This window comes from Cupriavidus sp. UBA2010 (genome assembly GCF_002335265.1).
GTDB lineage: Bacteria > Pseudomonadota > Gammaproteobacteria > Burkholderiales > Burkholderiaceae > Cupriavidus > Cupriavidus metallidurans.
The window spans coordinates 1-57,034 of the sequence record NZ_DDCI01000003.1 but is presented as its reverse complement, the minus strand read 5'-3'; the positions used below and the strand labels follow the sequence as shown (position 1 = coordinate 57,034).

At 64.6% G+C, this 57,034-nt stretch carries 51 protein-coding genes and 3 tRNA genes (1 of these 54 cut by a window edge); 38 read left to right on the top strand and 16 right to left on the bottom strand.

Going from position 1 to position 57,034, the window contains the following annotated elements:
• Positions 1–336: the beginning of a formyltetrahydrofolate deformylase gene (gene purU / locus B2246_RS00745; RefSeq protein WP_008641549.1), read on the bottom strand. 531 nt of this gene lie to the left of the window's left edge; only the first 336 of its 867 coding nucleotides appear in the window; it begins with the start codon at positions 334–336; its stop codon lies off the left edge, out of view.
• Between the two features lie 47 nt (positions 337–383).
• Positions 384–1,235, bottom strand: a complete 852-nt coding sequence (locus B2246_RS00740; RefSeq protein ID WP_286881371.1) for an NUDIX hydrolase — start codon at positions 1,233–1,235, stop codon at positions 384–386.
• Positions 1,236–1,268: 33 nt separating this feature from the next.
• On the opposite strand from B2246_RS00740, the gene glpK reads away from it, so the two are divergent.
• From glpK to B2246_RS00725, 3 genes are all read left to right on the top strand, one after another.
• On the top strand, positions 1,269–2,801 hold the full coding sequence (gene glpK, locus B2246_RS00735; protein WP_411431791.1) for a glycerol kinase GlpK: 1,533 nt from the start codon (positions 1,269–1,271) through the stop codon (positions 2,799–2,801).
• A gap of 19 nt (positions 2,802–2,820) precedes the next feature.
• The gene (locus B2246_RS00730) at positions 2,821–4,437 is read left to right on the top strand and encodes a glycerol-3-phosphate dehydrogenase/oxidase (RefSeq protein ID WP_286881372.1); all 1,617 of its coding nucleotides are present in this window, start codon (positions 2,821–2,823) and stop codon (positions 4,435–4,437) included.
• 78 nt (positions 4,438–4,515) lie between these two features.
• Positions 4,516–4,899, top strand: a complete 384-nt coding sequence (locus B2246_RS00725) for a hypothetical protein (RefSeq protein ID WP_035882356.1) — start codon at positions 4,516–4,518, stop codon at positions 4,897–4,899.
• Positions 4,900–4,984: 85 nt separating this feature from the next.
• Here B2246_RS00725 and B2246_RS00720 read toward each other — a convergent pair whose 3' ends face one another.
• The 3 genes from B2246_RS00720 to B2246_RS00710 all read right to left on the bottom strand — a co-directional run bounded on the left by B2246_RS00720 (position 4,985) and on the right by B2246_RS00710 (position 6,068).
• The gene (locus B2246_RS00720; RefSeq protein WP_008651933.1) at positions 4,985–5,209 is read right to left on the bottom strand and encodes a hypothetical protein; all 225 of its coding nucleotides are present in this window, start codon (positions 5,207–5,209) and stop codon (positions 4,985–4,987) included.
• Positions 5,210–5,307: 98 nt separating this feature from the next.
• The gene (locus tag B2246_RS00715; RefSeq protein WP_008651932.1) at positions 5,308–5,739 is read right to left on the bottom strand and encodes a YXWGXW repeat-containing protein; all 432 of its coding nucleotides are present in this window, start codon (positions 5,737–5,739) and stop codon (positions 5,308–5,310) included.
• Positions 5,740–5,864: 125 nt separating this feature from the next.
• Positions 5,865–6,068 (bottom strand): hypothetical protein, encoded by a 204-nt coding sequence (locus B2246_RS00710; protein WP_008651931.1) that lies wholly within the window; start codon positions 6,066–6,068, stop codon positions 5,865–5,867.
• A 173-nt stretch (positions 6,069–6,241) separates the two neighbouring features.
• Here B2246_RS00710 and B2246_RS00705 point away from each other — a divergent pair, with 173 nt between their 5' ends.
• The 4 genes from B2246_RS00705 to B2246_RS00690 all read left to right on the top strand — a co-directional run bounded on the left by B2246_RS00705 (position 6,242) and on the right by B2246_RS00690 (position 11,531).
• Positions 6,242–6,895 carry a YfiR family protein gene (locus tag B2246_RS00705; RefSeq protein ID WP_186424970.1) on the top strand — a complete coding sequence of 218 codons (654 nt, stop codon included), beginning with the start codon at positions 6,242–6,244 and terminating at the stop codon, positions 6,893–6,895.
• Positions 6,892–8,172, top strand: coding sequence for a diguanylate cyclase domain-containing protein (locus tag B2246_RS00700; protein ID WP_008651929.1), 1,281 nt, complete (start codon positions 6,892–6,894; stop codon positions 8,170–8,172). The genes B2246_RS00705 and B2246_RS00700 overlap by 4 nt, the downstream gene beginning before the upstream one ends.
• A 9-nt stretch (positions 8,173–8,181) precedes the next feature.
• On the top strand, positions 8,182–8,685 hold the full coding sequence (locus B2246_RS00695; protein WP_008651927.1) for an OmpA family protein: 504 nt from the start codon (positions 8,182–8,184) through the stop codon (positions 8,683–8,685).
• Between the two features lie 293 nt (positions 8,686–8,978).
• A complete protein-coding gene (locus tag B2246_RS00690) occupies positions 8,979–11,531 on the top strand; it encodes an EAL domain-containing protein (RefSeq protein ID WP_286881375.1) in 2,553 nt (850 codons plus the stop codon).
• A gap of 15 nt (positions 11,532–11,546) precedes the next feature.
• On the opposite strand, the gene B2246_RS00685 is transcribed toward B2246_RS00690, so the two are convergent.
• On the bottom strand, positions 11,547–11,822 hold the full coding sequence (locus B2246_RS00685; RefSeq protein WP_008651922.1) for a hypothetical protein: 276 nt from the start codon (positions 11,820–11,822) through the stop codon (positions 11,547–11,549).
• A 69-nt stretch (positions 11,823–11,891) separates the two neighbouring features.
• Entirely contained in the window at positions 11,892–12,740 is an 849-nt protein-coding gene (locus B2246_RS00680) for a D-amino acid aminotransferase (RefSeq protein WP_286881376.1), read from the bottom strand.
• A gap of 360 nt (positions 12,741–13,100) precedes the next feature.
• On the opposite strand from B2246_RS00680, the gene bcsB reads away from it, so the two are divergent.
• From bcsB to B2246_RS00600, 16 genes are all read left to right on the top strand, one after another.
• Entirely contained in the window at positions 13,101–15,353 is a 2,253-nt protein-coding gene (gene bcsB, locus B2246_RS00675; RefSeq protein WP_286881377.1) for a cellulose biosynthesis cyclic di-GMP-binding regulatory protein BcsB, read from the top strand.
• Between the two features lies 1 nt (position 15,354).
• Entirely contained in the window at positions 15,355–16,518 is a 1,164-nt protein-coding gene (gene bcsZ / locus B2246_RS00670; RefSeq protein ID WP_035882265.1) for a cellulose synthase complex periplasmic endoglucanase BcsZ, read from the top strand.
• Positions 16,500–20,303, top strand: a complete 3,804-nt coding sequence (locus B2246_RS00665; protein ID WP_286881378.1) for a cellulose synthase subunit BcsC-related outer membrane protein — start codon at positions 16,500–16,502, stop codon at positions 20,301–20,303. Before bcsZ ends, B2246_RS00665 begins: the two co-directional genes overlap by 19 nt.
• A 40-nt stretch (positions 20,304–20,343) precedes the next feature.
• Positions 20,344–22,092: a cellulose biosynthesis protein BcsE gene (gene bcsE / locus B2246_RS00660; protein WP_286881379.1), complete on the top strand. Its 1,749-nt coding sequence runs from the start codon at positions 20,344–20,346 to the stop codon at positions 22,090–22,092.
• Positions 22,093–22,095: 3 nt separating this feature from the next.
• A complete protein-coding gene (locus tag B2246_RS00655) occupies positions 22,096–22,296 on the top strand; it encodes a hypothetical protein (RefSeq protein WP_008640766.1) in 201 nt (66 codons plus the stop codon).
• Positions 22,293–23,048 carry a cellulose biosynthesis protein BcsQ gene (gene bcsQ / locus B2246_RS00650; protein ID WP_186424965.1) on the top strand — a complete coding sequence of 252 codons (756 nt, stop codon included), beginning with the start codon at positions 22,293–22,295 and terminating at the stop codon, positions 23,046–23,048. The genes B2246_RS00655 and bcsQ overlap by 4 nt, the downstream gene beginning before the upstream one ends.
• Positions 23,045–25,618: a UDP-forming cellulose synthase catalytic subunit gene (bcsA, locus tag B2246_RS00645; protein WP_286881380.1), complete on the top strand. Its 2,574-nt coding sequence runs from the start codon at positions 23,045–23,047 to the stop codon at positions 25,616–25,618. Before bcsQ ends, bcsA begins: the two co-directional genes overlap by 4 nt.
• Before the next feature lie 27 nt (positions 25,619–25,645).
• Complete coding sequence (bcsG, locus tag B2246_RS00640) at positions 25,646–27,208, top strand: cellulose biosynthesis protein BcsG (protein WP_286881381.1); 1,563 nt, start codon at positions 25,646–25,648, stop codon at positions 27,206–27,208.
• On the top strand, positions 27,205–27,432 hold the full coding sequence (gene bcsR, locus B2246_RS00635) for a BcsR/BcsP family cellulose biosynthesis protein (protein ID WP_008642451.1): 228 nt from the start codon (positions 27,205–27,207) through the stop codon (positions 27,430–27,432). The genes bcsG and bcsR overlap by 4 nt, the downstream gene beginning before the upstream one ends.
• Before the next feature lie 217 nt (positions 27,433–27,649).
• The gene (locus B2246_RS00630; RefSeq protein WP_008642448.1) at positions 27,650–28,825 is read left to right on the top strand and encodes a SpoIIE family protein phosphatase; all 1,176 of its coding nucleotides are present in this window, start codon (positions 27,650–27,652) and stop codon (positions 28,823–28,825) included.
• Positions 28,826–28,860: 35 nt separating this feature from the next.
• Entirely contained in the window at positions 28,861–29,433 is a 573-nt protein-coding gene (locus B2246_RS00625) for a SiaB family protein kinase (protein WP_008642446.1), read from the top strand.
• Positions 29,434–29,454: 21 nt separating this feature from the next.
• Positions 29,455–29,844 carry a DUF1987 domain-containing protein gene (locus B2246_RS00620; protein WP_008642444.1) on the top strand — a complete coding sequence of 130 codons (390 nt, stop codon included), beginning with the start codon at positions 29,455–29,457 and terminating at the stop codon, positions 29,842–29,844.
• Positions 29,845–29,870: 26 nt separating this feature from the next.
• Positions 29,871–30,584: a GGDEF domain-containing protein gene (locus B2246_RS00615; protein ID WP_008642441.1), complete on the top strand. Its 714-nt coding sequence runs from the start codon at positions 29,871–29,873 to the stop codon at positions 30,582–30,584.
• Positions 30,585–30,687: 103 nt separating this feature from the next.
• Positions 30,688–30,951, top strand: coding sequence for a hypothetical protein (locus B2246_RS00610; protein WP_008642440.1), 264 nt, complete (start codon positions 30,688–30,690; stop codon positions 30,949–30,951).
• Between the two features lie 61 nt (positions 30,952–31,012).
• Positions 31,013–31,103, top strand: a tRNA-Ser gene (locus tag B2246_RS00605).
• 359 nt (positions 31,104–31,462) lie between these two features.
• Positions 31,463–31,927: a hypothetical protein gene (locus B2246_RS00600; protein ID WP_008642409.1), complete on the top strand. Its 465-nt coding sequence runs from the start codon at positions 31,463–31,465 to the stop codon at positions 31,925–31,927.
• Between the two features lie 363 nt (positions 31,928–32,290).
• On the opposite strand, the gene fliD is transcribed toward B2246_RS00600, so the two are convergent.
• The 3 genes from fliD to acs all read right to left on the bottom strand — a co-directional run bounded on the left by fliD (position 32,291) and on the right by acs (position 38,504).
• Positions 32,291–33,787, bottom strand: a complete 1,497-nt coding sequence (gene fliD, locus B2246_RS00595; protein WP_008642407.1) for a flagellar filament capping protein FliD — start codon at positions 33,785–33,787, stop codon at positions 32,291–32,293.
• A gap of 574 nt (positions 33,788–34,361) precedes the next feature.
• Positions 34,362–36,413: a sodium:solute symporter family protein gene (locus B2246_RS00590; protein WP_035882256.1), complete on the bottom strand. Its 2,052-nt coding sequence runs from the start codon at positions 36,411–36,413 to the stop codon at positions 34,362–34,364.
• Positions 36,414–36,521: 108 nt separating this feature from the next.
• On the bottom strand, positions 36,522–38,504 hold the full coding sequence (acs, locus tag B2246_RS00585) for an acetate--CoA ligase (protein WP_186424943.1): 1,983 nt from the start codon (positions 38,502–38,504) through the stop codon (positions 36,522–36,524).
• Positions 38,505–38,800: 296 nt separating this feature from the next.
• Here acs and B2246_RS00580 point away from each other — a divergent pair, with 296 nt between their 5' ends.
• The 4 genes from B2246_RS00580 to murI all read left to right on the top strand — a co-directional run bounded on the left by B2246_RS00580 (position 38,801) and on the right by murI (position 43,025).
• Positions 38,801–39,721, top strand: coding sequence for a DMT family transporter (locus B2246_RS00580; RefSeq protein ID WP_008642402.1), 921 nt, complete (start codon positions 38,801–38,803; stop codon positions 39,719–39,721).
• 93 nt (positions 39,722–39,814) lie between these two features.
• Positions 39,815–40,369 carry a TIGR00645 family protein gene (locus B2246_RS00575; protein ID WP_008642401.1) on the top strand — a complete coding sequence of 185 codons (555 nt, stop codon included), beginning with the start codon at positions 39,815–39,817 and terminating at the stop codon, positions 40,367–40,369.
• A gap of 153 nt (positions 40,370–40,522) precedes the next feature.
• Entirely contained in the window at positions 40,523–42,046 is a 1,524-nt protein-coding gene (locus tag B2246_RS00570) for a fumarate hydratase (protein ID WP_008642400.1), read from the top strand.
• A gap of 166 nt (positions 42,047–42,212) precedes the next feature.
• Positions 42,213–43,025, top strand: a complete 813-nt coding sequence (murI, locus tag B2246_RS00565; RefSeq protein WP_008642399.1) for a glutamate racemase — start codon at positions 42,213–42,215, stop codon at positions 43,023–43,025.
• Here murI and B2246_RS00560 read toward each other — a convergent pair.
• Positions 43,015–45,330, bottom strand: coding sequence for an AAA family ATPase (locus tag B2246_RS00560; RefSeq protein WP_008642398.1), 2,316 nt, complete (start codon positions 45,328–45,330; stop codon positions 43,015–43,017). The two genes, murI and B2246_RS00560, sit on opposite strands and share 11 nt — an antisense overlap.
• Before the next feature lie 455 nt (positions 45,331–45,785).
• Here B2246_RS00560 and B2246_RS00555 point away from each other — a divergent pair, with 455 nt between their 5' ends.
• The 4 genes from B2246_RS00555 (at position 45,786) to hemP (ending at position 48,212) form a co-directional block, all read left to right on the top strand.
• Positions 45,786–46,445: an energy transducer TonB gene (locus B2246_RS00555; RefSeq protein WP_186424940.1), complete on the top strand. Its 660-nt coding sequence runs from the start codon at positions 45,786–45,788 to the stop codon at positions 46,443–46,445.
• Positions 46,446–46,498: 53 nt separating this feature from the next.
• On the top strand, positions 46,499–47,230 hold the full coding sequence (locus B2246_RS00550) for a MotA/TolQ/ExbB proton channel family protein (RefSeq protein WP_008642395.1): 732 nt from the start codon (positions 46,499–46,501) through the stop codon (positions 47,228–47,230).
• Between the two features lie 32 nt (positions 47,231–47,262).
• Positions 47,263–47,676 (top strand): ExbD/TolR family protein, encoded by a 414-nt coding sequence (locus B2246_RS00545; protein WP_008642394.1) that lies wholly within the window; start codon positions 47,263–47,265, stop codon positions 47,674–47,676.
• Between the two features lie 209 nt (positions 47,677–47,885).
• Positions 47,886–48,212, top strand: coding sequence for a hemin uptake protein HemP (gene hemP / locus B2246_RS00540; RefSeq protein WP_008642392.1), 327 nt, complete (start codon positions 47,886–47,888; stop codon positions 48,210–48,212).
• Positions 48,213–48,422: 210 nt separating this feature from the next.
• Here hemP and B2246_RS00535 read toward each other — a convergent pair whose 3' ends face one another.
• Both B2246_RS00535 and B2246_RS00530 read right to left on the bottom strand, forming a co-directional pair.
• Complete coding sequence (locus B2246_RS00535; RefSeq protein WP_008642389.1) at positions 48,423–48,830, bottom strand: heme-binding protein; 408 nt, start codon at positions 48,828–48,830, stop codon at positions 48,423–48,425.
• A gap of 248 nt (positions 48,831–49,078) precedes the next feature.
• Complete coding sequence (locus tag B2246_RS00530; RefSeq protein ID WP_186424939.1) at positions 49,079–49,408, bottom strand: hypothetical protein; 330 nt, start codon at positions 49,406–49,408, stop codon at positions 49,079–49,081.
• Positions 49,409–49,581: 173 nt separating this feature from the next.
• On the opposite strand from B2246_RS00530, the gene B2246_RS00525 reads away from it, so the two are divergent.
• Positions 49,582–49,667, top strand: a tRNA-Leu gene (locus B2246_RS00525).
• An 8-nt stretch (positions 49,668–49,675) separates the two neighbouring features.
• Here B2246_RS00525 and B2246_RS00520 read toward each other — a convergent pair.
• Positions 49,676–50,764: a YeiH family protein gene (locus B2246_RS00520; protein WP_286881386.1), complete on the bottom strand. Its 1,089-nt coding sequence runs from the start codon at positions 50,762–50,764 to the stop codon at positions 49,676–49,678.
• 102 nt (positions 50,765–50,866) lie between these two features.
• Between B2246_RS00520 and B2246_RS00515 the strand changes: the two genes are divergently transcribed.
• The gene (locus tag B2246_RS00515) at positions 50,867–51,784 is read left to right on the top strand and encodes a LysR family transcriptional regulator (RefSeq protein ID WP_008642384.1); all 918 of its coding nucleotides are present in this window, start codon (positions 50,867–50,869) and stop codon (positions 51,782–51,784) included.
• 20 nt (positions 51,785–51,804) lie between these two features.
• Here the strand turns inward: B2246_RS00515 and ybaL are convergent, their stop codons facing one another.
• The gene (gene ybaL / locus B2246_RS00510) at positions 51,805–53,031 is read right to left on the bottom strand and encodes a YbaL family putative K(+) efflux transporter (RefSeq protein ID WP_008642382.1); all 1,227 of its coding nucleotides are present in this window, start codon (positions 53,029–53,031) and stop codon (positions 51,805–51,807) included.
• 392 nt (positions 53,032–53,423) lie between these two features.
• Positions 53,424–53,497, bottom strand: a tRNA-Cys gene (locus B2246_RS00505).
• 915 nt (positions 53,498–54,412) lie between these two features.
• On the opposite strand from B2246_RS00505, the gene B2246_RS00500 reads away from it, so the two are divergent.
• From B2246_RS00500 to B2246_RS00480, 5 genes are all read left to right on the top strand, one after another.
• Positions 54,413–55,159: a hypothetical protein gene (locus B2246_RS00500; RefSeq protein ID WP_017514169.1), complete on the top strand. Its 747-nt coding sequence runs from the start codon at positions 54,413–54,415 to the stop codon at positions 55,157–55,159.
• 118 nt (positions 55,160–55,277) lie between these two features.
• Positions 55,278–55,490 (top strand): AlpA family transcriptional regulator, encoded by a 213-nt coding sequence (locus B2246_RS00495; RefSeq protein WP_017514168.1) that lies wholly within the window; start codon positions 55,278–55,280, stop codon positions 55,488–55,490.
• A gap of 42 nt (positions 55,491–55,532) precedes the next feature.
• Positions 55,533–56,408 (top strand): ParA family protein, encoded by an 876-nt coding sequence (locus tag B2246_RS00490; protein ID WP_017514167.1) that lies wholly within the window; start codon positions 55,533–55,535, stop codon positions 56,406–56,408.
• Positions 56,392–56,661 carry a hypothetical protein gene (locus B2246_RS00485; protein ID WP_003050422.1) on the top strand — a complete coding sequence of 90 codons (270 nt, stop codon included), beginning with the start codon at positions 56,392–56,394 and terminating at the stop codon, positions 56,659–56,661. Before B2246_RS00490 ends, B2246_RS00485 begins: the two co-directional genes overlap by 17 nt.
• The coding region (locus tag B2246_RS00480; RefSeq protein WP_286964013.1) for a ParB family protein at positions 56,654–57,034 on the top strand (381 nt) is incomplete at its 3' end. The genes B2246_RS00485 and B2246_RS00480, both read left to right, overlap by 8 nt.

The following is a 57,034-nucleotide window of genomic DNA, read 5'->3' as shown; positions in this document are numbered from 1 at the left end:
GCCAACCTTGGCGCGGAACAGCAGGTCGTTCAGGCAGTGGCCAATCTTCGACACCATGATCATCACGCGCGGCTTCACGGTCGCGTCGTGGACCTCCCACTGCATGCCGAACTGGTCGCCCACGGGGGCAAACGCGGCACGAAGCTCGGCCAGATCCGGGCCGCCCGGCGCGGCGCTGAAATGCACGCGCATGAAGAATCGGCCGGCGAAGGCGTCACCGTACTGGTCGGAGTCAACGATATTGCAGCCGTGCTGGAACAGCAGGCCGGATACGGCGTGAACGATGCCCGGCTGGTCCGGGCAGGAAAGCGTGAGGATAAATCCGGTGGAACTCATCGTATGCGATTCGGAATTGAGCGGGCCGGAACCGTGAAAGCCTCGATTCAGGGCTGGACACCGGCCCAGCCGCGTCGGCAGAGGGCATCCAGCGTCACCAGCGTGGCATCGACGGTCAGGGCGCAATCCGCCATGATAGCAAGCAATGCCTCCGGATCGATATGGCGGTGCTCGGCCACTTCGCCGTCGCGGTTATGGGGAACGAAGTCGGCGGGCAGCACGAGGTCATATGCATACACACGCTCCCACTGCACGCCTTCGGGGATTTCACGTAGCACATCGATCACCCCGTGGGCCTCGGCCTGGGTAGCCAGAGTGGGCGGAATCCCCGATTCCTCGTCGCATTCGCGCACCAGTGTTTCCAGCGGATCACTGCCGGCCGGCATGCCACCGGCTACGAGGTTGTCCCACATGCCCGGGTCCACCGCCTTGCGCGGGCTGCGGCGCGATATCCATAGCGCCCGCTGGCCGGCCACGATCCCGTTCATGTGCGACGCGAACGTCAGCAGCCCCAGGAAGCGGGCTGCCGCACGCTCGATCACGGCCAGCGGCTCGGCTTCCAGCGCCGGCGTCACCGCGAACAGCTCGTTGCGCCAGCCGCGCACATGGCCGGCATCGGCCAGTTGGGTGGCCAGCATCGACAGCGCCGCATTGCGCGCGGGCACCGTGGTACATCCGGGCAGCAGCGTGATGGCGCCCTGCCCGTCGGGCTGGCCCAGCACACCATCAAACCCCGCGAGGATGCCTGCGTGCTTGCGCGGCAGCCAGCCCACGTGCCGCCCATCGACCATCAGGCGTAGGTGGGCAGCGGGATCAAAGGGACTGCGCGCGGCAACGCCGGCAGTGACTACGCTAACGATATCGGCTGGATCGGCGGGGCGGGAAGCTGTTTCGGCCATGGCTATTCAATTCAACACATCCGGATGGAACGCATGACATCCACGACCTCTCATCAGCCGCAGTACGTGCTGGCCCTGGATCAGGGCACCAGTAGTTCGCGCGCCATCCTGTTCGATCACCTGGGCAATGTCGTACGCATCGCCCAGCGTGAGTTTCGGCAATATTATCCGCATCCCGGCCACGTCGAGCACGACCCCTACGAGATCTGGCAGTCGCAACTGGCCGTGGCGCACGAGGTACTGGGCGACGCGGGCGTCAGCGGCACGCAGATTGCCGCCATCGGCATCACGAACCAGCGCGAAACCACGGTGCTGTGGGATCGCAAGACCGGCGAGCCGGTGGGGCGCGCGCTGGTCTGGCAAGACCGCCGCACCGCGCCGATGTGCGAGGACCTGCAGGCAGCGGGCCACGCGGAGACATTCCAGCGCAAGACCGGACTGATCGTCGACGCCTATTTCTCCGGCACCAAACTGCGCTGGATGCTCGACAACTACGAGGGCGCCCGCGCACGCGCCGAGCGCGGCGAGCTGGCCTTCGGCACCGTCGATAGCTGGCTGATCTGGCAGTTGACCGATGGCGCGCGGCACGTCACCGACGTTTCCAATGCTTCGCGCACGATGTTGTTCAACATCCACGATTTCCGCTGGGACGATGAGCTCCTGGGCCTGCTGGATATTCCACGCAACCTGCTGCCGGAAGTGGCGCCGTCAAGCGGCGAGGTCGCGCGCGCGTCGGCACGGCTGTTCGGCGTGGAGATTCCGATTGCCGGCATCGCCGGCGACCAGCAGGCCGCCACGTTTGGCCAGGCGTGCCTGCGGCCGGGCATGGCCAAGAACACCTATGGCACCGGATGCTTCATCCTGATGAACACCGGCGAAAAGCCCGTGACATCGCGCAACCGGCTGATCACGACCATCGGCTGGCAGATCGGCGGCAATACCCAGTACTGCCTGGAAGGCGGCGTATTCATGGGCGGCGCGACGATCCAGTGGCTGCGCGACGGTCTCAAACTGATCCACAGCGCCCCCGAGGTGGAGCCGCTGGCCCGCCAGTGCACCGACACCGGCGGCGTGGTGCTGGTGCCGGCATTCGCCGGCCTCGGCGCGCCGCACTGGGATCCCTTCGCACGCGGCACGCTGGTCGGCATCACGCGCGGTACCGGCGGGCCGCACATCGCCCGGGCCGCGCTCGAATCCATCGCGCTGCAAAGCGTGGATGTGCTCGACGCCATGCAGAAGGACGCCGGCATCTCGCTGGCCGAACTCCGGGTCGATGGCGGCGCCTCGCGCAGCGACCTGCTGATGCAGATGCAGGCTGACTTGCTCGGCACCGCCGTGGTCCGGCCGCGCGTGACCGAAACCACCGCGCTAGGCGCGGCATACCTCGCCGGGCTGGCAACCGGCTACTGGACCGACCCCGAAGAAATCACGCGGCAGTGGCAGGTGGAGCAACGCTTCGAGCCAAAGCTGTCCGCCGACGAACGCGAGCGCCGCATCGCGCGTTGGCACCGCGCCGTCGACCGCGCCCGCGACTGGGCTCGCGAGTCCGATGACGCCGCACGCTGAACCCAGATTCGAATTTCCCATGCAAACTTCCGTCACTCCGGTCGCCCCTCCCTCCCGCGACACCCTGCTTCAGACGCTCGCGCGCGAGCCACGCTGGGATGTGATCGTCATCGGCGGCGGCGCCACGGGGCTGGGCACCGCGCTCGATGCTGCTTCGCGCGGCTACCGCACGCTGCTGCTCGAAGCCGCCGACTTCGCCAAGGGCACGTCGAGCAAGGCCACCAAGCTCGTGCATGGCGGCGTTCGCTACCTGGCGCAAGGCAACATCAGCCTGGTGCGCGAGGCCCTGCACGAACGCGGCCTGCTCGCGCGCAACGCACCGCACGTGGTCTGGCCGCTCGGCTTCGTCGTGCCGGCCTACCAGATGTTCGACCAGCCGTTCTACGGGATCGGCCTGAAGCTCTATGACATGCTGGCAGGCGGCCTGAACCTTTCCGGCAGCCGCTGGCTCAGCCATCGCGAAACGCTCGAGGCCGCGCCAACCCTGGCCGAGCACGTGGGCGGGCGTCCGCTGCGCGGCGGCAATCTGTATTTTGACGGCCAGTTCGATGACGCGCGGCTGGCGATGGCGTTGATGCGCACGCTGTTCGATGTGGGCGGCACCGCGGTCAACTACGTGCGCGTGAGCGGACTCTCGCAGTCCAACGGCGTCATCACCGGCGTCATCACCGGCGTCACGGCGCAAGATGTGATCGGTGGGGAGACGTTCCACCTGCATGCGGATTGCGTGATCAACGCCACCGGCGTGTGGGTCGATGCCGTGCGCCAGATGGAAGACGGCCAGGCCCGGCGGATGGTGGCGCCGAGCCAGGGCGTTCACCTGACGATTCCGCGCAGCTTCCTGCCCGGCGATCGCGCAGTCCTGATTCCGAAAACCGACGATGGCCGCGTGCTGTTCCTGGTGCCCTGGAACGGGCACACGATCGTCGGCACCACCGACACCCCGCGCCAGGATCTGCCACTGGAGCCCCGCGCTGCGAGCGATGACGTCGACTTCATCCTGGAAACGGCCGCGCGCTACCTGGCCCGCGACCCGACCCGCGATGACGTGACCAGCGTCTGGGCGGGCCTGCGGCCGCTGGTGAAGGCCACCGGGGAAGCCTCCACCGCGTCGCTGTCGCGCGAGCATACGATCCTGGTATCCAAAGCCGGACTGATCACGGTCACTGGCGGTAAATGGACCACGTATCGCAAGATGGCCGAGGACGTGATGGAAACCGCGATCCAGCGGCAATTGCTGCGCGCCGCGCCCTGCCGCACGGCCGACCTGCCGCTGCACGGCGCGACCAACATGCCCAATGACCTGCCGCCCTCGGGCACCGGATCGCCCGACCGCTACTACGGCGCCGACCTCCCCCTGGTTCAGGCGATGCCGGGCGCGGACAACGTGCTCGTGCCCGCCTCCGGCCTGACCGAGGCCCACGTCCGCTTTGCCGCGCGCTACGAGCTGGCCCGACGCGTTGAGGACGTGTTGGCGCGGCGCAATCGGGCGCTGTTCCTGGACGCCCGCGCGGCGCTGGACGGCGCGCCCCGGGTGGCGGCGATCCTGGCGGAAGAACTTGCGCACGACTCGGCCTGGCAGGCACGCGAACTCGAGGACTTCGGCAAGCTCGCCAGGGGTTATATGCTCGGCTGATCGACGATACCTGCGTTCATGGTGCTGGACTTGGGCGATAATGCCGGTTAACGCATCAGGGAGAACACCATGGACGATATGGACGAGATTGACGATCTGTCCGATCTGCCGATGCCCCGGTTCATCTGGGGCTTCGCCGTCATCGCCAACAAGGGCGGCGACGTCATGCACGACGAATTCGAGTATCTGACCCACACCCGCAGCCCGCGCTTCACGTGCCGGGTGGTCGAACTCGAGGACATGCCCGCCGACAGTGAGGATTCGGGCATCGACGGGCGCATCGTCCACCACGACGATCCGGACCGCATGTTCTACATCACCGATATCGGCATGGCGCTGGTGAACTTTCAGCTGTTCGACAAGCTGCCCGACAAGGGCAAGCTCAAGAATGTCTGCGACGAAGCGATCGCCAACTGGATGCTGCGTCGCGAATTCCTCGACGACGAGGAAGACGAGGCGTAAGCAGGCCACGCCACAAAGCAAAACAGGCACCCCGCAGGGTGCCTGTTTTGCTTTTGTCCTATCGCTATTGTCGCCGCACCGGCCACTACGCCGGCTCGACCTCGATCAGTCCCGACGCCACGCGCTCGATCTCGCAGTAGATCGGCATCGCTTCCATCGGACCGGTGCAACCCACGCCCGAAGCCTGGCTGGCGCTGGCGCCCGGCGGCAGGAAAACGAACGCCATGCCGGGCTGGAAACCTGGATGGCGGCGCAGACTGTCATTGAGAATATCGAGATACTGCGCGCGCGTGAAAACCTGCTTGGACATGTCCGCATCTCCGGGAAATTTTCTGGCCCGGGCATCCTAGCATGGCATCACGCGCCGCTGTCACCGCATCGCAAGGCGCGACAAATCGGGATAAATCCTCAGCACTCGCCCTTCTTGGCGTGTCCGGGCGGGCAGTGATAGCCGCCACGGCCGCGGTCATGATCATGGCCGTGGCCCTGATCATCGTCATCGCCTCGGCCCGGCCCGCGGTTCCAGCGCTCGGGCTGCAACACCCAGCCGTTGCTGGCGCGAACCCAGCGCGGCTGCTCATAAACATAGCCGGGGCGTTCGCTGACCCAGTGCCCCTTCTTCCATGCATGCTTGTGACCGTGGTCGTCCCAGTCCCAATAGCCGGGCGCCCAGACGTAGCCAACACGCGGAGGCGGCACGACTTCATAGACCGGGGCCGGTGGCGGAACGCCAATGCCGATATTGATGCTGACCTGCGCCATGGCGGCTGGCGCCAGCGCCGCTGCCGAGCCAAGCAGAACCGCGCCAGCAAAGGCGCGCGCGAAAAGCTGTCGTTTCATAGGGACCCTCTCTTTGTAATTAGCACCGATAGAAAGAAGTCTATCGGTGCTATCTGGAATGTGATGTAAGAAAGGGTATCCGAAAATTACCACGCGACTCAGGCTGCACTAGCCAGCTGAAACGCTTAGTGGTCCGCAGCCATCGCCTTGAGTTCGGCGTCACCAGCCACGCGGGCGGCGTCGGATGTTGTGAAGGTGTCGTCGGACACGATGGTGCGCCGGATCTGCTGCCCGCCGAAATCCACCAGCGAGATCACCCACACATAGCGCCCGGCCTGCGGCGCGGTCTGCACGAAAGCCTTGAGTTGCGGTCTGGATTCGGTCGTCATGAGACTCCTCCGGTCGAAACAAGCGAGACAAACGCGTCCGGGAACTCTAGCACACGGGATGGATGGCTGCCGCCTCCGTCACCCTCATCCTCTTATATCTAAGACATCTGGCCCGGTGCGGAGATAAGCCAGAGTGGCTACAGTTTTCTGTAACGGTGCCGACACTTGACCAGATGTCCGCCGGACACCACTGCCAGCCGCCGCCCCAATTGCCGTACTTGACGCCCAATTTCGCTCACCGACCGCGCTCCGCGCTGACACTGCCACTGGTTCTGCTGCTGGCCACGCCCGGCACATGGCCGGCAGCCGTGGCCGCCTCCACGGTTGCCGCGGCAGCGCCTGCATCAGCCCCGGTATCGGCCCCCGCCGCACCGGCTTCACGCCCCGAAGCCGTGGCCCGCATGGTGATGAGCCTGTTGAGCTATGCGCGCTGGCCCGCCGAGCGCGAAACGCTGCGGCTGTGCGTGGATACGGATGCACGTTACGGTGGCAAGCTGATGGAAGGCGGCTCGCTATCCACGGGCCGGCTGGTCCAGGCACGCCCTGTCGATCCGCTTGCCGACGCACTCGCGTCCGAGTGCGACGCACTCTATATGGGGGCCATGACCGATGCTCGCCGCAAGAAGCTGACGACGGATCTGGTGGGAAAGCCCGTGCTGGTGATCGTCGAGGAAGATTTCGAATGTGAAGTTGGCAGCATGTTTTGCCTGGCATTCCGTGAGAATCAAGTCTCGTTCCGGATCAATCTAGATGCCATCGCGCGCAGCGGGATTCATATCCACCCCGGCGTGCTCCAGCTCGGCCGCCGCAGGACGCCCGCATCATGAACTGGCCCGGCCGCCCCCCCGCCCCCGACGACGCCGTGCCACAGCGCCCGACGCTCTACCGCGCGCTGCGGCGTATCCACCTTGGCGTGGCGCTGATCGCCGTGTTCACGGTCGGCATCTCGCTGACCGCGCTCGGGCTGACCGCGCTGCGCGTCTATGCGGATCACAACCTCCGGCTGGTGGCGCGCTCGATCGCCTATACGGTGGAAGCGCCGGTCGTGTTCGGCGACGCCGCCGCCGCGGCCGATGCGCTTTCCGTGATCGCCGCATCCGAGGACGTGACGCGGGTCATCGTGTACGACCGCGACCACCAACCGATGACCGTGTGGCAGCGCCCCGGCCACGAGCGATTCCCCGCGCTGCGCCGGGTGGCCGGCGACCTGCTGATATCGGGCGCCGTCGAGCAGCCAATCCTCCACGAAGCCCAGCAGGTAGGCAGCGTGCGCGTGGCAGGCGATCCGGTGGCGCTGCTGCACTTCCTGCTGCAGGGCACGCTGGGCCTGGGAGCCTGCCTGCTGTTGACGGCGCTGGTGGCGCACTACATGTCCCGCCGAATGCTCAAGGATGTCGTCGATCCCCTGCGCAACCTGATGCGCGTGGCCCACGCGGTGCGTTCCGAACGCGCGTTTGGACAGCGCATGCCGCCGGCGCGGATCGAGGAACTGAATGCGCTGTCCGAAGACTTCAACGTCCTGCTGGACGAACTCGAGGCCTGGCAGAACCAGCTTCAGCACGAGAACCGTTCGCTGGCGCACCGCGCCAGCCATGACAGCCTGACAGGCTTGCTCAACCGCGCCGCCTTCACTGAAGCGCTCGATCTCGCCGTGCGTACTGCGGCGGCGCGCAACCAATATGCCGCCGTGCTCTATCTCGACAGCGACGACTTCAAGGGAATCAACGACCGCTATGGCCACGCGGCGGGCGATGCCGTGCTCGTCGCCGTCGGTCAGCGCCTGCGCGGCTGCCTGCGCGAAGGCGACAGCGTGGCGCGGCTAGGCGGCGACGAGTTCGCCGTGCTGGTCAACGCCCTCCGCGCGCCCGAGGACGCGGTTCGCATCGCCGAGCACATCCTCAACGCCATGGCCACCCCTGTGTGTCTGGCGGATGGCACCACCATCTTCGCGCCACTCAGCATCGGCCTGGCCGTGTACCCGCTGCATGCCCGCAATGGCACGGCGCTGCTCCATTCCGCCGATGCCGCGATGTACGGGGCCAAGCGCCAGTCCGGCGCCACGTGGCACAGCGCGGAGTCCGCGCCACCGGAGCCACATCTCTAGAGGCCGACCATGAGAGCGCCCAGCAGACCCCGTCGCGCTTTCCTGCTGACCACACTGGCCGGTCTGGGCGCGCTGGCGCTGTCCGGTTGCGCCAGCCCCGCCCACAAGCTGACACCCGCGCAGATTGCCGTGCTCAAGAACCAGGGGTTCATGCTGACCGGCAACGGCTGGGAGCTTGTCATGCCGGACAAGGTGCTGTTCGGCTTCGACGACGACACGGTCTCGGCCGAGCAACAGAACGCCCTCGCCCGGGTCGCACGCACGCTGCGGGATGCCGGCATCGACGCCTTGCGCGTGGACGGCCACACCGACAACGTCGGCACGATCGAGTACAACCAGCAGCTCTCCATGCGCCGTGCCGAGGCTGTGGCGCGCGTGTTGCTCACCTGCGGATTCGCACGCGATCATCTCGATGTGCGCGGATTCGGCAAGACCCGCCCCATCGCCGACAACGGCACGGCGCTGGGTCGCGCGGAGAACCGCCGCGTGGCGATCATTGTCACGGTCGAATAGACCCTGTTCCGAAGAAACACTCTAATTCAGGCGTACCGAGAAAATCAGGCCAGAGCGAAAGCGCCTTTCTCGCCCTTTGCCCATATCCCCAGGCCCGCCCAGCCGTGGTTTGCGGTGGATCGGCCAACGACAGAAGGCCGGACAAACCCTGCCCACGGGCGCAGTAGAACGGTCGTACACTCGCGTGGTGCGCACGTCGATCAGTCGATCAGTCGATCAGGTCGATGGGGAGAGACTGGGCAACACCTGGTCGCGCACGTAACACCCGACAAGAACGAGATAGTCAAAAAATAATGCGTACCCAGGCGCTGGAACAGGCGATCGATGCCGTGGTCGCGGTCGACGCACGCAACCAGATCACCCTCTTCAATGCCGCAGCGGAGGCATTGTGGGGTCTGGAACGAACCACCGTGCTAGGCCAGTGCGCGTCCGTCCTGGCGCTCGGCGATCTGCGCGTGGCCAATGACCAGAGCGGTCAGAATCTCGCCATCGCACGCGCAGATGGCACCGTGCGTCATGTGCGGCTGCACATCACCACCTTCGGCACGGACGGCGCCTCCAATCCAGGAGTGCCTGCGAAGCAGTTCGCCGCCTTCCTGCATGACGACGGCAGCACCGGCAATGAGCCCGGCGCCACGTTGAGCCCGCCGGGACTGCGTATGCTCTCGCTGTGCCTCGACCACGCCGAAAACCCGGTCATGATCACCGACGCCCACGGCACGATCTGCCACCTGAACGGTGGCTTCACGCGTCTGCTCGGCTACGCACGGTATCAGGCCGTAGGCCGCCGCTGGCAGGATCTGCTCATGCCGATCAACGCGCGGCCGGAGCAGATCCCTTCGTTGCTGGCGCCATTGGCGGCCGGCCTGCCGCTGCGCAATGAAGCACTGGTGCCCGACAAGAGCGGGCAGCCGCGCTGGCTATCGGTCGCGGTCAGTCCGATTATGGCGTCGACGCATCGTGGCGGACTGGTCAACACGGTCTGGGTCCTGACCGACATCACGGCAACGAAGGTACGCGAATCGATCCAGCACCGCACGCTTGACGCCCTGGCGCGCGACCTGCCGACGGCGCAGATCATGAATGATCTGTGCCGTCGCGTGGAAAGAATGGCGCCGGGCACGAAGGCCGCCGTCATGCGCGTCTCCAACGGCCATTTGCGGCTGGTGGCGATGCCATCTGCCGCCCCCGAACTGCTTGCCGCATTCGACAGCCTGCAGATCGGCCTGCAGTCGGGCTCCTGCGGTGCGGCGGCTTTTCTCGGCCACGCCGTGGCCGTCGACGACATCGCTCAGGATCCGCGCTGCGAAACGCTACGCGAAACGGCGCTTGCCGCCGGTATGGCCGCCACCTGGTCCACCCCCGTGCGTGCCGCCGACGGGCGCGTGCTGGGCACCTTCGCGCTGTGCTTCAATGAACCACGCTTGCCAGACGGGTTCCACGAAAACCTCGTGGGAGTGGCCGCCGACCTCTGCGCGCTGGCGCTGGTGCGCGACCAGACCCAGGAGCGCATCCACCGCCTGGCGTACTACGACGCGCTGACCGGCCTGCCGAATCGCCAGTTGCTGCTGTCCCGCGCCGACGATGCCGTGGCGCGTGCCAACGCCCATGGCACCCCGCTCGCCCTGCTGTTCATCAACCTGAACAACTTCAAGCGCGTCAACGACGTGCAGGGTCACGGCGCCGGCGACCGCTTCTTGATCGAAGTGGCATCAAGGCTGCAGTTCGCCACTGCCGAACACGCGCGGGATGCCACCGTCGGCCGGCTGTCGGGGGACGAGTTCGCCGTACTGCTTCCGGGCCACGGACGTGACGAGGCCCTGGCCATCGCCGATGAGCTGCTGCGCGCGCTCGATCCGCCGGTTACCGTCGCGCACGGCCTGAGCCTTTCGCCTTCGGCCAGCATCGGCATCAGCATGTTGACCGAGCAGGCACGCGACCGCGAAACGCTGCTGCATCATGCCGACCTTGCGGTCTGCCAGGCCAGGAAGCGCAGTGGCCCGGACCTCGGCAACCAGATCTGTGTGTATGACACGGTGCTGGCGCGCCGCCTTGGCGATCGGCGCATGCTCGAATCCGAACTGCGCGAAGCCATCGGCAGCGGCCAGTTGCAGATGCGCTACCAGCCTCAGATCCATCTGGCTTCGGGCAACCTTTGGGCGGTGGAAGCGCTGGCGCGCTGGCCGCATCCGCATCGCGGCGACATCGCGCCCACGGTGTTCGTGCCGCTGGCCGAAGAATCCGGATTGATCGTGGCGCTCGGATACTGGGCCGTGCGCGAAGCATGTGCGCAGCAGGCACGCTGGCGACGGCTCGGCGCCGCAGTGCCGGCCATCTCCGTCAACCTCTCGCCGCTATCGATCCGTGACCCAGCGCTGCCGGACGTAGTGACGCAGGCCCTGCGAACGCACGCGCTGCCTGCCGGCGAACTGACCATCGAGATCACGGAAAGCGTGTTCCTCGATCACACCTCCGAGGCGGAGGCCACGATCGCAGCCCTGCGCAAGCTGGGCGTGCGCCTGTCGATCGACGATTTCGGGACGGGGTTTTCGAGCCTGAGCCGGCTCATGCAATTGCCAGTCGACGAGATCAAGCTCGACCGGAGTTTCCTGGTGGATCTGGAGAACAGCGAGGCCACGCGCACCCTGGTGGAGGCCGTGATCCGGATTGGCCGCGCGCGGGATCTGAACGTGGTGGCCGAGGGAGTCACCAGCGCGCTCCAGCGCCAGTTCCTGCTCGACCAGGGCTGTCACGTAGGCCAGGGGTTCCTGTTCGCCCAGCCTCTGCCGGCCGCGTCCATCGAGAGATGGCAACCCCAGCCGTCCTGGCCAGGGTTGATGCACTAGGGATTTCGCCCCCGCTCAGTCGCCGAACGGGTTCGGCACCCTTGTTACGGGATCGTCGACGAGATCGAACTCGTCGCGTACGTCATCGACCACGCTGCGGATCGATGCCTCGTATCCGCGCGCATTGCCGAAATAGTCCATGTCCCAGTTACGACCCCACGCGTCGCGCTCGTGCGGCTCGGGGTCGGGTACCCGGATATGCGCGCCATCGTCGGCAACCTCATCGATCTGATGAATGCGCCGGCTCACCTCTTCCTTGATGGCATGCCGGCTGCGCTCGCGCTTGGCCATGAGCAGCCTCCTTTCGGTGGTTCGTGCGCGCCATCCTAGCACGCGACCACCGCAGGGACATGACGCGTGTCATAGCGCGGACTTGGCTGCCTGATACGCCGCAAACAGGCGCTGGAACACCGGGCCAGGCTTGCCCGCGCCGATGGTCTTGCCGTCGATCGTCACCACCGGCAGCAGCTCCTTGCTGGCCGACGACAGCAGGACTTCGTCGGCGGCGAACACCTCGTCGCGCGTGATGCGGCGGGCCTCGAACGGGATATCCATCGCCGTGCACAGCTCTTCCATCAGGCCATAGCGGATACCTTCCAGGATCAGGTTGTCCTTGGGCGGCGCGTAGACGCGGCCATCCTTGACCAACCAGACGTTCGACGACGACGCTTCGGTCAAATTGCCATCGCGAAACTGGATCGCCTCGGTCACGCCTGCCTCGGCGGCCACCTGGGCGGCCAGCACGTTGCCGAGCAACGAGGTCGACTTGATCTGGCAGTTGAGCCAGCGGCGGTCTTCCATCGTCACGCAGGCCACACCCTGTTCCACCGATGCCGCCGGCGGCAGGGCCATCGGGTTGGTCATGATCAGCACGGTCGGCGTGACTTCCTTCGGGAATGGGTGGGCCCGCTTGGCCACGCCGCGCGTCACCTGCATGTAGACCATCTGGTCGCCCAGGCCATTGGCCTTGACCACACGGTCGATCAGCGCCAGCCATTCGGTCTCCGAATAGGGGTTGGGAATGCCGATGGAGGCAAGGCTGCGCTGCAGGCGCGCCAGATGTTGAGCGCCACGGAACGGCTTGCCGTTGTAGAGCGGAATCACCTCGTAGATGCCGTCACCGAAGATGAACCCGCGATCGAGCACGGGCACGCGGGCTTCGGACAGGGGAAGCAGTTCCCCATTCAGGAAAACGACTGTTTCAGACATGGTCAGTATTTGGGCAAGGAAGATCGTGAAGTGAATTCTTTCACATGGCGCGGACTGCCTTTATGCAATTTCGGCATGTCGTCGCGGCATCGCCCCTCCGTCGATGTGACTTCGGAAAGACGCGCGCCTAAAACTATTTCAACGACAAAGTCGGCCTGTATTGAATATTTTTTAATTCATTGATCTAGCGTGCATTGCCATGCAGCAGACGAAAAACAGCGTGATATATTCGTCACGCGAAACTTCAGTGCGCGACATCGGCATTGCGTTCACGTGCCTTCGCCGTGCCACTCCTACAGGGCGCCCTATATGACGAATTTGGAGTCAGGCCTGCGATGTGGCTGCACGCGGATTGCCGCCATGGCGACGGCCTTCCTGATCTCGACGATTCCCGGCCAGTCGGCCGCCCAGGTCGCGGCCTCTTCACCCGCCGCAGCACCCCCGCCCTCGCCGGGCGCGACAGCGGCTTCTCCGCTCGTCACCCGTGCCCAGGTTCTGACACTCGCCCAGATGGGGGCCAACTATCCGATTCCGCTGCGCGGCGTGGACCCGGACCACACACTGAACGTGGGGGTCCGGCTCGACGAAGTGGTCACCGCGGCCCGGCTCAAGCTGGTCTTCACCTATTCGCCAGCGCTCGTCTTCCCGCTCTCGCACCTGAAGATTCGCCTCAACGATGAGGTGGTGGCAACGATTCCGCTGGATCAGGAACACGCCGGGCAACAGGTCACGCGCGAAGTGGATCTGGACCCGCGCTACTTCACGGACTTCAACCGCATCAACGTGCAGATGATCGCGCATTACACGCTCGATCATTGCGAAGACCCGTTCCATTCAAGCCTGTGGGCCGACATCAGTCCTAGCACCACGCTGACGCTGAGCAAGGCCAGCGTGACGCTGCCAGACAACCTGGCGTTGCTGCCCGCGCCGTTCTTCGACCGCCGCGACAACAACCGCGTCACCGTGCCGTTCGTGCTGCCGGCCAATACTGATCCCGCCGTGCTACGCGCCGCTGGCGTCGTAGCTTCTTGGCTCGGCGCGCTGGCAAGCTATCGCGAGCTCCGCTTCCCGGTGTCGCGCACCGCGCCCGGCGATGCGCACGCGATCGCACTGGTCATGCCCAACGCCATGCCGGACGGCCTTCATATCGACAAGATCGAAGGCGCCTCGGTGCGCGTCATGCCGAACCCCGCAAACCCCGCGCGCAAGCTGCTGGTGCTGGCCGGGCGCAATCCGGAAGAATTGCAGCTGGCCGCCAATGCGCTGGTACTGGGCAAGGCCGCCATGGCTGGCGCCAGCACCGGCGTGCAGGCCGTGGACCTGGGCAAGCCGCGCCAGCCCTATGACGCGCCAGCGTGGGCCCCGGTGGATCGCCCAGTCCTGTTCAAGGAACTCGTCACCGATCCGCAGCAACTCCAGGTGGCCGGCGCCAGCCCGGATGCCATCCGCGTTAATTTGCGCGTGCCGGCCGACCTGTTCGGCTGGAACGACCGCTCCGTGCCGCTCAGCATCAAGTACCGCTACACCGCGCCCTCGACGTACAACGATTCGGTGCTCAGCGTCGATATCAACGACCAGCTCGTGCGCTCGTATCGCCTCAAGCCGCTGACCACACAGGGCGACGAGAACCTCGTCAGCGTGCCGCTGCTGTCCGGCGGCAGCGTCTCGGCCAGCAGCGACATCCTGATCCCCGCGTTCCGCGTCGGCAGCAACAACCAGATGCAGTTCCGCTTCAGTATGGACTCGCAGAAGACCGGCCTGTGCGCGTCGACGGCGACCAACGTGGCGCGCGCGGCTGTCGACCCGGATTCGTCGATCGACTTCAGCGGCTTCGCGCACTACGCCGCCTTGCCCAACCTGGCGTTCTTCGCCAATAGTGGCTATCCGTTCACGCGCCTGGCCGATCTGGCCGATACCGCCGTGGTGGTACCCGACGCACCCACCACCATCGACCAGGAAGCCGCACTGACCATGCTCGGCCACATGGGCAAATGGACCGGCCTGCCATCTCTACGCGTGGCCGTGGCAGCTGCCAAGGCCATTGACACCGTCAAGGACCGGAACCTCGTCATCATCGGTACCGGCAGCGCGGCGCAGATCCTGACCGGCTGGGGCAAGTCGCTGCCCTTGATGATCGAGCGCGGCAAGACCGAGATCACGCTGCGCGACCAACGCTCGCACGCATGGTCGAACTGGCTCAGCGGCACCGACGACGTCGACGTTTCGCCTGCCGGGCGCGCGATCCTGACCGCCGATGGCCCGTTGGCTGCGCTGATCGGTTTCGAATCGCCGTTCAAGGCGCAGCACAGCATCGTCGCGCTGACGGCCACGGCCGACGAGCGTCTGCGCGATGTACTCGACGTGCTCGAGGACCCCGGCAGGGTGGCGCAGATCCGCGGCGACCTGACCGTGATCCACCATCGGGACCTGGAAGGCCTGCGCCTGGGCGAACGGTATTACGTCGGCAGCCTGCCCTGGTATGGCCGCTTGTGGATGCGCCTGTCCGGGCATCCTGCGCTCCTGGCGATCGCGGGCATCATTGCCGGCCTGATCGTGGCGCTGACGCTGTTCTGGGCGCTGAGCCGGCTGGCGGCACGCCGCAACGGAGGCTGACATGCGTCGGGCAATGGCCTGGCTGTTGCGGGCTACCGTCGTATGCACGCTGGCCGGCACGGTGTTGACCAGTGCCGCGGCCACCTGCGCGTGGCCCGACTGGGATGCCTTCCGGCGCAGCACGATCAGCCAGGACGGCCGCGTGATCGACGACAGCACCGACCAGCAGGTGACGGTCTCCGAAGGCCAGTCGTATGCGCTGTTCTTCGCGCTCGTGGCCAACGACCGCGCTACCTTCGACAGGCTGCTGACCTGGACCGAGAACAACCTCGCGCAAGGCGACCTGACGGCCCATCTGCCCGCGTGGATCTGGGGCAAGCGCACCGAGGGCGAGCACGCAGGCACCTGGGGTGTCATCGACGCCAATCCGGCATCGGACGCGGACCTGTGGATTGCCTACTCGCTGCTCGAAGCCGGCCGCCTCTGGAACGAGCGCCGCTTCACGGCGCTTGGAACGCTGGTGGCGCGCCGCGCCCTGCGCGAGGAAACGGCGGTGCTGCCCGGACTCGGCCGCACGTTGCTGCCCGGGCCCACTGGATTCCACACGTCGCCCGATGTCTGGCGCCTGAACCCGAGTTATGTGCCATTGCAGGTCATGCGGCGGCTGGCAGCCATGCCGGGCGAGGACAGCAGTTGGAAAACGCTGGTCGACACCTCGGCCCGGCTGATCCTGAACACGGCCCCGCGCGGCTTTTCGCCTGACTGGGTGGAGTATCACAAGGGGCGAGGCTTCCGGCCCGACACGCAGACACAGGCCGGCGGCTCATACAACGCGATCCGGGTCTATCTCTGGGCCGGCATGATGGCGCCGCGCGATCCGCTGCGCACTTCGGTGCTCCAGGCGTTCCGCCCGATGGCCGATTACGTCCGCAAGCAGGGGTATCCGCCCGAGCGGGTCGATACCCAGTCGGGCACGTTCGGGCCGAACAGCGGCAACGGTGGCTTCTCGGCAGCCATCGCGCCCTACCTTGCCGCCCTGGGACAGACCGATGACGCGCGCGCGCAGGCGCAGCGCGCCCGCGACCTGGCCGCGCAGAAGCCCGCCGGCTACTACAGCCAGGTGCTGGCGCTGTTCGGCCTGGGCCATCTTGACGGACATTTCCGCTTCGAAGCGGACGGCACCCTGGTGCCGGCCTGGAAATCCACATGCCCCGCCACGCGCTAGCTCCCGCGCTGGCGCTGTTGCTGGCCAGTTCCGCCTTGCCGGCCTTCGCGGCCGATCCTGCCCCAGCGGCAGGTGTGTCGCCGCCTGCCACATCCGCGCAGATGGCGCAGTTGCTTGCCGCTGCCAAAATGTGGGAGGCAAAGAACCGCACCGATATGGCGCGCGGCATCCTGGAAAAGGCACTGCTGATCGATCCGAACCAGCCCGAGGCGCTAAAGCTGATGGGCCTGATCGAGATCCGTTCGAACCGCCCCGCCGAAGCCGGCAAGCTGCTGGCCAAGCTGCGCCAGACCGCGCCGGGCAGCGCCGCGACGCTCGAACTCGATGACGCCTATCGGATCGCCACGCGCGACAAGCGCGAGATGGCCACCATCCGGTTGCTGTCGCGATCGGGCAAGGACGAGGAAGCCGTGAAGCGGCTGCTGTTGCTGTTCCCGCGCGGCGCGCCCAGCGGCGATCTGGCACGTGACTACTACCGCATCCTCTCAGGCACGCCGGATGGCCGCACACGGGCCATCAGCGAACTCCGCAGCCGCACGCGCCAGAACCCCAACGACATGGCACTGCAGCTCGCACTGGGCGATCTGCTGACCGACCGCGCCGGCACCCGCCAGGAAGGCATCGGCATCCTCTACCGCATCACGCAGCGCCCCGATGGCGACCGCAAGACCGCGCTCGACATCTGGCGGCGCACGCTCTACCGCGTGAATGACGACCCGGCCTACTACGTCTGGTTCGAGCGCTACCTGAAGGAAGTACCCGACGATGACGCCGCGCGGCAGACGCTCGCCGATCTCGGCAAGAAGGTAGAGGAGCAGAAGCGTCTGCAGGCCGACCCCGCCTATCAGGCCCGGCAACGCGGGCTGGCACAGCTCGAGCGTGGCCAGCTCAGTGAGGCGGACATCGCCCTGCAGAAGGCGTATCAAAAGCGGCGGAACGATGCCGAAGTGGTGGGCGGGCTCGGACTCGTGCGCCTGCGCGAAGGCCGGCACGACGAGGCACGCGAACTGTTCGCACGTGCGCAGCAGCTCGACCCGAGCAACAAATGGCGCAGCCTGATGGCCACGGCGACGTTCTGGGGCATGATCTCCAAGGCACGCGACGCGAACAAGCAAGGCAAGCCGGCCGAAGCGGAAGCGCTGGCGCGCAAGGCACTGGCGCAGCAGCCTGGCAACGACAGTGCGGAAGGCATCCTGGCCGACGCGCTGATCGCGCAGAACAAGGATGCGGAAGCCGAGGCGCTGCTGCGCAAGATGCTGGCCCGCCCCAAACCCGACATGGGCGCGCTGCGCTCGCTGGTCGAACTCCTGCAGAAGGAACATCGCGATGCCGAAATCGATCCGCTGATCGCCGGCATCGAGCCGCGCATGAAAGGTTCCGAGCGCGAGATGCGCGCGATGCGTGCCGACCTGCTATCGGTGCAGGCGGAACGGCTGCTGGCGCAGCAGAAGCGCAGCCCCGCCATCGCCAACCTGGAGGCTTCGGTTCGGCTGCAGCCCGACGACGCCTGGACACGCTTCACGCTGGCCCGCCTCTATCGCGATCTGGGACTACCCGCGCTAGGCCGCACCGTCATGGACGACGGTCTCAAGGCTGCGCCGACAAGCGAGATGCGCTATGCGACGGCGCTCTACCTGAACAGCGTGGACGACATCGACGCGGCCACTACGGTGCTGGCCGCCGTGCCGGATGCCGAGCGCTCGGAAGGGATGAGGAACCTCGGACATAACCTGGCCGCCCAGCGCTTGCTCCGCGAAGCCCGGCTGCGCGTTGCCGAGGGACACGACGACGAGGCACGTGCCCTGTTGCGTCAGGCCGCGCAGGAGGCCCAGAACGATCCGCACATGCTGGCGTCGATCGGACGCGAATGGATCGCGCTCGGCGAGCCGGAGACCGGTTTGCATCTGGTCAGCGACTGGCTGGCCGCGCACCCGGAGGACCCGCATCTCGACATCCGCCTGCGCTATGGCGAATTGCTGGCGGCGGCCGATCGCGACGAGGCATTGCGCCAGTGGATCGCCGATTCGACCGCCCTGCCCGGCATCACCGACGAACAACGTGCCAGCTTCGCCGACCAGTCACTGCGACTGGCCATCCGCGAGACCGATCGGCGCATCGCCGAAGGCGACTTCAACGGCGCGCACGACACCCTGTACGCCGTGCCAGAAGCACAGCAACGCGACCGTCGCTGGCTGCTGGAGCTCGCGGACCTGCGCGAGGCCCATGGCGACTTCAAGGGCGCAGCCGATGCGGCGCGTCAGGTGTTGGCCACCGATCCGCACGACGCCGGCGCGCAACTGACGCTGGCGCGGCAGTACGAACGCATGGGCCGCACCGACGAGGCGCTCGACATCGTGCGCACGGTGCTGGCCGAAGCGCCCGACGACGATATCGACACACGCCTCTCGGTGGCGCGGCGCTTCACTGCGCTGCGGCGCGAGGACGAAGCGGATGCCGTCGTCGATGCGCTCGACGCCCGCTTCCCGAACCGCGCCGACATCACCGTGCAGCGTGGCCGCATCGCCCAGTCGCGCGGTGATTACAACGATGCGGCTGAAATCTATCGCACCGCGCTCGGGCTCGAGCAACGCGAAAGCGTGCTGCCGGGCCCCGAGGGCACGCCCGCGCAGCGCGCGCTGGCGGGCCTGGAGGCACGTCGCCAGGGCGAAGTGGCAACGGCCGTGTTGCAGTCGAACAAATCCGGCGACGACGGCATCTCCAAGCTGAACGCCACCGAGATTCCGCTCTATGTGCGGATTCCGAATGGCTATACAGGCCACTACTTTTTCCATGCAGATACCGTGCTGCTCGATGCGGGTACGCTGCAGGCCAGCCGATCGGTCAGCGACCTGCCCTTCGGCAAGATCCCAGCGCTCGGCAACGCCGGGCTCGGGCCGATCGGCCAGACCGACAAGGGTGTGGCCCTGGCCGCCGGCTACGAATACGATGGCGCATACAACAGCTGGCGCGCCGATATCGGCACCACGCCGCTTGGCTTCACCGAGCAGAACGTGGTTGGCGGCTTCCGCTATCGCGCCGACCTCGGCGTTTCGTCGTTCAGCGCGGACATCTCGCGGCGGGCCGTGACAAGTTCGCTGATCTCGTACGCGGGGGCCGTTGATCCGGTCACCGGGGAGCACTGGGGCGGCATCGTGCGCAACGGCGTCCACTTGCGGTACGCGCGCGATGTCGGACGCATTGGCCTGTTTGCCGACGTCGGCGCCGGCCTCTACACTGGTGACAACGTGAAGACCAATCGCGAAATCACCGTGCGCACCGGCTTCGACGTGCCCGTCTACATGGCGCGGGACCAGAGGGTCTCCAGCGGTCTGGTGCTCAACTACTGGCATTACTCCGACAACCAGCGGTTCTATACGTTTGGACATGGCGGCTACTACAGCCCCCAACGCTATGTGTCGTTCGGCATCCCTCTGGACTGGACCGGGCGGTATCACAAGTGGTCGTGGCGCTTCCTTGGCTCGGCAGGGTGGTCATTCACCTACGAGGACGATGCGCCGTACTTCCCGACCCGCCCCGACCTGCAGGCGATGAGCGGCAACGCCATCTACAAGGGCGGTTCGGGCGGTGGCTTCAGCTACACGTTGGGCGCGACGATCGAATACACGCTCGCGCCGCACTGGGTGGTTGGCGCGGCATTCTCGATCGACCGGTCACGCGACTACGCGCCGAACCGTGCCATGGCCTGGCTCCGGTATCTGTTCGACAAGCGGAAAGACCCGGTGCCGTACCCGCCCGCGCCAGTGCGGCCCTATTCGACTTACTGAGCGACTTACTGAGCGACATACTGAGCTATCGGGTTCTGTCATGAACGACGTCGAACACTCTGCCCCCCGCCCCTCCCGCAAGCCGCTGCTGGCGCGGCTGCAGGCGCGCACGCTGCTCGCGATCGAAGGGCTGGCGCCGGCGCTCGGCACGCTGGCCAGCGGCCGCGCACACGTGGTGTACGCGCAGCCCTCGCCCGCACGCGATGCTTTCTTCTGGCAAACCGCCGCCGGCGCGCTGCGCGGACCCGCCAGTGTGCTCTCGGCGCGTGATGCCGGCGAAATCGCCAAGGCGCTCCGCGAGCATGGTCTCGATATCGACGTCAATCGCGCGCTGCATTCGCGTGCCAATCTCTGTGCCTTGCGTGCCCAACCCGGCCGCGACGGCATCGATGCCTTGATCGACGCGCTTCAGGCACTCGTCGACCAATGCGGCGCGCGGGGCACGATGCTCCTGATCGAAGGCGCCGAAGCATTTTTCAGCTGGCAGGATGCGGTCGCCCTGGCGAGCCAAGGCGTTCGCCTGCACGATTGGTGCGCGAAAGAACGCTGTGGCGTGCTGCTCGTGGTCGCGCCGCCTCCGCTGGCGCCGGGACAATCGCCGCCCGACTTGCAGGCCTTCCACGGCCGTTTTGCCGGTGCGGCGCAACTTTCCCAGCAGCAGGGGCAGTACACCTGGGAAGTCGCGTTCTGGCGCGACAAGCAGTCGGTGGTCGCTGGCGAAGTTTTGCGGCTGCGCTTCGCGCCGCACGAGCAACGGCTGATGGTGGCGTCCGACACCTACAGCGACCAGATTGAGGAAGCGGGAATGCTGGCGCCCGACGAAGACCGCGTGATCGTCAGCCGCGATGCGGTGCTGCGCGAGCGCTTCATTCCCGAGAACTGGCGCATCGTTGACAGCAACGAAGCCGCCGTCGCCACGGCCAGCCAGTCCGTGGCCGCGACCGTGATCCTGCGCTATTCGGGCAGCCGCGACCTGGAACTGCTGGCCAGCCAGGTGCACCGCCTGCGGCGTAGCGCGGGCCGCGCGCTCAAGATCGTGATCCGCGAAGACCGCGAGGCCATGCGCCAGCACTATGAGCTGCTGATGCTCAACCTCGGTGCCAATGCCGTGGTGGCGCAACGCACGCCGTTCGCGCGAATGCAGGCGATGATCGACGCGTTGCAAGGTCAGGTCTTCTCGCGGCCGATCCTCGCTGACTATCACAGCGCCCTATCGGCCGTGCTGACGACCTCGGCCACCGGCTACGTGACGCCCGACACGTTCCTTTCTCTGGTGCGCGATGCGATGGACCGCAGCCGCTTGATCCGGCTGCCACACGTACTGCTGCAACTGCCGCTACTGCCCGAAGTGGCGCATATCGACGCGCTGCGCGCCTGCCATATGAACCGCGCCGGCGACCTCTGCACCGCGGGCAGTGATAGCGTGTACGCGTTTTTCTTCGCCTGCCGGCTGGACGATGTCGACGCGGTATGCGCGCGCGTGTTCCAGCGTCCGATGGGCGATATGTTCCAGGGCGATCTGCGCAGCGGCGACAACGAATCGATCGCCGCGACGCTGAGCGAACTGGAGGCCGATATTCAGGCCTATCCGCCTCCCGACTACACGCGCTGGCTGGCCCAGGAACCATCGAGCCACACGGAACCGTCGGATGCACCAACGGAGGCATCCCCAACGACACCGGCCCCGGCGCAGACCTTGCCGTTGATCGCGCCTCGCCGGGCACAAGGCGGCGGTGGCCCACGCGCCCTGCCGCGCCACCACCCCGTGCCGCTCAAACCACTACGCTGACCCATGCCCATCTTTCTCGGCTACTTCGTCTGGGGACTGATTCTGGCGGCGCCGCTTGCGTGGCTGACGTGGCGCTTTGATCTGTTGCGCTGGCTGCCGCGCTGGACCGCGCCACGGCCCCGTCGCAGCGTGCGACTACCACCGCAACTCGACGCCCTGGTGATACGTGGCAAGCGCCGTATCGGCGATGGAGAACAGTCATGATTACCGTGGCCATCGTCTCCACCACGGGCGGGGCTGGCCGCAGCACGCTGACGGCGGAACTGGCCTCGCTGCTGGCCCAGCGCAAGCACCCGGCGCTGGCGCTGGAATGCGATCCCGCCAACGTGCTCGGCTTTCACTTCGGGATGAGAGAGATTCCCGAGGATGGCCTCGGTGCCTATCTCGACGCACCGACCCCTGGCGCGTGGGCACGCGCCGGACAACGCAGCGACGATGACGTGCTGTTCGTGCCATGGGGCAGCGGCGGCGCCCCTGCCGCGCTGGCGAACGCCGCGCCGGACTGGCTCGGCCGGCTGCTGGCGCAGGTGGATCTGCCACCGCGTGGTGTAACGTTGATCGACTGCGCACGTTGGCCATCCCCACTCGCGGATCAGGCCATCGCAGCGGCCGATCTCGTGCTCGTGCTGGCCCCGGCGCAACCGGAGACCTGCCTGACGCTGCGCCGATTGGCCGACGCGCTGACCGCGCAAGGCAAAACCGCCCGCTATGTGGCTACGCGCCTACAGCCTGCGCGGCAACTTCATGTCGATATCGTCGCGCTGTTGCAGGCCATGCTCGGGCAGGCCATGCTGCCCTATCACGTCCATGACGACAGCAGCGTGGCAGAGGCGCTGGCCCGCAGCGAGAGTTTCTGCCGCAGCACGCCACACTCGCAGGCCGCGCATGACATGAATGGCCTGGCGTCGTGGTTGTCGGCATGGCTCGAAGCCGCCACACAGGAGTCCCGGCAATGAGCGCGCGCGGCTTCTCGCCAGGCGAACTGTTCTCAGGCGCCCGCGACCGCGTGGCGCGGGCGCTCGGCGTGGCGCGCACCGCGAATGCCGGCAACTGGCTGCTCCGCCTGTTCTTTCGCCCGCCTCGGCCGGGCAAGCGCGACATCCCGGCGGAATGGGCCGCGCAGGTTCACAAACGCGCCATGACCCGGCTCGGCATCGGCAAGCGCCAAAGCACGGGCGCGTGGCTGTGGCGCCTGTTCATCCGCCCCCCAAAACCTCGACATCGACTGGCTGCCGATCCGCGCAAGCAGCGTTCGATGGCCGAGCCGGAGCGCGACAACTGGCTGCGCCGCTGGCTCGATCGGGTACTCGAGCCCGTCTGGAATACGACATCGCGACTGCACCACCAATTCTTGTCGATCCTGCCTCGACCGGACTGGAATCGAGTGGCCTATTCGCTCGAGTCCCTTGCCGCGCAGGTCGGGCGTATTCCATTTGTCCTGCCGATCTCCATGATCATCGCAGCCATCGCCACCGTCGTCATCGGCACCACGCCGCTGACGTTCGCGAGCCAGATGCTGATGTTCGCCGTGGTCTGGGCCATACTGATCGTCGTGCGGCGCATTCCTGGGCGGCTGGCCACGATCACGATGATCGCCGTCTCCATGCTGATGGCCGTGCGCTATATCTGGTGGCGCTCCACACAAACGCTGCAGTTCGCCACCACGACCGAGGCCGTGATCGGTTACCTGCTCTACGCAGCCGAGTGCTACACGTGGCTGGTGCTCGCGCTGAGCTACCTGCAGACCGCCTGGCCGCTGCACCGCAAGCCAAAGTCGCTGCCGGCTGACTCGTCTCTATGGCCGACCGTCGATGTCTTTATCCCGACGTACAACGAATCACTCGCCGTGGTCCAGCCGACGGTGTACGCGGCGCGCAGCATGGACTGGCCCGCCGACAAGCTGCGCGTCTATATCCTCGACGACGGCCGCCGGCCGGCGATGCGCGAGTTCGCCGAAGCGGCGGGCGTGGGCTACATCACGCGCGACAACAATCGCCATGCCAAGGCCGGCAATATCAATCAGGCGCTGCCGCGCACCAGCGGGGACTACATCGCGATTTTCGACTGCGACCATATCCCCACGCGCTCGTTCCTGCAGATGACCATGGGCGAGTTCCTGGACGATCCGAAGTGCGCGCTGGTGCAGACGCCCCACCACTTCTTCTCGCCCGATCCGTTCGAACGCAATTTCGACACCTTCCGCCGCGTGCCGAACGAAGGCAGCCTTTTCTACGGCCTGATCCAGGACGGCAATGACCTCTGGAACGCCACGTTCTTCTGCGGCTCCTGCGCGGTAATCAAGCGCGCGCCGCTGCTCGAGATCGGTGGCATCGCGGTAGAGACCGTCACCGAGGACTCGCACACTGCACTGAAACTGCACCGCCGCGGCTACAACAGCGCATACCTGCGTACCGTGCAGGCCGCCGGGCTGGCCACCGAAAGCCTGTCCAGCCATATCGGCCAGCGCATCCGGTGGGCACGCGGCATGGCGCAGATCTTCCGTCTGGACAATCCGCTGCTTGGCAAGGGCCTGACGTTGTTCCAGCGCCTGTGCTACAGCAATGCGATGCTGCACTTCTTCTACGGCATTCCACGGCTGATCTTCCTGACCATGCCGATCGCGTATCTGTACTTCGGGCTGCACGTGATCAATACGTCGGCGCTGATGATCATGGCCTACGTGTTGCCATACCTGCTGATCGCCAACGTCACCAACTCGCGACTTCAGGGTCGCTACCGACATTCGTTCTGGGCGGAAGTCTACGAGTCCGTGCTGGCGTGGTACATCGTGCTGCCCACCACGGTGGCCTTCATCAATCCGCGCGCCGGCAAGTTCAACGTAACAGCCAAGGGCGGGCAGATTGCCGACGACTATCTGGACTGGACTATCTCCAAGCCCTATCTGGTACTGCTGGCGCTGAACGTGGCCGGCCTTGTATTCGGCGTGCTCCGCCTGCTGTTCTGGGGCACCGAAGAGCCGGCCACCGTGCTGATGAACATGGGATGGGCCACGTTCAACCTCATCATGCTCGGCGCTGCCGTTGGCGTGGCCCGCGAGGCGCGGCAGGTACGCGTGTCGCACCGTATCCCGATGCGCGTGCCGGCCACTCTGCTGCTGCCCGATGGCCGCACGATCGCGTGCAAGACCGAGAACTATTCGATGGGTGGCCTGGGCATGGTGCTGCCAATCGACGTGCCACTGGTCGAGGGCGCGCCGGTGGGCGTATGTCTGTCGCGCGGATCGCGAACCTATCACTTCCCCGCCGTGGTCACCCGCAATATCAATCGCCACCTTGGGGTGCGCATGGACGATCTGAGCGTCGAACGCGAAGCGCAGTTGATCCAGTGCACGTTCGGCCGCGCCGACGCATGGATCGACTGGCTCGACGACGAGCGCGTCGATGCCCCGCTGCGCAGCTTCAAGGAAGTCGTTGAAATGGGCTATCAGGGTCTGCTGCGGCTCTACGACGCCTTCGTCGATGCCGTCGAGCTGGTGACCGCGCGACGCCGCTCACGGCTGCCCTGACCGCCCCGAACCCCTAAGCGAGACCCCATGGGACTCTGGAACCTCTACTTCCTCGCCAAGATCTACCTGTTCCATACCGGGCAGATGCAACCGATATGGCTGCTGAACCTGGTCTTCGCCCTGCTGCTGGTGATACCGCTCGAGTCGCGCGTTCTGCGGGTGCTGCGGCAGGTCATCGCCATCGGCGCCGGCGCGGCGCTGGCGTGGCGGGAATCCACGCTGCCGCCGTTCGCGCGTCTGCTCACGGAATTCTCCAACATCCGCACCTTCACACCCGGATACCTGGTGGAACTGTTCCAGCGCTTCGTGCCGGTGCAGATGGTGGTGGCCGTGGTGCTGGTGGTCCTGGTATACCTGCTGATCAACCGATGGATTCGCACCACTACGTTCGTCCTGCTTGCCTTGATCGCCATGCCGATCTGGTATGGCACGGGTATCACGCTGCCGGGCGCGAAGGCTCAGCAAGCAACAGCGCAATCCGACGGATCGCCGCGCGCGGATATCAACGCCACCAACAACTACGACGCCATCCTGGCCGCGTTCCGCCAGCAGGAAGCCCAGCGCACCGCCACCTTCTCGCCGCTCACCGCAACGCCTGACGCGCAGTTCGACATCATCGTGCTGCACATCTGCTCGCTGTCGTGGGATGACCTTGACGCGGCCAAGAGCCTCAATCACCCACTGCTGTCGCGCTTCGACTACCTGTTCAAGAACTTCAGTTCCGCCGCCAGCTATAGCGGTCCGGCCGCCATCCGCCTGTTGCGCGCGTCATGCGGCCAGCAGCCGCACAAGGATCTGTACGACCCCGCGCCCGCCGAATGCCACCTGTTCGCCGATCTGGCCCAGGCCGGCTTCACGCCGCGCATCCTGATGAACCACGATGGCCGCTTCGACAACTTCCGCAACTACGTGGAGACCGAGATCGGCATTCAGGGCGTGAAGATGGAATCGACCGACGGCGTGCCGGTGGCCATGCGCGCCTTCGACGACTCGCCGATCCTGGACGACTTCAATACCTTTGACCACTGGTACAAGCAGCACCTGGCGCAGGACAAAGGCCCCGTGGCGCTCTACTACAACACGGTCACGCTGCACGACGGCAATCGCCTGCCCGACAAGCGCCTGACCAGCATCGAGTCCTACCCGCTGCGCCTGAAGACGTTGCTCGACGATGTCGACCGGATCATCGACACCATCAGCAAGTCCGGCCGCAAGGCCGTGGTGATCTTCGTGCCCGAGCATGGCGCGGCGCTACGCGGCGACAAGAACCAGATCTCGGGGCTGCGCGAGATTCCCACTCCCAACATCATCCACGTGCCCGTGGGCGTCAAACTGGTCGGCCTGCCCACCACGGCAACGCCGCAGCCGGTAACCATCGACGCGCCGACGAGTTTCTTCGGATTGTCACAATTGGTGTTCAATCTCGTGGCCGACAGCCCGTTCCGCCAGGGGGCGCCCGATCTGGCGCACTACGTCGAGGATCTTCCGCAGACCCAGATGGTCGGCGAGAACGAAGCGACGCTGACGATGAAACGAACCAACGGCTATGTGATTCACACACCGGACGGCGTCTGGGTGGAGCAGCAATGAGCAAACCCATCGGGTCCCGCAAGGCGGCCACGGCCTACAGCGACATCGACATGCTGGCCCAGCATGTGGACGGCTTCGACGCGCAGCAGTACTTCGACCAGCAAATTGAAGTGGAAACAGTGGCCGCCGCGCAACGCTGGCCTCTGCTGGCCCGGGTGATGGGGTGCTCGGCATTGGCCGACGCGGAGCCGTCGGTTGCCGTCGGCCCGAGCGGTGGCGGCTGACGGTCGCCCCCCCTCCCCAAAGCGCTACGCCCACCATCCCCCGCCAGTAGGGAAGCAACATTGGCCTTCGGGGCCAAAGTGTCACGGATTCGTCATATCGCCTGCCTAGACTCTGGGCCACTTTCCACACAGTGTCCCTCCCGTCATGTCTGGCGTACTGGTCGACCCTTCCGCTGCCCGTCCGCGCTTCCGACAGCCATGCGCCGAAGACCTGGCCATGCCGACCCCGTCTGTCACCACCGACCAGACGAACCAGGATGTGCTGGAGGTCTTTGCCGCCCATCGCGACCTGGCCTGCCTGCCCGTCACCGAGCAAGGCAAGCCGATCGGCCTGATCAATCGGTCGATCTTTCTGTCGCAGATGAGCAAGCCCTATCATCGCGAGCTCTACAACCGCAAAAGCTGCATCGCGTTCATGGACAAGGAGCCGCTGATCGTCGACGCGGCCATGAGCATTGACGCACTGACGTTCCGAACCGTGGAATACGGTGAAAAGGCGCTGGCCGACGGCTTCATCATCGCGCGCGACGACCAGTACATCGGCCTGGGGCAAGGTCTGCAACTGATGCGCGTGGTGGCGGACATGCAAGCCGAGCGAAATCGCCAGATCATGCACAGCATCGACTATGCGAGCACGATCCAGCGCGCGATGCTGCGTGCCTCGCGCGAGATGCTGGGCGCCACGCTGCCCGACGCCGCACTGGTATGGGAACCGCGTGACGTGGTCGGCGGCGACTTCTACCACTTTGCCGCCTTCGAGGACGGCTGGTTCGCCGCGCTGGCCGACTGCACCGGCCACGGCGTGCCAGGCGCATTCATGACGCTGATCGCCTCGTCGCTACTCACGCAGGCCATCGAGCAGATCGGCCCGCGTGACCCCGGCGCGCTGCTGATGGCCGTAAATCGCGGCATCAAGCAGATGCTCGGCCAGAACGACCGCGAGCCGCGTGAATCACCGAGCGCGTCGGAATCCGACGACGGCATGGACGCGGCCTTCTTCTGGTTCGACAACGCCACGCGCCAACTGACCTTCGCCGGCGCCAAGTCATCGCTGTTCGTGCTGCAACCCGCCGACGCCGAAGGCGAGATGGTCAACGGCGCGCGCATGGGTGTCGGCTACGTCGATACCGATATGGCATTCACGTGGCAGAACAACGCCGTTCCGACCACGTCCGGCACGCTGGTGTTCGTCACCACCGATGGCCTGATCGATCAGATCGGCGGCCCGAAGGAAATCGCCTTCGGCAAGCGCCGGATGCGCGAGGCGATCTGCGCCAATCGCGCCGCATCAGCGACGCAGATCAGCCAGGCCGTGCAGGATGCCCACCGGGACTGGCAAGGCACGCAGCGCCGACGCGACGACCTGACTTTCTTCTGTTTCCGCGCGCCGTGACGCCATCAGGCTGCGCCGCGCCCATCCGCCAACACATGACCGCCGCACAATCGATTGACAATGAATATGAGCCCTTCTTCGCGATGGCTCGGGAACGCAACGTGATCTTCTACTACGTCGGCTATTTTTCGCAGAACATCATCGCCGCGATGTCCGACGCGGTGCGCCTGCAGCTTTCCGTCAGCGGCGTGGACGGCGCCACGCGCCGCAAGCTCTTCTCGTCGTTCGTGGAGATGGCGCAGAACATCGTGCACTACTCGTCCGATTCGCTGACATCGCCATCGCAAGCCGACGGTCATCTGCGCCACGGTTCCGTCTGCATCAGCATGGTCGACGAGCACTACCGCCTGATGTGCTCGAACCCGGTGTCCACCGCGCGCGTGGCGCAACTGCGCGGCACGCTGGAGCGCGTGCGCACCATGACGCTCGACGAGATCAAGCGCGCCTACAAGGAAACCCTGCGGGCCGAGGTGCCGGAGGGCAGCAAAGGCGCCGGTCTCGGCATCCTGACAATGGCGCGCGATGCCAGCGCCCCTCTGGAGTACAACTTTCAGCCGATCGACTCCGATCCGGTCTCGACGATGTTCCAGCTCGTCGCCACCATCTGAGCCCATCGGAAAGAGCCCGCCATGGAAAACCTGTTCATCGCCGCCACGCCAAGCTCGCCCGAAGTGAGCTTCGACTTCACGCGGCACGTTCTTTCGCTCAAGGGTGAGTCCTACCCCGAAAATGCCGCCGTGTTCTACGGCGAAGCCGTCACGCGCCTGCGCAAGTACCTGTCCGATTGCGATGGCGCGTCCGTCACGGTCAACGTCGCGCTGACGTACTTCAACAGCTCCAGCACCAAGATGCTGTTCAGCATGTTCGACGCGCTGAACGAGGCCGCCGAGCGTGGCAACGCGATCCGCCTGCACTGGTTCCACGACGAGGACGATGACACCATCCTCGAGTTCGGCCAGGAACTGCACGCCGATTTCCCCGCCATCGACTTCATCGACGAAGTGACGACCAGCAGTTGAATCCCCCTCTCGCTACCGTCGCCACCATGCCCGAGCCCGATCTGTTCGAATCGGAGAACAGCGTTCTGGCCCACGCCAGGTCCGTGTTCTGCGATGTCGACGCGGGCGAGGAAGCCTATCGTCACACCCTTGGCCAGCTCATCAGCTACTACGAGCGGCTGATGCGCGAGACGCGCCGCCTGATCCGGCGCAGCGACCGCGAAGAGCTGGAAATGAACCGGCTCAACCACCGGTTGCAGGAACTGGCCCAGGAACTCGAATACCGCGCCACGCACGACACACTGACCGGCGCGCTCAACCGCGGCGCCGTCATCGACCGCGCCACAGCGGCGCTGGCGCGCGGCAGCCTGGCGCTGATCGTGATCGACATCGACCACTTCAAGCGCCTGAACGATGACTTCGGCCACCCCGTGGGCGATGCGGTGATCTGCGGCGTCACGGCCTGCCTGAAGGACACGGTCCGCATGGAAGGCGTGATCGGACGCATGGGCGGCGAAGAGTTCGCAGCGCTGCTGCCCGACTTCACGATCGACGCCGCCGCCACGTTGGCCGACCAGATGCGTCTGGCCATCGCCGGACATCGCTTCCCTGCCCCCGTCAACCGCGAGGTCACCGCCAGCTTCGGCGTGAGCTGGTCACCGCAGGGCCGCCCGTTCGAGCACGCTTACGGCCGCGCGGACGAGGCGTTGTATGAAGCCAAGCGAGGCGGGCGGAATCGGGTAACGCAGGCGCGGGAGTGACTGGCATCGTCCAGCCAGTGCCCACTCGTCCGAGGGGTGAAGCAATCGCCGGCACAGCCCGATAGATGAGGGGTCTTGTGCCGCATCCGTTATCCGTCACCTCATGGGCGCTCTCCTCATCATGCTGGGCTACTACGCTGCCGCCTACGGCTGCGTCTGGCTCATCGGCCGAATCTGTCCCCCGCTAGGCAACCTTGTTGTCAGATTCCGCTACCTCGTCGGCCTGGCCGTCCTCGTCTACTGGTTTCACTCGCTCTCCGGCTGGCAAGGGAAAGGCGTGCCATCGACGCTCTTCTTCCTGGCGATCATGCTGTGCCTGCTGCCAAAGTCCCTGAGGTTCGGAAAAGGAGGGCGAGCCAGCGAGTAAGACGTTGCACATGCGCGACGCTGGACAGCCGGAGCGGCTCTGCTATAATCGCGGACTTCCCGGAGAGATGGATGAGTGGTTTAAGTCGCACGCCTGGAAAGCGTGTATGGGTTAATAGCCCATCGGGGGTTCGAATCCCCCTCTCTCCGCCACAGATTTCGAGAAACCCCGGCAGATCCCAGGATCTGCCGGGGTTTTTTTGACCTGTCGATCAGCCGATCCCCGCTGCGGGAATCTCCTTCCGGCACCCCGTCACGCATACACCGCACCTGACGCACCCCTCGCCCGTGCCGCTTTCATGTATCCACTCTGTACTGTCGTGTCGAGTCCGGATGCACAAGTACTGGTGCTTTCGTACAAGCCTGTATCCGGTCATCACAAACGGTTAAATGCCAAGTGAAGTCCTGTCAGTTCTGCCTCTGGCGGCCTGAATGCCCTTGCTAACGTGCAACCGCTCCCCGGTACTTCACGGCGGTAGCTCACCTAAACAACGCATTCAAGGAAACAGCACATGTCTTCGATCAGCAGCCTGTCTTCAAGCACCGGTTACCTGCCGGCCGCCACCAGCCAGAACAATGCCGCGCAACGGCGCGCCGACTTCCAGCAGATCGCGCAGGACCTGCAGAACAACGATCTGAGCGGCGCCCAGCAGGCCTACTCGGCGCTGCAGCAAACCGGCGTGGATACCAGCACGACCGCTTCGGTGTCAGGCACGTCGGGTACCTCCAGCACGTCAAACAGCTCGCCGCTGGACGCACTCGGTCAGGCCTTGCAAAACAATGATCTGAGTGGTGCCCAGCAGGCGCTGGCCAAGCTCAAGCAGGCCCATCATGGCGGCGGTCATCACCATCATGGTGGCGCGGCCCCCGCACAGGCCATCGCGAGCACGTCCTCGACGGACGCGAGCAATTCGCTGGCAGTCGAAGCGAGCGCCGCCGCAGTGCCGGCTGGCTCGATCATCAATACGCTGGCCTGATCTGCGCCGGTCGTGCGTGGTCCTTCCGGGTCCTCGCCATGACCGGCCGAGAGGCGCGCGGCAGGGTGTCGTGTGCCGCGCAAACGACACCCTGGATGACGTTGCTACCAACCACGTATAGAAAGGCAGGCAACGGTCCCATGCGACAGGCCGGCGGCGCGGGGCGTCAATGCGACCGGACTCCTTGACACCCGTGCGGTGTGACCAGAGCGCGTACTCGCGTTGAGTGTGGCTGCCCGGCAGTTTCCCCACCAAAACGATCAGCCCTTCTGCCCTGTCCCCTGACCGTGACCCTGTGCGTCGGACACAGGGTCACGGCAGGCACCACCGTTGCCAGACGGCAGTGCCATCGCTCGTCCGACGTTATCCCTTGCTACTGCTGGACGAGAACTGCTGCGTCAGGTAGGCACTGGTGCTCTGCATCTGCGACATGATCACGTCGAGCTGCGTGAACTGCGCCTTGTAGTTGGCGATGTCCGCGTTGATCTGCGTCTGCGTCTGATCGTACTGATTGCTCAGATCCTTGAGTGTGTTGTTGATGCCTGCGGTTGCCGTGGTCACCGCACCGGTGCTACTGGTCAGGTTCTTGACCCACGTGCCGATCTGATTGCCATAGCCACTTACGCCATCGGCGTTGCCGAACAGGTTGCCCACCGCGCCGGCATTGTTGTTCAGCGCCGTGGTCAGCTTGCTGGTGTCGAGCGCCAGCGTACCGTCGTCCTGGAACGAGATGCCGATCTGCGAGAGCGTGCTGAACGCGTTGTTCGCCTGGGGCGTATTCAGCAGGCTGCGCAACTGCGACTGCATGATGCTCAGCGTGGAATCACCGGTCAGCGGTGAAGCCGTCTGTGTGGAGGGGTCATACGCAGACAGCGAGGCAGAGGTGCTCTGCAGGTTGTTGTACGCGGTGACGAATCCCTGTATGCCCGTCACGATCGAGCTGGTGTCGCGTTGCACCGAGACGTTGCTGGTACCTGTCTGCGCCAATGTCATGGTCACGCCGGCCACCGCGTCGCTCACGGTGTTGCTGGTGCTCTGGATGGCGATATTGTTGACAGTGAGCTGGGAATTCTGGGCAGCAACGGTCTGCTGCAGGTTCTGCGTGCCGGCAGGATCGTATCCAACAAGGTTCGCTAGCGCCGTGCCGCCATCGGTTTCATTGACCGAAAGCCGCACGCTGTTGGTGGCACCCGTATTGTTCGAGTTGATCACAAGGCGGTAGGGTGTACCAGAGCCGTCGTTGATGATGCTTGCGGTGACGCCGGCATTGGCGTTGTTGATCGCGCTGGCGATGCCCTGCAGCGTGTTGTGGCTGCTGTCGATCGTGATGTCGACGCCGGTGCTGGCGCTGTTGGCCGTGAACGTGGCCCCGGTGTATGTGCCGTAGGTGCCGCTGGACGCATTGCTGTCAAGCGTGCCGCCGGTGATCGAACCGAAATCGACATGGATGGTGCCGGTGCCGATGGCAGCGGTCTGGTTGGCCTGTCCCTTCGAGACGAGCGATTGCGCCTGCGCGAGTTGCGTGACGTTGACCGCATAGTTGCCGGTGGCCGCCGTATTACTACCGGTTGCGCTCAACACGGCGGTGTTGCTGGAACTGGCAGTCGTTGCCTGGAAGAAGGACTGACTGGCAAGCTCGCTGGCCGAGCCCTGGAAGGCCGCCAGCATGCTCTGGATCTGCCCATATGCGGAGAGCTTGGTCTGGTAGCTCTGCTGCTCCTGGGTGATCGCGGTCAGCGGTGCCTGTTCGGCCTGAGTGAGCTGGTCGAGCAGGGAACTCAGGTCAAGTCCGGAGCCAACGCCGAGGTTGGATATCAGGCCGGAGCTTGAGGCGGAAGTCGTACTGGATGTCGTAGTCATGACTCGCTTCTGGTGAGGGGATATATCGTCTGGGACGATATCGAGCAGCCTGAGCAATGCTCAGGTTCTGCAACCAGGCTATTGCTTGTTCTGCACGCAATAACCCGTCATCACCATAGCAACGAGAAACTGGCGCTTATTGATGAATTGGCGCCGCTTTCGCCGGCATTTAACCGGCGGTGACGATGCGTAACGCACTGCAAGAATTTGAGGCGGTTGTGTGGGACTGTCTGACTCAAATCCAATACAAAGCGGAAACATTGTCCACTGCGCGGACCTGCTTTCGGCATTCAAATGCTTCGAAGGCTCCTGGATGACAAAGCGACTACGGCGGTGGCGCGAAAGACTACTTTCCTGCCGCGCGTGGAGTGCCAATTGCGGAAGCGTCCCAGACCAGATTCGGAAACATCAAATGGAACCCCCACGCACTTGGGAGCAGACTTGATCCGTTGGGCGCCTCCCGGCCTCAGCAAGATCTGTTGTGACCCCAACTGATCTATTCCCGCGCGCCCACTACCTCTCCGGTGTGGGCGTTTTTTTGTCCAATGGGCAATGGACAACGGGCAATACCCTGCTACCCCTTCCGCAGGTAATTCACCAACCTGTCGATCACCGGCGCATTCCTCGGCGTCACCAGACTGACCAGGATGGCCGCGGCAAACCCGGCTGGCACGCCGAACGCGCCCGATGCGATCGGGTCGACGCCGAACCAGCGGTTGCCGAAGATGCCAGTCATCTTGGTGAAGAACGGGTAGTTGACGAAGATGTAGTAGACCGCCACACCCAGGCCGGTTGCCATGCCGGCTACCGCGCCCGCTGCAGTGGTGCGGCGCCAGAAGATGGCCAGCACCAGTACCGGGAAGAAGCTCGATGCTGCCAGCGAGAACGCCGCGCCGACCAGGAACAGGATATTGCCGGGCCGTAGCGATGTGACATAGGACGCGAACAGCGCCACCCCTAGCAGTACGACCTTCGCGGTCGTCACGCGCCGCTGGTGGCTCGCCTGGCGGTCGACCATGTGGTAGTAGACGTCGTGCGACAGCGCGTTGGCGATGGTAAGCAGAAGGCCGTCGGCCGTGGACAACGCTGCCGCTAGCGCGCCGGCGGCGACCAGTCCTGAGATCACGTAGGGAAGCCCGGCGATTTCTGGGGCGGCCAGCACGATCATGTCCGGCTGGATCAGGATCTCGGCCCATTGGACGATGCCATCGCCGTTCATATCCCGGATGCCGAACACGGGAGGGTCGACCTTCCGCCATTGCACCACCCACTGCGGCAACTCGGCGTATGGCGTGCCTACCAGATGCTGCAGGAACTCGGCCTTGACCAGCGCCGCGAGCGTTGGCGCGGACACGTACAACAGCGCGATGCAGAACACCGCCCAGGCCACCGAGTTGCGGGATTCGCGTACCGATGGCGTCGTGTAGAGGCGCGTCAGGATGTGCGGCAGGCTGGCCGTCCCGAGCATCAGGCAGAACACCAGCAGCACGAAGTTGAGCCGTTGCGTCTTGCGCTCCTGCTCCGACGCCGCAGGGTACGGCTCAGTCGAGGGCGTTGAAACCCGGCTGCGCGCGAGCGCATCCTCGCGCATCTGGGTCCACTGTTGCAGCGCGTCCGCGGCATCGACCGGGAATGCCAGGCGCTCGCGCTCCACGCTCTTGATCTCGCGCAGCGGCGCATTGCGCGCCCGCAACTCGAGCAATCTGGCGTCGAGCGCATTGCGTTCCTCCAGGAACGATTCCGGCAGTCGCGCGATGCGGTCCTGCAGCGCTATGGCCTGCTGCTGGAAGATCTCGCGCACCTGGATTTCGGCCGGATCGCGCTCGATCGCTTTTTCCGTCTGGTCGATCTGCCTCAGCAACTTGCCATAGCTAACCTGCGGCAGCACTTCGTGATGGTGCTTCCACGCGATCAGCGACACCGTCAGTAGAAACGCGACGATGAGCATGATGTACTGCGCCACCTGCGTCCACGTCACGGCGCGCATTCCACCCAGGAACGAACAGACGAGAATGCCGGCCAGACCGAAGAACACGCCAACGGCAAATTCCACGCCGATAAAGCGCGTGACGATCAGCCCGACTCCCTGGATCTGCGCCACCAGATAGACGAACGAGCATAGCGATGCGGCCAGCACGGCGATCGCGCGCACCGGCATGTTGCCGCCCGGCTTGCCATTGCCATACCGCGCTGCCAGGAAATCGGGGATCGTATAGCCGCCGTACTTGCGCAGGTATGGCGCCAGCAGGAAGGCCACCAGGCAGTAGCCGCCGGTCCAGCCCATCACATAGGCCAGCCCTTCGTAGCCGGAGACGAAGATGATGCCGGCCAGTCCGATGAAGGATGCCGCGCTCATCCAGTCCGCGGCAATCGCCATACCATTGAACATGGCCGGTACCCGCCGTCCCGCCACGTAGTACTCGTTGAGATCCGAGGTACGACAGATCAGGCCGATGCACGCATAAATCGCGATCGTGACGAAGAGGAAGACGTAGCCAAGCCAGAGCGCATCCGCATTGGAATGCTCCAGCAAGCCCATCATGCCGACGAAACCAAACAGCCCGAGCGTGAACAGGCCGTAGTACAGCATCAACCGGCGGCGAAAGCGCGACTGGGTGTCTGGCATCAGCAAGAAAGAAAATCGTGCCCGCTCAGCATGAAACCGAGGCGGGCACGATGGGTGTCACGGGTGCGTGACCGGGACGATCCGTTTTCCGGATCCGCTTGCTGGCCGTTACTGGGCTTGCTTGAGCTGATCGAGAATGGCCGGGTTCTCCAGCGTCGAGGTGTCCTGCGTGATGTCCTCGCCCTTGGCCAGCGAACGCAGCAGGCGGCGCATGATCTTGCCCGAACGCGTCTTGGGCAGATTGTCGCCGAAGCGGATGTCCTTCGGCTTGGCGATCGGGCCGATTTCCTTGCCCACCCAGTTGCGCAGCTCGGCCGCGATCTTCACGGCCTCTTCAGCCGTCGGACGCGAACGCTTGAGCACCACGAACGCGCAGATCGCCTCTCCGGTGGTGTCATCGGGACGACCCACCACGGCAGCCTCGGCCACCATCGGGTTCGAGACCAGCGCTGACTCGATTTCCATCGTGCCCATGCGGTGGCCCGAGACGTTCAGCACGTCGTCGATACGGCCCATGATCGTGAAGTAGCCGGTTTCCTTGTCGCGGATCGAACCGTCGCCAGCCAGGTACAGCTTGCCGCCGAGTTCCTCGGGGTAGTAGCTCTTCTTGAAGCGCTCCGGGTCGCCCCAGATCGTGCGGATCATCGACGGCCACGGACGCTTGACGACCAGGATGCCGCCATTGCCGTTCGGCACGTCCTGCCCGGTTTCATCGACGATGGCCGCCATGATGCCCGGCAGCGGCAGCGTGCACGAGCCTGGCACCAGCGGCGTGGCGCCCGGCAGCGGCGTGATCATGTGGCCGCCAGTTTCGGTCTGCCAGAACGTATCGACGATCGGGCAACGCTCGCCGCCGATGTTCTTGTAGTACCACATCCATGCCTCTGGGTTGATCGGCTCGCCCACGGTGCCCAGCAGGCGCAGGCTCGAGAGGTCGTACTGCTTCGGATGGATCTTCTCGTCGGCCTCCGCGGCCTTGATCAGCGAGCGGATCGCCGTCGGCGCGGTGTAGAAGATCGAGACCTTGTGGCGCTGGATCATGTCCCAGAACCGGCCGGCGTTCGGGAACGTCGGCACACCTTCGAACACGATCTGCGTGGCGCCTGCGGCCAGCGGGCCGTAGGTGATATAGGTGTGACCGGTGACCCAGCCGATATCGGCCGTGCACCAGAACATGTCATCGGGCTTGATATCGAAGGTCCAGCGCATCGTCATCAGCGCCCACAGCAGGTAGCCGCCCGTGCTGTGCTGCACGCCCTTTGGCTTGCCGGTGGAGCCCGACGTGTAGAGCACGAACAGCGGGTGCTCGGCACCAACGGGCTCGGCGGGGCAGTTATCGGACTGACCGGCGGAGACGTCTTCCATCGAACGATCACGGCCTTCGGTCCAGGCAACGTTACCACCCGTGCGGCGATAGACGATCACGTTCTTGACGGCCTCGCAGCCGCCCAGCGTCAGCGCCTCGTCGGCGATGGCCTTCAGTGGCAGCGCCTTGCCACCACGCATCTGCTCATCGGCCGTGATCAGCGCCACGGCGCCCACGTCCACCAGACGTTCCTGCAGGGACTTGGCCGAGAAGCCGCCGAACACCACCGAGTGCGTGGCGCCGATGCGCGCGCAGGCCTGCATGGCCACTACGCCTTCGACGGACATCGGCATGTAGATCACAACGCGGTCGCCCTTCTTGATGCCAAGGGCCTTCATGCCGTTGGCGAAGCGGCTGACCTTCGCCAGCAGTTCCTGGTAGCTGACGCGCGTCACCGTGCCGTCGTCGGCCTCGAAGACGATGGCCGTCTTGTCGCCGAGGCCCTTCTCGACATTGCGGTCGAGGCAGTTGTACGACGCATTGATCTCGCCATCCTCGAACCACTTGTAGAACGGCGCGTTGCTTTCGTCGAGCACCTTCGTGAACGGCTTGTGCCAGTGCAGCAGCTCGCGCGCGTGGCGGGCCCAGAAGCCCTCGTAGTCCTTTGCAGCCTCGTCGCACAGGGCCTGGTAGGCCTCCATGCTGGGGATCGCGGCGGTCTTGGCGAACGACGCAGGGGGATTGAAAACGCGATGCTCCTGCATCACCGACTCGATGGCGGACATGGGTTGTCTCCTGTTTGACTTTGACTGCTTTCGGTGCAAGGTACGCTCGACGCCTTACTTAAACCTGACGGTTCAGGCAAGCATCCCACTTGCAACGATGCTGCGTCGCAACAGACCGGTGGGGCCTGATTCGGGAGACGCTGGGGCACAAGTGCAGTCGGCTCTACTAAGTTAGCACAGCTATAATGCGGCGGACCCTATACCTGAACGTCGCGCACGCCCTTTCTGGCGCGCCCTTTCTCCGGCGTCAGTGTTTCCGTCGTCTCCACGTCGCACCCCTTCCTGCCGGACACCCCTTGCCCATCCACGCCTTTTTCCTGATCGCCGCCATGGCCCTGGTTGGCAGCAACGTAGGCCTGGGCAAATCCATCATCGCGGAAGTACCGGTACTGCTGTTCGCGCTGCTGCGCTTCCTGATCGCGATCGTCTGCCTTTCCCCGTGGTATCGGCCAGCGCGGATGCGCCAGGTCTCGCGCGGCGAATGGATCAACCTGTTCCTGATGGCGTTCTTCGGCACGTTCATGTTCACGTTGCTGATGCTGGGCGGCGTGCGACTGACCAGCGCGATGGCCGCCGGGGTAATCACCAGCACGATTCCGGCCACGGTGGCCATCCTGTCATGGCTCTGGCTGCGCGAGCGGCTGTCGCGGCGGACGGTGTTCTCGGTGCTGCTGGCCGTGGCGGGTATCGCGGTGCTCAATATCGCGCGCGGCAGCGGTCATGATGCCGCGACCAGCAGCGGCGGCGGCGCGCTGATCGGCAATCTGATGATCCTTGGCGCAGTGGTATGCGAGTCGATTTACGTAATTCTGTCGCGCCGCCTCTCCCAGACCCTGGCCGCAATTGAAATCTGCGCCTACACGCATCTGATCGGCGGCGCGCTGATGCTGCCGCTGGGCCTGGTGCCGCTGTTGACGTTCGACTTCGGCAGCGTGAGCGGCACCACCTGGGCGATGCTGCTCTGGTACGCGCTGTCGGCCAGCGTGTTCTCGTTCTGGCTCTGGATGAAGGGCGTCCGCCATGTTCCGGCACAACTGGCCGGTGTGTTCACGTCGGTGCTGCCGGTGGCCGCGGCCCTCTACGGCATCGTGGTGCTCGGCGAGCGTCCAAGCTGGGCGCACGGCGTCGCGCTGGCCTGCGTGCTCGCAGGCATCGTGCTGGCAAGCTGGCCCGGACCGATCGCGCGCCGGGCGTTCGGAGGCGACCCGGGCCGGTGACGTTCGGTTACCGAATCGCGGAGCGAGGTGTCAAATGTGCACGGTACAATCAGACCACATCCTGATTGTCTTGCTTCATTTACATTCAATTCCATGGCCCACACCCCGCTTCGCCCGATTCCCCGCATCATCTTCGCCTCGCGCTGGCTGCAACTGCCGCTCTATCTCGGCCTGATCATCGCGCAAGGCGTCTACGTCTATCACTTCCTGGTCGAAGTCTGGCACCTGCTGGCGCACGTCACGACCTTCGACGAGACCAAGATCATGCTCGTGGTGCTGGGCCTGATCGACGTGGTGATGATCTCGAACCTGCTGATCATGGTCATCGTGGGCGGATATGAAACCTTCGTGTCGCGCCTGGGCATCGACAACCACCCCGACGAGCCCGAGTGGCTGGATCACGTCAATGCCGGCGTGCTCAAGGTCAAGCTGTCGATGGCGCTGATCGGCATTTCGTCGATCCACCTGCTCAAGACCTTCATCGACGCCGACCAGCGCAGCGAACATACGATCATGTGGCAGGTCATCATCCACGTGGCATTCCTGCTCTCGGCCGTGGCAATGGCCTGGGTGGACCGCATGGTCACGCATCCGCACCCGGCCGCCGGACACGGCGCGTCCGGCGGTGCGGCAGAAGCGACACACTGACCGCCGCGCGGAGACGGCTGCCCGCCACCCGGGTGACGCCTGCGCCCATCCCGCCACCAAACCTCGTGTCGACGGCTGTATGCAAAGCGGCAGTCGTCGCCGCGACGGTGTATGATTCCGGGCTGTGTTTCACCGCTGCCCATCCCCCACAAAATGACAGTCATCAAGCAAGAAGACCTCATCCAGAGCGTCGCCGATTCCCTGCAGTACATCAGCTACTACCATCCGATGGACTACATCACCAGCCTGGGCCGCGCCTATGAGCTGGAAAAGAGTCCGGCCGCCAAGGATGCGATCGCGCAGATCCTGACCAACAGCCGCATGTGCGCCGAAGGCAAGCGCCCGCTGTGCCAGGACACCGGCATCGTGACGGTCTTCCTGAAGGTGGGCATGAACGTGCGCTGGGATGGCGCCACGATGAGCCTGGAAGACATGGTCAACGAAGGCGTGCGCCGCGCGTACAACGACGTGGACAACAAGCTGCGCGCCAGCGTGCTGGCCGATCCGGCCGGCAAGCGCACCAATACCAAGGACAACACCCCGGCGGTGATCAACATGTCGATCGTTCCGGGCGATACGGTGGACGTGATCGTCGCGGCCAAGGGCGGCGGTTCCGAAGCCAAGTCGAAGTTCGTGATGCTCAACCCGTCTGACTCGATCGTCGACTGGGTGCTCAAGACTGTGCCGACCATGGGCGCCGGCTGGTGCCCGCCGGGCATGCTGGGCATCGGCATTGGCGGCACGGCTGAAAAGGCCATGCTGCTGGCCAAGGAAGCCCTGATGGAGCCGATCGACATTCAGGACCTGCTCGCCCGCGGCCCGAGCAACCGCGCCGAAGAACTGCGCATCGAGCTGTACGAGAAGGTCAACGCACTGGGCATCGGCGCGCAGGGCCTGGGCGGCCTGGCCACCGTGCTCGACGTGAAGGTACTGGACTACCCGACCCACGCGGCCAACCTGCCTGTGGCAATGATCCCGAACTGCGCGGCCACCCGCCACGCGCACTTCACGCTGGACGGCAGCGGCGTTGCCAAGCTGGAGGCGCCGGACCTGTCGCAATGGCCGAAGGTCGAGTGGGCACCGAACACCGAAACGTCGAAAAGCGTTGACCTGAACACGCTGACGCCGGAAGAAGTCGCCTCGTGGAAGCCCGGCCAGACGCTGCTGCTGAACGGCAAGATGCTGACCGGCCGTGATGCCGCGCACAAGCGCATCGCCGACATGCTGGCCAAGGGCGAGAAGCTGCCGATCGACTTCACGAACCGCGTGATCTACTACGTGGGCCCTGTGGATCCCGTACGTGACGAAGTGGTTGGCCCGGCTGGCCCCACCACCGCCACCCGCATGGACAAGTTCACCGAGACGATGCTGTCGCAGACCGGCCTGATCGCCATGATCGGCAAGGCCGAGCGTGGCCCCACCGCGATCGAATCGATCCAGAAGCACAAGTCGGCCTACCTGATGGCCGTGGGTGGCGCTGCCTACCTCGTGTCGAAGGCGATCCGTGGCGCCAAGGTCCTGGCCTTCGAAGACCTCGGCATGGAAGCCATCTACGAGTTCGACGTCAAGGACATGCCGGTGACGGTGGCCGTGGATAGCTCGGGCACGTCCGTCCACAAGACCGGCCCCGCCGAGTGGCAGGCCAAGATCGGCAAGATTCCGGTCGCGACGGCCTAAATCCGGCTACTTGTAGTACACCCCTCTCCCGCTGCGTGGAAGAGGGGTTGGGGGAGAAGGTGCAGTGGTTCAGATCGCGACTTGTCGTTGATGGAACAGCCCGCCCTCTCCCCTTCCCTCTTCCGCAAGCGAGAGAGGGAAGCAAACCCTCCTCGACCTTGCGCGCGTGAACCCCTCCCCCATCGGCATCTTCGATTCTGGCCTTGGCGGCCTGTCGGTCCTGCGCGAAGTGCGCGCGCTGCTGCCGCACGAGTCGCTGCTCTACTTCGCCGATTCCCGTTACGCCCCGTATGGCGAAAAGCCCGAGCATTTCGTGGAGGCCCGCACGCTACAGGTTTGCGAATGGCTCGTCGCGCAGGGATGCAAGGCACTGGTGATCGCCTGCAATACCGCAACGATGCACGCGGTGCAGACACTGCGTGAGCGTCTTGCCGTGCCGATCATCGGCGTGGAACCGGGACTCAAACCCGCCGCCGCGGCCAGCCGCAGCAAGGTGGTGGGCGTGCTGGCCACGGCCAATACACTGAAGAGCGCCAAATTCAACCGGCTGCTGACCTCGCTCGGCAATGAGAGTCGCTTTCTCTGCGAGGCAGGCATCGGCCTGGTACCGCTGATCGAGCAAGGTGATGTGTCGAGCGACACGGTCCGCCAAACGCTGGGGACCCTGCTCTCACCCATGCTCGAGGCTGGCGCCGACACCCTCGTACTGGGCTGCACGCACTACCCGTTCTTGTCGGAAACGATTGATGACCTGGTCGACGGACGACTGGCACTGATCGACACGGGCGTGGCCATCGCACGCCAACTCGCACGCAAGCTCGCGGAGTTCGACCTGGCGGCCAGTCCCGACACGGCGCCGAGCGTGCGCTACCTGTCCACCAAGGACGCCGCCCATCTACGCGAAATGGCCGCAGCGCTGCTTCATGTCGAGGCCAACGCCGAGACGGTCGTGATCGAACCTGCTCCAGCTACTGAATGAAGCCCAGCGGCTTGTGATGTCGCACCTCGGGCTTCACGGCGTGTTCCTGACGTAGCTGCGCCAGAAATTCCTCGGGCGTCAGCGCTTCGCCAAGCACCACGCACTGCCGTTTGACTGTCGCGAAATCGCCCGGTGTCAGGCAATCCATCCCATCGAGTTCCCGGCGAATCGCGTCGGTCATGTTCGTCGCATCGCCATCGAGCGCTTCGTCGACGAACATCGAGATCCGTTGCACCGGCTTGAGCGCCTGGAAGCGGATCTTGAACGAGAACCGACGCAGCGCGGCTTCATCGATCCGATCGAACAGATTGGTGGTGCAAATGAAGATGCCGTTGAAGCGTTCCATTCCCTGCAGCATCTCGTTGACTTCGGACACCTCGTAATTGCGCACCGCTTGCTGGCGGCTTTGCATGAAGCTGTCAGCTTCGTCCAGAAGCAGCACCGCCCCGTCCTCCTCCGCGCGCGCGAACATGGCCGCGATCTGCTGCTCGGTCTCGCCCACATACTTGCTCATCAGGTCGGAGGCGCGGCGAATCATAAGCGGCAGATCGAGCTCGGCGGCGATGTGCTCGGCCAACGCGGTCTTTCCCGTGCCCGGTGGCCCATAGAAGCAGAGCGTGCCGCGCTTGCGCGCGCCGAGGGCCTGCACGATCTTGTTCACCGCATAGCGCGTTTCCAGATTCAGATTATCCAGGCGATAGTGCGTCACCACGGGACGTGCCTCCGCTTCGGGCTGCAATCCCATGGCGCGATCCGCGTGTTCAAGTTGCCGCAGGATCAGCGCTTCCACGGGTTCCTCGACATCGGGCCGCGCCAGTTCCACGAACCGCGCGGCTGACTGTACCTGCGCCGGTGTCAGCGTCTTGCGGGCTGCGAGCGTGGCGATGAAGGCATCACTGACGGCCAGACCGCCCAGGTGCTTGCGGATAATGTTCTCCCGCACCAGCGGCGGCGGGATCTTCAGCTCCAGATGGAACTGGAAGCGGCGCAGGTATGCCGGATCGATCTGCCGGATCGAATTCGAGATCCAGATCACCGGCACCGGATTCTGTTCCAGAGTCTGGTTGACCCACGCTTTGCCGTTGACTGAACCGCGCGTGTCTTCCTGGCCGAACAGACTCATCAACTCGCGCGCGCTGCCCGGAAATACGTCCTCCACCTCGTCGAACAGCAGGGCCGTGCGCGGCCGCCCGCGCAGAAAGGCCTGCGAGACTTGCAGCGACCGATACCGATCCTTGCCCGAAAGACTGTTGCCATCTCGATCGAAGCAGTCGACCTCATAAAGTTCGCACTCGGCCTCTCGCGCGATCAGTCGCGCGAACTCGGTCTTGCCTGTGCCGGGCGGGCCATAGATCAGAACATTGACGCCGGTGGCATTCTGTCGCGTGGCATTGGCCATCAGTGCCGTGAGGTAACGGGCGTCGGCTTCCACATGCGGATAGTCGCTCGTCCCCAGCGTCGGCGGTGCGGCTGGCCGCGTGAACACGGCCATCATATCCGCCTCGCTGGCGTAGTTGCCGAGCAGGACGTGCAACAGACGATCGGACAGGCGCATCAAGTCGCCCAGATCGGTCACGCTGTTTTCCGGCAGGGGTTGCTCGATCAGATTGAGGGTTTCGAGCCGTGAACCCGGGCGCAGCGAGACGGCAATATCGCCGGGGCTGGCACCAGTCAGGCCCGCCAGGATCTGAAATGCTTCCTGGCTGTGAGCAACCTTGCAGTCGACCATGACCGCGCGAAGATCGCGCTTGTACTTCGCCAGCGCCGCGAACAGCAGCAACTTGCGCTCATGCTCGGGCAGGTTGAGCACGTGGCTGAGCATGTCGATATTGCGCACCAGCAGCACGCGTTCGCCATCGAGCCTCGCCGTAATGGCGGCAGACGAGGCCGCGAACACGGCAAACATGTCCTTGGCGTGGTATTTGACGTACTCGTCGAGGTAGTAAAACAGCGCACTTTCATCGAAGGCGCTATTCCATTGGCCATGGCGATCGAGAAACTCTTCCGGGGAAAGCCGCGCAGCCCCCTTCCACGCCGGCATGTCGGCACAGCGCGCCGACAGAAACCGCTGCACGCGCAGCACCACGCCGTAGGGCCAGACCATTTCCTGCGCGCTGACGGTAAGCACGTCATTGATATTGCTGCGCAGATTGAAGCGGGGACCAAGCGCGCAGACCACGCGCAGCGCGAACTGCGCGCACATCCAGTCCAGCGGCGACGTACCCGCGACGCCGGACGAGGCGCGCAACAGCGTGGTGCGGTCGTCCATCATGCGGTCGTCATCAGCAAAACGGGTAAAGTCCATTGCCAGTTCCCTTCGCACGGGGCGTTCGGCGTCCGGACCGCGGGGAACGCGCTGCACCTGTGCCGTGTCTGCCGCTAATGGCTGTAGTTGTTAATCCTAGCGCGGTTTTGCGGGTGTGGAGCATCGGCGAGACGTTGCGTTACGCGAGCTGGCCCACGTAACGCACCCGCAACCCCTGAGTACCCATTGATGCGGCGCGCATCCGAGGATGGAAAGAATCCCGATCACGCATTGCACAATGCGCAACAAATAAGAATCATTATCGTTTATACTGTCGCCCTGATACGCTACCCAAGAGTGGCGCTCCCCCGGGAACCGGTTTCTTCGAGGTATCTATTTCTGGAGCGTTATCATCATGGAACTGCTATTGAGCCTGCTGGTCGGATGTGGCATCTCGCTGATCCTGTTCTACCGCAAGTGATTGCGCCATCTGGCGTGCACCTGTCGTTCTTCACATGTTCGATCAACGTTTCTTCAAGATCACCATCGCGGTCCTGCTGTTCCACGCAGGACTGCTGTATTTGATCCAGAGCGGGCTGGCTCGCAAGATGACGGAAGCTGTCATCGCTCCCGAGATCATCGCCCGCATCATCCCGATGGAACCTCCGCAGCAGCCGCCGGCGCCAGAGCCGCCCAAGCAGCAGCCGCAAACACCGCCCAAGCAGGTCAAGGTCGTGACGCCACGCCCGACGCCGCCCAAGCCGCAACCCACGCCTACGCCCGTGGCATCGCTACCGCCTTCGCCTACCGCGATCGAAGCGCCGCCCGCTCCGCCTGCGCCACCAGCGCCCGCTCCGGAGCCCGCCGCGCCTGCAGCCTCGGCGAATGCCGCACCGCGTGCAGTAGGTATCGGCGAAATCGCATGTTCGCCGCCTCAGGTCACGTATCCGTCGCAGTCGCGCCGGATGGGCGAAACCGGCAAGACCGTGGTGCGTTTGACCACGGACGAGACCGGACGTGTGGTAAAGACGGCCATCGTCACGTCGAGCGGATCGACACGCCTGGATACGGCGGCGGTCAATGCGGTGCAGGCGATGCGTTGCAAGCCCTATATGGATAATGGTCGCGCCGTGGCGGTAACCGCTCAGCAGCCGATCAATTTCGAACTGAACTGATTCCCCGGAATCTTTCCGACACTTCCTTACACTGACCCTTTTCAGGAACCACCATGCAGGACCTCGGACTTTCCCACCTCTGGTCGCAAGGCGATTTCGTCATGCGCGCGACCGCCATCATTCTGCTGATCATGTCGCTGCTGTCGTGGATCGTGATCCTCACCAAGGCGTGGGATCTGATCCGCCTCAAGAAGATGGCGCACGGCGCGGAAAAGCGCTTCTGGCATTCCGACGATTTCGACCACGCGCTCGACACGCTCGGCGCCAACGATGCCAACCCGTTCCGTATGCTGGCCGTCACCGGCCGCGAGGCGGCCCAGCATCACCGCGCCAGCCAGCCGCAATTGCATGACGCACTCGACATCTCGGACTGGCTGACCCGTTCGCTCAAGAGCGCGATCGACGAAGCCGTGGCGCGGATGCAGTCAGGTCTGGCCATTCTGGCTTCGGTGGGTTCGACGGCCCCGTTCGTTGGCCTGTTCGGCACCGTGTGGGGCATCTATCACGCACTGATCGGCATCGGCGCCTCCGGGGTGCCGACCATCGACAAGGTTGCCGGCCCGGTGGGCGAAGCACTGATCATGACCGCCTTCGGCCTGGCCGTGGCGATCCCGGCCGTGCTCGGCTACAACGCGCTGAGCCGTGGCAACAAGGGCGTCATCAGCAAGCTGAACCGCTTCGCGCACGACCTGCACGCCTATTTCGTGACCGGCGCCCGTGTGCGCCCGACCACTGGTGGCGTCCGCGCCGATGACGCGTCGGTCCGCCTGGCCGTCAAGAACTAAGTCTGCCCGGCAGACGCAGGAAGGAAAGCATCATGGCATTCGGCACGCTCGACGGAGATGATGACGAGGTGATGAGCGAGATCAACATGACGCCACTGGTCGACGTCATGCTGGTGCTGCTGATCATCTTCATCATCACAATTCCCGTCATCAATCACGCGGTGAAGATCGACCTGCCGCGCGCGACCAACCAGCCCAACGACTCCAAGCCGCAGAGCATCAATGTCTCGATCGATGCCCAAGGCAAGGTGTTCTGGAACCAGCAGGAAGTTGACGAGGCCACACTGGATCAGCGCATTGCAGAAGCCGCCTTGCAGCAGCCGCAACCGGAGTTGCATCTGCGCGCGGACCGCGAAGTGCGCTACGAGCGCGTCGCCCAGGTCATGGCCGCGGCGCAGCACGGTGGACTCGGCAAGATCGGGTTCATCACCGAACCGAAGCACTAGGCCGGTCGCGCAACTGCGTCATCGCAACAAGGGCACCCCTCGGGGTGCCCTTGTTTTTTAGTGATCGGCGCCTTATCTGCTCAAGAGCCGTGTTCGAAGACTGATGTGGGTGTAACGAATTGCGATCTCACTTGTAATGATAACAATTCTCATTTATGATTCTCTCCATCGTCACCGACACCTATTGAATACTTCGTACGGAGAAGACCATGAGCACCCTGAGCCTGCCGATGTCGCAACCGCGTGAAGTCACGCGCCGCCGTCTGTCACTGCGCCGCGTGGAGGTTGTCCAGCAGGACAGGCGCGAGACATCGACGGCCTCGTCAGCAATCGAATCGGTCAAATCGGCGGTCGCCGCCCTGCCCGCTCGCCTCGAAGCACTGATGCGCCATGACGCGCCGGCCGACGGTAGTACCGCGCAACCCGTACCGCTGGAAGCCATCATGCACGGTGCGACGACGCTGCCGATCCTGCACAACGGGAACGTCTATACGCTGCGTGTCACGCGCTACGGGAAACTGATCCTGACCAAGTGATCTGATCAGGTGGCCCGGACCGAAAGGTCGGGCATGCAAAGACTTTTGTGGGGACCGCCCTGTACCGGGGCGTTGGGCAGTAGCCAGTCGATTGGATTCCCGGCATAGCAAGCAACTCCAAACCCCTTGCCGCGCCGACCACGCCAGCCATGCCGCTTTTTTATACCGCCCCGCGGACGTTGCGTTCGCGGGGCTTTTTGCTTTGGGCGCTCAGAGGCCCAGCGAAGCAATACCAGCGCGTGCGATCTGTGCGTCTTCGGTCGACTTCACGCCCGACACACCAACTGCGCCCACCACCTGGCCATTGGCGACGATGGGCACACCGCCCTCCAGCATGCCGTTCAGTACCGGGGCAGTCATGAACGAGTAGCGGCCATTGTTGATCATGTCTTCGTAGATCTTGGATTCACGACGACCCAGCGACGCGGTGCGCGCCTTCTCCGTGGCGATGTAGGCCGAGATCGGCGCTACGCCATCCAGACGCTGCATTGCCAGCGGATGACCACCGTCATCGACGACCACAATCGTGACGGCCCAGTTGTTGGCCAGGGCTTCGGCCTCGGCAGCGGCCATCACCTTCTTCACGTCATCTGCCGTCAGTACGGTTTTTTGCTGCATTACCTCTCTCCATCGATTCATGTCAGGGATGAGGCGCAAGTATATCGCTCCCCGGGGCGGGCCGATGCATTCCACGACAGCGGCAAAATGTGAAAGACCTTCACCCAGCGCACGACTTGACGCGTTGTCACGCACGCAAGACACCCGGCAACGCCGAAGGCGCCGGAGAGCACGCCTGCCAGTGACCGCCAGAAATAAAAGAAGCCCCAGTCAGGGGCTTCTTTCTCGGATGACATCCTGCCGGTCAATCAGTCATGCCAGCGGCCGTGACCATGGCCGCGACCATGCCAGCCCGGGCCGTAGTAGTAGCGGGGTCCACCGCGGTAGTAACCGTAACCGCCATAGTAGACCGGAGCCGGCCGCACCACGACGGGAGGAGGACCATAGTAGGCGGGTCCAGGCGCGACCACCACCGGCGGCGGCGGCGCGTAGTAGACCGGCGCTGGCGGGTAATAGGCCGGAGCACCAATCACCACGCCCGGCACGCCGATCGCCACGCCAACGCTCACATGTGCCATTGCAGCGCCCGACATCAGCGCGGCGGTCACACCGAATGCTGCGAACAACCAACGTTTCATGATCGTGCCTCTTGGAATTTGGATTCTGATAACCGAATTGTAGAGGTTCACGCTTTTTCAGGTGAAACGGCGGGCGCTACATTGTTACCACCGGTAACAGGCACATCACTTCTGTCGCAAGTTGAACAGCTTGCGTCCGGCAGGCTAAGCCACCACAATACCGGGCTTGCCGTGCGGCCGTGGAGAAATTGGTAGACTCAGCAGACTTAAAATCTGCCGCCTTCCGGGCTTACGGGTTCGAGTCCCGTCGGCCGCACCAGGCTCTCCTCAGACCAGCAGCGCGCAAAGCGCAGCACCAACGACCATCAGGAAGAGGAAGAGGACGCCCGCCAAGGCCAGTGGCTTGCGGCCGGCGCGAAGCAGATCTCCGATGCGGGTGTGCAGGCCGATGGCAAGCATGGCGCAAGCTAGCATCCAGTTATCGAAGCCAATCAGGACAGGCTTCCAGTCCGCCGGCACCATCTGGGCTGAATTCAGCGCCATTACAGCGACGAAACCCAACGCGAACCAAGGTACCGACCGGAGCAGCCCACGCAGGTTGCGCGAGCCACCGGACTCCTGCGACCAGCTCGTGCGGGGCCACAGCGCCATGACCAGCAGCAGCGGGCCCAGTGCGAGCACGCGTACCATTTTCGCGACCACCGCCGCATCGGCCGCACCATCGCTGACCATCTTTCCCGAGGCAATCACCTGGGCCACTTCATGCAGCGTGGCGCCGGCAAAGATGCCAAAGCTCCGTTCGCTGATGGCAAGGTGCCAGTGTAGCGTGGCGAGTTCGTAGAGCCAGGGGTAAAGCAACATCCCCACCGTTCCGAAAAGCACCACCGTGGCGACCGCCACAGCCGTTTGCCGGTCATCGGTACGCACGACCGACGACACCGCAATCGCCGCCGCCGCTCCGCAAACTGCACTACCGGCGCTGACCAGGATGGCTTCGCGACGGCTCAACCCGAAGATCGACGATCCGACCCACGTGCCGAAGAGCAGCGTGGCGACGAGCATCGTCAGCGGCACCACCACCCCACCGACGCCAAGCGCCGCAATTGCGCCAAATGTCAGGCGAAGGCCGTACAGGGCGACACCGAGACGCAACAGATGATGGCGCGCGAACTGCATCCCGGGGGCAAGCGGCGCAAGCCAGTGTTTCGGCATCGTATTGGCAGCCACCATGCCTGCGCCCATCGACAGGGTCAGGGCAGAAAGGCCGTAATGGGCAATCGCGGGGTGATCGGCGAGGACCATGGAGATCCACGCGATGGCGCCAAGCGGAAAGAGCGTAATTAGCCTCATGCGCCAGAGCGCCAGCGCCGACTGCGGAGTCGAGGAAATCGCGGGTGTAGCAGGCGTGGAAGACATGGCGGCAACTGGTTCTCGTCGGATGCCATGCAGGGTATCGACGTACATCTAACCCGTAAAACGGGTAATATCGGTAGTCGTAACCCTAAATATCGATAAATTATGGATCAGCGCCCGCTACGCCTTACCTTGCGCCAGCTGCAGGTGTTCGTGGCAGTGGCCCAGCACGGCAGCACGATCGCGGCGGCCGACGCCCTTGCGATGTCGCAATCGGCCGTCAGCGCATCGCTGGCCGAGCTCGAGCGAGCACTGAACGGGGCGCTATTCGACCGGGTGGCCAGACGCCTTGCGATCAATGAGGCGGGACGGCAGTTCTTTCCCCGCGCACTATCGCTACTCGATCAGGCGCAGGAACTGGAGCGCTTCGCCTCGGAAGGCGGCGTCCAACTGCGCATCGCCGCCAGCAACACCATCGGCAGCTATCTCCTGCCTGCCTTGCTGGCGGGCTTCCGCAATGCCCAGACTGGCCCATGCGCACTCGACCTCCGCATCGGCAACACCCAGGATGTGTTGCAGTCACTGATGAAGTTCGAGGCCGACATCGGCCTGATAGAAGGTACGAGCCATGAGCGCGATCTGCGCAGCGTGCATTGGTGCGATGACGAGATGGTGGTGGTCGTTGGGCCTACGCATCCGTTGGCCCTCGCGGGCGAGCAATCGCCGCAGTTTCACGACATGCTGCGCGACGCAGACTGGATCGTGCGAGAACCAGGCTCCGGCACGCGTGAAATTATCGAAGCCCGCCTGGTACCCGAACTGGGCGCGCTGCGATTTGCACTGGAACTCGGCAATGCGGAAGCCATCAAGCGCGCCGTCATGAGCGGATTCGGCGTCAGCTGCCTGTCGTTGCACGTCGTACGCGACGAAATCGAGCGTGGGCTACTCGTCGCGCTACGAAGCGACCTGCCCCGCGTGATCCGCCCGCTCCAGTTGGTCGTCCACCAGGACAAGTTTCCCACCCAGGGGCTGCTTGCGTTTACCGAGTACCTGCGAGGCGTGGCGCCGAGTCTCGGCGCCTGACAGCGCTATACGGCAACCGGTCAGGCAGGTTGCGGATCGCCCTGTCCGTCTTCGCGCGCGGTGTAGCGGTCGAGCAGGTGAAACAGCACGGGATTGAGCACAATCGACAGCAATGCACCCGCAAGGATCAGCGCCTGCCCCCGCTCTGGCAGGATGTCCAGATAGACACCGAGGCTGGCCAGAATGAAGGAGAACTCGCCGATCTGTGCGAGGCTCACGGCAATCGTCAGACCGGTCCGGTTATTCAGGCCAAAGGCCCTCACGATGCCGAGCGCGGCGAGCGACTTGCCGACGACGATAATCAGGAGCGTCGCCAGCACACCCCAAGGGTCGTTGACTAGCACCATGGGGTCGAACAGCATGCCCACCGAGACAAAGAACAGCACCGAGAAGGCATCGCGCAGCGGCAGTGATTCCTCTGCCGCGCGATGGCTGAACTCCGATTCGGCCAGCACCATGCCCGCGAAGAAGGCGCCGAGGGCAAACGACACGCCGAACAACGCATAGGCGCCGAAGGCCACACCCAGCGCAGTGGCCAGCACCCCAAGGCGGAACAACTCGCGACTACCGGTCCAGACAATGCGCTCAAGCATCCACGGAATGAAGCGCCGGCCAATCACCAGCATCACCGCGACGAACGCGGCCACCTTGCCAAGCGTGGAGAGGACCTCGATCAGTACCTCCATCGTGGTCGGCGCTGTCGCATTGGCATCACCGCCGCCAAGCAAGCGCGCCATGGCCGGCAGCAACACCAGCGTCAACACCATCGCCAGATCTTCGACGATCAGCCAGCCCACAGCAATGCGGCCTTGTGGCGACTCGATCAGATCGCGCTCTTGCAGCGCGCGCAGCAGCACCACGGTACTGGCCACCGAGAGTGCCAGTCCGTACACGAGCCCTTGCCCCCAGGACCAGTCGAACCCCCAGGCCACCAACATGCTGAGGGCCGTGGCAATGCTGATCTGGACGATCGCCCCCGGGATGGCGATTCGCTTCACGGCCATCAGGTCCTTGACCGAGAAATGCAGCCCGACGCCGAACATCAGCAAGATCACGCCTAGCTCCGCGAGTTCCGGCGCCAGCGTCTGATCCGCCGTGTAGCCAGGCGTGTGCGGCCCCACGACGATGCCCGCGCAAAGATAGCCGATCAGCGGTGGTAGCCTGAACTTGTTGGCAATCGCACCCAGAATGAACGCCAGCACGATACCGCCGACGATTGTGCTGATGAGCGGGGTGGCGTGATGCATGCGTCTGGGGTTCCTTTATGGTTGTCTCGATGTTCTGGGGACCACCCGCCCCTCGTGGCCGCCCCTACGGGCATCGCACGACGAGATCATGCCCCCGCGAAGGGCACAAGGAAGAGACGGATAGTACGGGAAGAGCAGACCGCGACGCGCGGGCGCCAATTGCGGCGCAACGCTCCACGGCAAGGAGAGTGCATCGGAATACAACTACGCGAGGTGGATTGCCACGCCAAGCGTCGTCCCGAATGCGGTACGGCATGACGTAATGTAACACGCGCACCACGCAGGCAAATGTGAGAGCAGTCGCAAAAAATCCGCGATGTCCCAAAGAAGCTGAAGTAGGTAAAGCTCGAAAAGCAAAACGGCGCCACATCGGGCGCCGTTTTGCTTGAGACTGGAGGCGGAGGTCGGAATCGAACCGGCGTACACGGCTTTGCAGGCCGCTGCATAACCACTCTGCCACCCCGCCAGGTGACGATGCTGGATTGTATCCGCATTCGTTGCGACCGTCGTCACCGACATAGCCACAACCCGGAGGCAATCCCGAGAAAGAAAAAGGGAAGCGCTGCTTCCCTTTGGGATTGGAGCGGGAGACGAGTCATGCACTAGAGCGCTAAGTCTCTGTTTCCCAATCACTTTCTCCACTGTGGTGATCAGCGAAGACCTCAATTATAGCCTTGTTTTTCGCCCTCGGCAACAAAGTTCATCCAGCGGCATCCATCAACGTCCAAGGACGTTCCAACCGCCGCGTCGCTGTACCCGGAACCATCCTGCCCCGGCCGCTTCCACCTACCGCATCGCGACTGCGACGGAGGCTGGAACGGACCCGCGCTGATGCCGTACTCGCGCGCTCCTGCGTCGCCGACCAGTGGACGCGCGCGAGCACGGCGACAAACACATGCTGCACGCTCACGCCGTCGCACATGACTGAGTAGGAGCGTCACGCAACGGGCTCCACTGGGCACAGTGCTTCACTGCAGGATGCTATGTCGATATATCAGGATGCCGAACGGAGCATGACGCACCTGGCCCTCGTCCATGTCCACCTGGGCATCGGGTGCCGGGAACGCCCCTAGCGCGCCCTGTGAAACCGCTGGGCTATCACACCATACCGAATCGGTCTTGATGGGCTTTGCGCCACCCATGACGCTGGTACCGTGAGCGCCAATATCGAGCCTGCGTCCTCATCGCTCGATGGGCCGGCACCCGATCGATTCTTGCACATCGAGCAAGACGAGGCCACCTGCGGCGGATGCCAATCATCTCGCCCGCCTACTGTCAGGGCATCGTCCCAGGCAACCGCCGCAGGCCATAACGACACAACAGCCCTTGGCAGGGCAAGAAAGGAGCCGGTGATGTAGCGCTTCCGAAAGGAGACGAAGACATGAACAAGGACATTCCAACAGCTAAGGTGTTCTATCGTCCCATCGAAGCGGCCATCCGGTGGGCCGGCTTGCTGCGGTACCTGCCAATGATCCTGGCCACCATCGCATCACCGCGCTTCCTGCCTCCATCGCTGAATTGCCCAAGGTGGAATGAGTGCCGGCTGTACTCGGAGCGCATCTATGACGGCATCCTCAATGGGGAACTGCCCTACGGCCACAACGGGATCACACTCAATGACCCGAAGCTGCTGCAGTCACCAGACCTGACCGTTCGCCATGTCGATCTGAAGCGCTGGATGCGCACCCACTATCCCGAGCACCGGCCAGGATTTCTGTTCAGCCGTGGCGAACGCATGGCGCATCCTTTTATCACCATGGAAACAGGACAGGCGATTCTGATCGAGCGACTGGCACTTCAGGCGGCCCTGGAGCATGCCCGGCACCAGATGCAGGAATTGCAGGAGCAGCGCGACACCTTGCTCAAGCAGTCCACCGCGCTGCTGGCCTCCAAGCAATGCGAGATCAGCGAGCGGGCGGAGACGACCTATCTCAACATCATCGGCGGGATGCTGACGCTGATGCTGGGCCAGTCCCCTTCGGGTGCGCCTTATTCCAGCTTCAAAACACAGGAGGCACTTGTCTCGGCATTGGTCGCCCATTACGGCGGCACCATGGGCATCACGGAGCGAACCTTGAACGGCAAGTTCGCCAACGCGAGAAAGTACGTCCGTAGCGCAAGCGCATGAGGTTTTCCAGCTTGTATGTGCAACCGTGGAAATTGCATTTGCAATGTCTTTCCGCAGCCGTGTCTATTGAATAGAGGTCACGCCAACAAACGCCACCGAGCGTTCAGGAGTGACCGCCATGTCGCAGACCCCTGTACTCCCGCCGAACGAGCGCCGCATCCTGCGCCTCGATGAAGTCGAAGCAAAGTCCGGCTTCAAACGCGCCCACATCTACAACCTGATGAAGAAGCGCGAGTTCCCCCAGGCGCTGCGCCTGGGCGTGCGCGCTGTCGGCTGGGACTCGACCGAAATCGACCAGTGGATCGCCGAGCGCCTCAACCACCGGACCTGACCCGCTCTCCCGCGGACTTCCCATTCCCAGCCGGAGAGCGCCATGCAGGTCGTATCCATCATTTCAACGAAGGGCGGGGTCGGCAAGACCACGACGGCCGCCAACCTGGGCGGGCTCGCCGCCGATGCGGGCCTGCGTGTGCTGCTGCTCGACCTCGACGTGCAGCCCACGCTGTCTTCCTACTACGAACTGGCTCACCGCGCGCCCGGCGGCATCTACGAGCTGCTGGCCTTTAACGAGCGCGACCTCGGCCAGCTCGTGTCCCGCACGATCATCGCGGGCCTGGACCTGGTGCTGTCCAACGACCACCGCGGCGAGCTGAACACGTTGTTGCTGCATGCGCCGGATGGCCGCCTGCGGCTGCGGCATCTGCTGCCAGCGCTTGCTCCCCTCTACGACCTGATGCTGATCGACACCCAGGGCGCGCGTTCCGTGCTGCTGGAGATGGCGGTGCTCGCCTCCGATCTCGCGCTGTCGCCCGTCACGCCGGAAATCCTCGCGGCACGCGAGCTGCGGCGCGGCACCATGCAGTTGCTCGAAGACATCGCGCCGTACCGACACCTGGGCATCGAACCGCCGCCGCTGCACCTGCTCATCAACCGCGTCCACCCGGTGTCCGCCAACGCACGGCTGATTCAGCAGGCCCTGCGCGACCTGTTCCAAGACAGCGTCGGCATCCGCGTGCTCGCCACCGACGTGCCGGCGATAGAAGCGTATCCACGTGCCGCAACGCGCGGCCTGCCGGTGCATCGGATTGAGCGCCGCCAGCCGCCCGGCAGAGTCGCCCCTGCCGCGCTCGACACGATGCGCGCTCTCGCCAGCGAGTTGTTTCCGCAATGGCAGGACCGACTGGCTCAAGTATCCGGCCGCCCGCAGCGACCTCTTGATCCTGGGAGGCCCCATGGCGAACGCACATGAGCTGGCCCGTGGCCACAAGCGGCTGCGCGCCCTGATCGAGTTCGCGGTCGGTGAAGGCTGGCACGTCAAGCGCACGCCGGGCGGACACCTCAAGTTCACCAAGGCCGGCTGCGCGGCGATCTACACGAGTTCGACAGCGAGTGACCACCGGGCCGAATTGAACGCCCGTGCCCAGATCCGCCGCGCCGAGCGCGAGGCCCGCATGGCGCCGGCCGGCGGCCGCGGGGACTGCGAGGGGTGCGGGCATGGCTGACATGACCTCGCAGGACATGGCCGGCAAGCTGCTTGCGGCCGGCTTCGAGCGCAGCGGCCCAGCGGCTACGGCCTTGAGCGACCCGATCGCGGACACGCCCATGGTCGTGACGCTGGACCAGTTGCGGCCCTACGACCATGACCCGCGCATGAAGCGCAACCCTGCTTACGAGGAAATCAAGGCGTCCATCCGCGAGCGCGGCCTGGACGCGGCGCCGGCCATCACCCGGCGGCCCGGCGAGGACCACTACATCATCCGCAACGGCGGCAACACGCGACTGGCGATCCTGCGCGAACTCTGGTCGGAGACCAAGGACGAACGCTTCTTCCGCATATCGTGCCTGTTTCGGCCATGGCCGGAGCGCGGTGAAATC

What these genes read in the sequence shown, in the direction of transcription:
- B2246_RS00740 (WP_286881371.1), bottom strand. Translation starts at nt 1,235, where the DNA reads ATGGCCGAAACAGCTTCCCGCCCCGCCGATCCAGCCGATATCGTTAGC.
- glpK (WP_411431791.1), top strand. Translation starts at nt 1,269, where the DNA reads ATGACATCCACGACCTCTCATCAGCCGCAGTACGTGCTGGCCCTGGAT.
- B2246_RS00730 (WP_286881372.1), top strand. Translation starts at nt 2,821, where the DNA reads ATGCAAACTTCCGTCACTCCGGTCGCCCCTCCCTCCCGCGACACCCTG.
- B2246_RS00725 (WP_035882356.1), top strand. Translation starts at nt 4,516, where the DNA reads ATGGACGAGATTGACGATCTGTCCGATCTGCCGATGCCCCGGTTCATC.
- B2246_RS00720 (WP_008651933.1), bottom strand. Translation starts at nt 5,209, where the DNA reads ATGTCCAAGCAGGTTTTCACGCGCGCGCAGTATCTCGATATTCTCAAT.
- B2246_RS00715 (WP_008651932.1), bottom strand. Translation starts at nt 5,739, where the DNA reads ATGAAACGACAGCTTTTCGCGCGCGCCTTTGCTGGCGCGGTTCTGCTT.
- B2246_RS00710 (WP_008651931.1), bottom strand. Translation starts at nt 6,068, where the DNA reads ATGACGACCGAATCCAGACCGCAACTCAAGGCTTTCGTGCAGACCGCG.
- B2246_RS00705 (WP_186424970.1), top strand. Translation starts at nt 6,242, where the DNA reads ATGTCCGCCGGACACCACTGCCAGCCGCCGCCCCAATTGCCGTACTTG.
- B2246_RS00700 (WP_008651929.1), top strand. Translation starts at nt 6,892, where the DNA reads ATGAACTGGCCCGGCCGCCCCCCCGCCCCCGACGACGCCGTGCCACAG.
- B2246_RS00695 (WP_008651927.1), top strand. Translation starts at nt 8,182, where the DNA reads ATGAGAGCGCCCAGCAGACCCCGTCGCGCTTTCCTGCTGACCACACTG.
- B2246_RS00690 (WP_286881375.1), top strand. Translation starts at nt 8,979, where the DNA reads ATGCGTACCCAGGCGCTGGAACAGGCGATCGATGCCGTGGTCGCGGTC.
- B2246_RS00685 (WP_008651922.1), bottom strand. Translation starts at nt 11,822, where the DNA reads ATGGCCAAGCGCGAGCGCAGCCGGCATGCCATCAAGGAAGAGGTGAGC.
- B2246_RS00680 (WP_286881376.1), bottom strand. Translation starts at nt 12,740, where the DNA reads ATGTCTGAAACAGTCGTTTTCCTGAATGGGGAACTGCTTCCCCTGTCC.
- bcsB (WP_286881377.1), top strand. Translation starts at nt 13,101, where the DNA reads ATGGCGACGGCCTTCCTGATCTCGACGATTCCCGGCCAGTCGGCCGCC.
- bcsZ (WP_035882265.1), top strand. Translation starts at nt 15,355, where the DNA reads ATGCGTCGGGCAATGGCCTGGCTGTTGCGGGCTACCGTCGTATGCACG.
- B2246_RS00665 (WP_286881378.1), top strand. Translation starts at nt 16,500, where the DNA reads ATGCCCCGCCACGCGCTAGCTCCCGCGCTGGCGCTGTTGCTGGCCAGT.
- bcsE (WP_286881379.1), top strand. Translation starts at nt 20,344, where the DNA reads ATGAACGACGTCGAACACTCTGCCCCCCGCCCCTCCCGCAAGCCGCTG.
- B2246_RS00655 (WP_008640766.1), top strand. Translation starts at nt 22,096, where the DNA reads ATGCCCATCTTTCTCGGCTACTTCGTCTGGGGACTGATTCTGGCGGCG.
- bcsQ (WP_186424965.1), top strand. Translation starts at nt 22,293, where the DNA reads ATGATTACCGTGGCCATCGTCTCCACCACGGGCGGGGCTGGCCGCAGC.
- bcsA (WP_286881380.1), top strand. Translation starts at nt 23,045, where the DNA reads ATGAGCGCGCGCGGCTTCTCGCCAGGCGAACTGTTCTCAGGCGCCCGC.
- bcsG (WP_286881381.1), top strand. Translation starts at nt 25,646, where the DNA reads ATGGGACTCTGGAACCTCTACTTCCTCGCCAAGATCTACCTGTTCCAT.
- bcsR (WP_008642451.1), top strand. Translation starts at nt 27,205, where the DNA reads ATGAGCAAACCCATCGGGTCCCGCAAGGCGGCCACGGCCTACAGCGAC.
- B2246_RS00630 (WP_008642448.1), top strand. Translation starts at nt 27,650, where the DNA reads ATGCCGACCCCGTCTGTCACCACCGACCAGACGAACCAGGATGTGCTG.
- B2246_RS00625 (WP_008642446.1), top strand. Translation starts at nt 28,861, where the DNA reads ATGACCGCCGCACAATCGATTGACAATGAATATGAGCCCTTCTTCGCG.
- B2246_RS00620 (WP_008642444.1), top strand. Translation starts at nt 29,455, where the DNA reads ATGGAAAACCTGTTCATCGCCGCCACGCCAAGCTCGCCCGAAGTGAGC.
- B2246_RS00615 (WP_008642441.1), top strand. Translation starts at nt 29,871, where the DNA reads ATGCCCGAGCCCGATCTGTTCGAATCGGAGAACAGCGTTCTGGCCCAC.
- B2246_RS00610 (WP_008642440.1), top strand. Translation starts at nt 30,688, where the DNA reads ATGGGCGCTCTCCTCATCATGCTGGGCTACTACGCTGCCGCCTACGGC.
- B2246_RS00600 (WP_008642409.1), top strand. Translation starts at nt 31,463, where the DNA reads ATGTCTTCGATCAGCAGCCTGTCTTCAAGCACCGGTTACCTGCCGGCC.
- fliD (WP_008642407.1), bottom strand. Translation starts at nt 33,787, where the DNA reads ATGACTACGACATCCAGTACGACTTCCGCCTCAAGCTCCGGCCTGATA.
- B2246_RS00590 (WP_035882256.1), bottom strand. Translation starts at nt 36,413, where the DNA reads ATGCCAGACACCCAGTCGCGCTTTCGCCGCCGGTTGATGCTGTACTAC.
- acs (WP_186424943.1), bottom strand. Translation starts at nt 38,504, where the DNA reads ATGTCCGCCATCGAGTCGGTGATGCAGGAGCATCGCGTTTTCAATCCC.
- B2246_RS00575 (WP_008642401.1), top strand. Translation starts at nt 39,815, where the DNA reads ATGGCCCACACCCCGCTTCGCCCGATTCCCCGCATCATCTTCGCCTCG.
- B2246_RS00570 (WP_008642400.1), top strand. Translation starts at nt 40,523, where the DNA reads ATGACAGTCATCAAGCAAGAAGACCTCATCCAGAGCGTCGCCGATTCC.
- B2246_RS00560 (WP_008642398.1), bottom strand. Translation starts at nt 45,330, where the DNA reads ATGGACTTTACCCGTTTTGCTGATGACGACCGCATGATGGACGACCGC.
- B2246_RS00555 (WP_186424940.1), top strand. Translation starts at nt 45,786, where the DNA reads ATGTTCGATCAACGTTTCTTCAAGATCACCATCGCGGTCCTGCTGTTC.
- B2246_RS00550 (WP_008642395.1), top strand. Translation starts at nt 46,499, where the DNA reads ATGCAGGACCTCGGACTTTCCCACCTCTGGTCGCAAGGCGATTTCGTC.
- B2246_RS00545 (WP_008642394.1), top strand. Translation starts at nt 47,263, where the DNA reads ATGGCATTCGGCACGCTCGACGGAGATGATGACGAGGTGATGAGCGAG.
- hemP (WP_008642392.1), top strand. Translation starts at nt 47,886, where the DNA reads ATGAGCACCCTGAGCCTGCCGATGTCGCAACCGCGTGAAGTCACGCGC.
- B2246_RS00535 (WP_008642389.1), bottom strand. Translation starts at nt 48,830, where the DNA reads ATGCAGCAAAAAACCGTACTGACGGCAGATGACGTGAAGAAGGTGATG.
- B2246_RS00530 (WP_186424939.1), bottom strand. Translation starts at nt 49,408, where the DNA reads ATGAAACGTTGGTTGTTCGCAGCATTCGGTGTGACCGCCGCGCTGATG.
- B2246_RS00520 (WP_286881386.1), bottom strand. Translation starts at nt 50,764, where the DNA reads ATGTCTTCCACGCCTGCTACACCCGCGATTTCCTCGACTCCGCAGTCG.
- B2246_RS00515 (WP_008642384.1), top strand. Translation starts at nt 50,867, where the DNA reads ATGGATCAGCGCCCGCTACGCCTTACCTTGCGCCAGCTGCAGGTGTTC.
- ybaL (WP_008642382.1), bottom strand. Translation starts at nt 53,031, where the DNA reads ATGCATCACGCCACCCCGCTCATCAGCACAATCGTCGGCGGTATCGTG.
- B2246_RS00500 (WP_017514169.1), top strand. Translation starts at nt 54,413, where the DNA reads ATGAACAAGGACATTCCAACAGCTAAGGTGTTCTATCGTCCCATCGAA.
- B2246_RS00495 (WP_017514168.1), top strand. Translation starts at nt 55,278, where the DNA reads ATGTCGCAGACCCCTGTACTCCCGCCGAACGAGCGCCGCATCCTGCGC.
- B2246_RS00490 (WP_017514167.1), top strand. Translation starts at nt 55,533, where the DNA reads ATGCAGGTCGTATCCATCATTTCAACGAAGGGCGGGGTCGGCAAGACC.
- B2246_RS00485 (WP_003050422.1), top strand. Translation starts at nt 56,392, where the DNA reads ATGGCGAACGCACATGAGCTGGCCCGTGGCCACAAGCGGCTGCGCGCC.